Here is a 57,671-nt window from a genome sequence, read left to right on the forward strand (position 1 = left end):
CAGATTTCCGAGCTCGCGCCTTTGCGTCGCGAATTGCTGCAGGTCAACTACGCCAAGGCCGCCGACATCGCCAAGCTGTTCACGTCGGTGACCAGTGCCGAAGCGAAAATCGACGAGCGGGGTTCGATCACGGTTGATGAACGGACCAACAACATCATTGCCTACCAGACCCAGGACCGACTTGACGAACTTCGTCGCATCGTCGCGCAACTGGATATCCCGGTGCGTCAGGTGATGATCGAGGCGCGAATCGTCGAAGCCAACGTCGACTACGACAAAAGCCTCGGCGTGCGCTGGGGCGGTTCGGTGCAGAACAAGGGCAACTGGAACACATCCGGCGTCAGCAATGGCTCGTCGACCACTATCGGTACTCCGGGCAGCACCAGCACCAACTCGCCGTTTGTCGACCTGGGCGCTGCGGGCAACACCTCGGGGATCGGCATCGCCTTCATCACCGATAACGTGTTGCTGGACCTGGAGCTGACCGCAATGGAGAAGACCGGTAACGGCGAAATCGTCTCACAACCCAAGGTGGTCACGTCCGACAAGGAGACCGCGAAAATCCTCAAGGGCACCGAGATTCCCTATCAGGAAGCCAGTTCCAGCGGTGCCACGTCGGTGTCGTTCAAAGAAGCGTCGCTGTCCCTTGAGGTCACTCCGCAGATCACCCCGGACAACCGGATCATCATGGAGGTCAAGGTGACCAAGGATGAGCCGGATTACCTGAACAAGGTCCAGGATGTACCCCCGATCAAGAAAAACGAGGTCAATGCCAAGGTCCTGGTCAATGATGGCGAGACCATCGTGATTGGTGGGGTTTTCTCAAATACTCAGAGCAAGGTTGTAGATAAGGTGCCATTTCTCGGTGATGTGCCGTATCTTGGCCGCCTTTTCCGGCGTGATGTGGTTTCGGAGAAAAAATCCGAGCTGCTGGTATTTCTCACTCCGCGTATCATGAATAACCAGGCGATTGCTGTGAGTCATTGATTCTGTGCGAAATTTGATTCTTGTTGGACCGATGGGGGCTGGAAAAAGCACCATCGGCCGGTTGCTGGCCAAAGAGCTGCGCCTGCCGTTCAAAGATTCCGATAAGGAAATTGAATTGCGCACGGGCGCCAATATCCCGTGGATTTTCGATAAAGAAGGCGAACCGGGCTTTCGTGACCGCGAGCAGGCGATGATTGCCGAGCTGTGCGGCTGCGATGGCGTGGTGTTGGCGACCGGTGGCGGCGCGGTGATGCGCGAAGCCAATCGTCGGGCGTTGCACGCCGGCGGTCGGGTGGTCTATCTGCATGCCTCTGTCGAGCAGCAGGTCGGCCGCACGTCCCGCGATCGCAATCGCCCCTTGTTGCGCACCGCTGATCCGGCCAAGACCCTGCGGGATCTGCTGGCGATCCGCGACCCGCTGTATCGGGAAATCGCTGACCTGGTGGTTGAAACCGATGAGCGGCCGCCGCGAATGGTCGTGCTCGATATTCTCGAACGCTTGCAGCAACTACCTCCCCGTTAAAGCGAGGCGCGAAATGCGCTATCCTCGGCGTCCTGTCACGACTGCTCATGGTTGTGGCGGATGGCTACCGAACGGCGTCACACCAGCAGACGCCGTGGACATTCGTTAATTCAAGGCAGGACGCCTGATTCCATCTTCACTGTGGGGACACATGCAGACACTCAAGGTCGATCTAGGCGAGCGCAGCTACCCGATTCATATTGGCGAAGGTTTGTTGGATCAGCCGGAACTGCTGGCACCGCACATCCGCGGACGGCAAGTGGCGATCATCTCAAACGAGACCGTTGCACCGCTCTATCTCGAACGTCTGACCCGCAGCCTCGCGCAGTTCTCGGTGATTTCCGTGGTGCTGCCCGACGGCGAAGCCTTCAAGACCTGGGAAACCCTGCAACTGATTTTCGACGGCCTGCTGACTGCACGCCACGACCGCCGTACCACGGTGATCGCCCTCGGTGGCGGTGTGATTGGTGACATGGCCGGTTTCGCGGCTGCCTGCTATCAGCGCGGTGTCGATTTCATCCAGGTCCCGACCACGTTGCTGTCGCAAGTCGACTCCTCGGTGGGTGGCAAGACCGGGATCAACCATCCGCTGGGCAAGAACATGGTCGGCGCGTTTTATCAGCCGAACGTCGTGCTGATCGATACCGCGACCCTCAACACCCTGCCGGCCCGCGAACTCTCAGCGGGGCTGGCGGAAGTCATCAAGTACGGGCTGATCTGCGATGAGCCATTCCTGACCTGGCTCGAAGAAAACGTCGATCGCCTGCGCGCCCTGGACCAGGTCGCCCTGACGTATGCCATCGAGCGTTCCTGCGCCGCCAAGGCTGAAGTGGTCGGTGCCGACGAGAAGGAAACCGGTGTTCGTGCCACGTTGAACCTGGGCCACACCTTCGGCCACGCTATCGAAACCCATATGGGCTATGGTGTCTGGCTTCATGGTGAAGCCGTCGCTGCTGGCACCGTAATGGCTTTGGAAATGTCCGCGCGATTGGGCTGGATCAGCGAGCAAGAACGCGATCGCGGCATTCGCCTGTTTCAGCGTGCCGGCCTGCCGGTCATCCCGCCTGAAGAGATGACTGAAGCCGATTTTCTAGAACACATGGCAATTGACAAGAAAGTGATCGACGGTCGTTTACGCCTGGTGCTGCTGCGCCACATGGGCGAAGCGGTGGTGACCGACGATTATCCGAAAGAAGTTTTACAGGCCACGCTGGGAGCGGATTACCGCGCCCTGGCTCAGCTTAAAGGTTAATAAGATCCCGATGACTAGTTTGCATGCCGACGAGGCTTTCCTCGGCCATTACCAGTTGAGTCATGACCCTTTTGCTCCACGGGTGCCTGGCTTCAAATTCTTCCCGGCCCAGCGCAAACCGGTGCTGGGGCAGCTGCATCATCTGGCGCGCTATAGCCAGTTGCTGCTGGTGGTCACCGGCCCGCAGGGCAGCGGCAAGACCCTGTTGCGCCAGGCCCTGGTGGCCAGCACCAACAAGCAATCGGTGCAAAGCGTGGTGGTTTCCGCCCGTGGCGCTGGCGATGCGGCCGGCGTGCTGCATCAGGTGGCCCAGGCGCTGAACGTTGCCCAGGCGGAGGTCAATGCGATTCTGTCGCAGGTCGTGCAACTGGCGCTGACCGGGCAGGAAGTCTATTTGCTGGTCGATGACGCCGAGCAGCTCGACGAATCCGCGCTGGAGGCCTTGCTGGCCCTGGCCGCCGGTGCGCCGGAAGGTCGTCCGCATGTGTTCCTGTTCGGTGAGTCGTCGCTGATTGCGCAACTGGACGCGCTGAGCCTCGAGGAAGAACGCTTCCACGTCATCGAGTTGCAGCCTTACACCGAAGAAGAAACCCGCGAATACCTGGACCAGCGGCTCGAAGGCGCCGGCCGGGGTATCGAACTTTTTACCGCAGATCAGATCTCTGATATTCACGAAAGCTCCGACGGCTGGCCTGGCAACATCAACCAGGTTGCCCGCGATGCAATGATCGAAGCCATGATTGCCAGCCGCTCAGCGGTCAAGCGTCCAAGTATGGGGTTCAACATGCCGAAGAAACACGTATTGGCGATTTCCGCCGTCGTCGTGGTCGCGGTAGCCGCCGCCTGGTTGATGCCGGGCCGCAGCAAAGCACCGACCGCCGGCGCGCCGGCCAACGAACAGGCGCAACTGCCGCTCGGCCAGGGCACGCCACAACCTAATAGCGGCGGGGCACCTTCCGTCGAATTCGCCGGTAATTCGCAGCCGATGCCATTGCCGCTGGTCGGCAACTCGCAACCGGTCATGCGCGGTCCGCTGGCCGAAGCCGCCGGTGGCATCACCGAAGGCGACGACGGCGTGCCGGTCGAAGGTTCCAGCGCTACACCGCCAACCGTGACCACCACTGCGCCACCGGCGGGCATCCAGCCTGGCCCTGCGCCGACGCCTGCCGCCAAACCGGTGCCTGCGCCGACTCAGGTTGCGACCGCCAAGCCAGTCCCGACTGCGCCAGCCGTGAAGCCGGCCCCAGCGCCAGCCAAGCCAGCCGTCGTGGCCACCGCCAAGCCTGTCGAGAAGCCAGCCGCCGCTCCTGCGAAAGGCGCTGGTGGCACCTGGTACGCCGGGCAGCCTACCAGCAACTACGTGGTGCAGATCCTCGGCACCAGCTCCGAAGCGACTGCGCAAAACTTCGTGAAAGAGCAGGGCGGCGAGTACCGTTACTTCAAGAAAGTCCTCAACGGCAAGCCGCTTTACGTCATCACCTACGGTAACTTCGCCAACCGCGATGCAGCCCTGACCGCCATCAAGGCCTTGCCAGCGAAGGTTCAGGCTGGTAAACCTTGGCCTCGCACTGTCGCCAGCGTCCAACAGGAACTGGCAACAACTCGCTGAAGATTCGGCGGCCTTACCCAGGCCGCCTCTCCAAGCACCTCAAAATTTCTACAAGTGCATGCCGCCTCTACAGGCCGCGTGCCTTGTGGTGTCTGCGTCACAGTAGTCTTTGAGTCGTTGCGGTCAAAATTAAAAAAGTTTTGACTAGCACAGCAGATCGCTTTAAACCTTTCACAAATGCGACATAGATTTGCGACAGTTCGTCGTCAAATTTGTGAGCCTCTGTGTCGCTGTGTACAATGACCACCCTTTTGCCCCCGCTAAAGCCGGCGAACGTTCGGCGCGGAACGCAAGTGGTTGAATTGAAAAGAAATTTGCCTCGAAAAGAGGCAGCCTGGTGAGAAAGTGTCTATGAAAGCAGGTCTGTACCAACCAGATGAATTCAAGGATAACTGCGGTTTCGGCCTGATAGCCCATATGCAGGGCGAGCCCAGTCATACCCTTTTGCAAACGGCCATCGAGGCCCTGACCTGCATGACCCACCGCGGTGGGATCAACGCCGACGGCAAGACCGGTGACGGTTGCGGTCTGCTGATTCAAAAGCCGGACGTGTTCCTGCGAGCCATCGCCCAGGAAACCTTCGGCGTCGAACTGCCCAAGCAATATGCCGTGGGCATGGTCTTCTTCAACCAGGACCCGGTCAAAGCCGAAGCCGCTCGCGAGAACATGAACCGCGAGATTCTGGCCGCCGGCCTGCAGCTTATCGGCTGGCGCAAAGTGCCGATCGATACCAGCGTCCTCGGCCGTCTGGCCCTGGAGCGCCTGCCGCAGATCGAACAGGTGTACATCGGCGGTGAAGGCCTGAGCGACCAGGACATGGCGATCAAGCTGTTCACCTCCCGTCGTCGCTCGTCCGTGGCCAACGCTGCCGATGCCGATCACTACATCTGCAGCTTTTCGCACAAGACCATCATTTATAAAGGCCTGATGATGCCGGCGGATTTGACCGCCTTCTATCCAGACCTCAGCGATCAGCGCCTGCAAACCTCGATTTGCGTGTTCCACCAGCGCTTCTCGACCAACACCCTGCCGAAATGGCCGTTGGCGCAGCCGTTCCGCTTCCTCGCCCACAACGGCGAGATCAACACCATCACCGGCAACCGTAACTGGGCCGTGGCCCGTCGCACCAAGTTCACCAACGATCTGATGGACCTGGAAGAGCTCGGCCCGCTGGTCAACCGTGTCGGTTCCGACTCCTCCAGCATGGACAACATGCTCGAGCTGATGGTCACCGGTGGCATCGACCTGTTCCGTGGCGTGCGGATGATCATTCCGCCTGCGTGGCAGAACGTCGAAACCATGGACCCGGATCTGCGGGCGTTCTACGAATACAACTCGATGCACATGGAACCGTGGGACGGCCCGGCCGGCGTGGTAATGACCGATGGTCGTTACGCGGTGTGCCTGCTCGACCGTAACGGTCTGCGTCCGGCGCGTTGGGTCACCACCAAGAACGGTTTCATCACCCTGGCCTCGGAAATCGGCGTCTGGAACTACCAGCCTGAAGACGTGATCGCCAAGGGACGTGTGGGCCCGGGCCAGATCTTCGCCGTGGACACCGAAACCGGTCAGATCCTCGACACCGATGCCATCGACAACCGCTTGAAGTCCCGTCATCCGTACAAGCAATGGCTGCGCAAGAATGCCCTGCGCATCCAGGCGACCATGGAAGACAACGACCACGGTTCGGCTTTCTACGATGTCGACCAGCTCAAGCAATACATGAAGATGTACCAGGTCACGTTCGAAGAGCGCGACCAGGTATTGCGTCCGCTCGGCGAGCAGGGCTACGAAGCCGTCGGCTCGATGGGCGACGATACGCCAATGGCCGTGCTGTCCCAGCGCGTGCGCACGCCATACGACTATTTCCGCCAGCAGTTCGCGCAGGTCACCAACCCGCCGATCGACCCGTTGCGTGAAGCCATCGTCATGTCGCTGGAGATCTGCCTCGGTGCCGAGCGCAACATCTTCCAGGAGTCGCCGGAACACGCCTCGCGCGTGATCCTAAGCTCGCCGGTCATTTCGCCGGCCAAGTGGCGTTCGCTGATGAACCTGGATCGTCCGGGCTTCGAGCGCGCGATCATCGACCTCAACTACGACGAAAGCGTCGGCCTCGAAGCGGCCATCCGCAACGTCGCCGATCAGGCTGAAGAAGCCGTGCGCTCCGGCCGCACCCAGGTCGTGCTGAGTGACCGCCACATTGCCCCGGGCAAGTTGCCGATCCACGCTTCGCTCGCCACCGGCGCGGTGCACCACCGCCTGACCGAGAAAGGCCTGCGTTGCGACTCCAACATCCTCGTGGAAACCGCCACCGCTCGTGACCCGCATCACTTTGCAGTGTTGATCGGTTTCGGCGCCTCGGCGGTCTATCCGTTCCTGGCCTACGAAGTGCTGGGCGACCTGATCCGTACCGGTGAAGTGCTGGGCGACCTTTATGAGGTGTTCAAGAACTACCGCAAAGGCATCACCAAAGGTCTGTTGAAGATCCTGTCGAAGATGGGTATCTCGACCATTACGTCGTACCGCGGTGCGCAGTTGTTCGAAGCCATCGGCCTGTCTGAAGAAGTCTGTGAGCTGAGCTTCCGTGGCGTACCGAGCCGCATCAAGGGCGCGCGTTTCGTCGACATCGAAGCCGAGCAGAAAGCCCTGGCGGCCGAAGCCTGGAGCCCGCGCAAGCCGATCCAGCAGGGCGGTCTGCTGAAGTTCGTCCACGGTGGTGAATATCACGCGTACAACCCGGACGTGGTCAATACCCTGCAAGCCGCTGTGCAGCAGGGCGACTACAGCAAGTTCAAGGAATACACGGCGCTGGTGGACAACCGTCCGGTGTCGATGATCCGCGACCTGTTCAAGGTCAAGACCCTGGACACGCCGCTGGACATCAGCGAGATCGAACCGCTGGAATCGGTGCTCAAGCGCTTTGACTCCGCGGGCATCTCTTTGGGCGCATTGTCGCCGGAAGCCCACGAAGCCCTGGCCGAAGCCATGAACCGCCTCGGTGCGCGTTCCAACTCCGGCGAAGGCGGCGAAGACCCGGCGCGCTACGGCACCATCAAGAGCTCGAAAATCAAGCAAGTCGCGACTGGCCGTTTCGGTGTAACCCCGGAATACCTAGTCAATGCTGAAGTGCTGCAGATCAAAGTCGCTCAGGGCGCCAAGCCCGGTGAAGGGGGTCAGCTGCCAGGCGGCAAGGTCAACGGTCTGATCGCCAAGCTGCGTTACGCGGTGCCGGGCGTGACCCTGATTTCGCCGCCGCCGCACCACGACATCTATTCGATCGAAGACTTGTCGCAGTTGATTTTCGACCTGAAACAAGTCAACCCGAAGGCCCTGGTCTCGGTGAAGCTCGTTGCAGAAGCGGGCGTCGGCACCATCGCCGCCGGTGTGGCCAAGGCCTACGCGGACTTGATCACCATCTCCGGCTACGACGGCGGCACCGGTGCATCGCCGCTGACGTCGATCAAATACGCCGGTGCTCCGTGGGAGCTCGGCCTGGCCGAAACCCACCAGACCCTGCGCGGCAACGACCTGCGCGGCAAAGTCCGGGTGCAGACCGACGGCGGCCTGAAAACCGGCCTCGACGTGATCAAGGCCGCGATCCTCGGCGCTGAAAGCTTCGGCTTCGGCACCGCGCCAATGATCGCGTTGGGCTGCAAATACCTGCGCATCTGCCACCTGAACAACTGCGCCACCGGCGTCGCCACTCAGAACGAGAAGCTGCGCAAGGATCACTACATCGGGACCGTCGACATGGTGGTGAATTTCTTCACCTACGTCGCCGAAGAAACCCGCGAGTGGCTGGCCAAGCTGGGCGTGCGCTCCCTCGAAGAGCTGATCGGTCGTACCGATCTGCTGGATATCCTCGAAGGCCAGACCGCCAAGCAGCAACACCTGGACCTGACCCCGTTGCTCGGCAGCGATCACATCCCGGCAGACAAGCCCCAATTCTGCCAGGTCGACCGCAACCCGCCGTTCGACAAGGGCCTGCTGGCCGAGAAAATGGTCGACATGGCCACCTCGGCCATCAACGACATGAGCGGCGCTGATTTCGCCCTGGATATCTGCAACTGCGACCGTTCGATCGGCGCGCGGATCTCCGGTGAAATCGCCCGCAAACACGGCAACCAAGGCATGGCGAACGCGCCGATCACCTTCCGCTTCAAAGGGACGGCCGGTCAGAGCTTCGGCGTGTGGAACGCCGGCGGCCTGAACATGTACCTGGAAGGCGATGCCAACGACTACGTCGGCAAAGGCATGACTGGCGGCAAGCTGGTTATCGTTCCGCCGAAGGGCAGCGTCTACAAGACTCAGGACAGTGCCATCATCGGTAACACCTGCCTGTACGGCGCCACGGGCGGCAAGTTGTTTGCCGCCGGCACCGCGGGCGAGCGGTTTGCCGTGCGTAACTCCGGTGCTCACACCGTGGTTGAAGGCACGGGCGATCACTGCTGCGAGTACATGACCGGTGGTTTCGTCTGCGTCCTGGGCAAGACCGGCTACAACTTCGGCTCAGGCATGACCGGTGGTTTCGCCTACGTGCTCGACCAGGACAACAGCTTCGTTGACCGGGTCAACCACGAACTGGTGGAAATCCAGCGGATCAGCGGTGAGGCGATGGAAGCCTATCGCAGCCACCTGCAACGCGTGCTGAACGAATACGTCGAGGAAACCGACAGCGAGTGGGGTCGTAACCTCGCTGAAAACCTCGATGACTATTTGCGTCGTTTCTGGCTCGTCAAACCTAAGGCGGCGAGTCTGAAATCTCTGCTCTCAAGTACTCGTGCGAGTCCGCAATAAACGACGCAGCGGCAAGTCGCAAGCTTCAAGCGCCGAGCTTGAAGCTTGCGCGGTGTGGCGGATTAATTTGATTTTCTTGCAGCTTGAAGCTTGTAGCTTGAAGCTGTCGTGTACGAGGTTTTGAAGATGGCCGAACGTCTCAGCAACGACTTCCAATTCATCGATGTCGGGCGCAAAGATCCGAAGAAGAAACTGTTGCGTCAACGCAAGAAAGAGTTCGTGGAGATCTACGAACCCTTCAAACCCCAGCATTCGGCCGATCAGGCCCACCGCTGCCTGGGTTGCGGTAACCCGTATTGCGAATGGAAGTGCCCGGTGCACAACTTCATTCCGAACTGGCTGAAACTGGTGGCCGAGGGCAACATCCTCCAGGCCGCCGAGCTGTCGCACCAGACCAACACCCTGCCGGAAGTCTGCGGTCGGGTGTGCCCGCAGGATCGTCTGTGCGAGGGTGCCTGCACCCTCAACGACGGCTTCGGCGCGGTGACCATCGGTTCGGTCGAGAAGTACATCACCGATACCGCGTTCGCCATGGGCTGGCGCCCGGACATGTCCAAGGTTATACCGACCGGCAAGCGTGTTGCGGTGATCGGTGCAGGCCCGGCAGGTTTGGGTTGTGCCGACGTGCTGGTACGCGGCGGCGTGACCCCGGTGGTGTTCGACAAGAACCCGGAAATCGGCGGTCTGCTGACCTTCGGTATCCCCGAGTTCAAGCTGGAAAAGACCGTGCTGAGCAATCGTCGCGAAGTCTTCACCGGCATGGGTATCGAGTTTCGCCTGAACACCGAAGTGGGCAAGGACGTGACGATCGAGCAACTGCTCGAAGAATACGATGCCGTGTTCATGGGCATGGGCACCTACACCTACATGAAGGGCGGCTTTGCCGGTGAGGATCTGCCGGGCGTGCATGACGCGCTCGACTTCCTGATCGCCAATGTCAACCGCAACCTGGGCTTTGAAAAGTCGCCGGAAGATTTCGTCGACATGAAAGGCAAGAAGGTTGTGGTGCTGGGCGGCGGCGACACGGCGATGGACTGCAACCGTACTTCGATTCGCCAGGGCGCCAAGTCGGTGACCTGCGCTTATCGTCGTGACGAAGCGAACATGCCAGGCTCGCGCAAAGAGGTGAAGAACGCCAAGGAAGAAGGGGTGAAATTCCTCTACAACCGCCAGCCGATCGCCATCGTCGGTGAAGACCGCGTCGAAGGCGTGAAGGTGGTCGAGACCCGTCTCGGCGAACCGGACGCCCGTGGCCGTCGCAGCCCCGAGCCGATCCCGGGCTCCGAAGAGATCATCCCGGCCGACGCCGTGGTCATCGCATTTGGTTTCCGTCCGAGCCCGGCGTCGTGGTTCGAGCAGTTCAGCATCCAGACCGACAGCCAGGGCCGCGTGGTGGCCCCGGAACAAGGTCAGTACAAGCACCAGACCAGCAACCCGAAAATCTTCGCCGGTGGCGATATGGTTCGCGGATCTGACCTGGTGGTAACGGCGATCTTCGAAGGCCGCAATGCGGCCGAAGGGATCCTGGATTACCTGGGCGTCTGATCACTTTCCAGAACTGGAATGCGATCAATTGTGGGAGCGAGCCTGCTCGCGAAAGCGGTGGATCAGTCAACAGAGATGTTGAATGTGAAGCCCTCTTCGCGAGCAGGCTCGCTCCCACATTGGTTTCAGCGTGTTGCTAAATAGCGTATTTCCCCGCGACATATTGATCCGATAGACAAAAGGCTGACCTGCAACCGTGCCTTTTGTGTCGAGCTCTGAGAAAATGCCCGCACTTTTTTTCCGGATGCCGACATGACTGCCCTGAAGAACGACCGTTTCCTTCGCGCCCTGCTCAAGCAACCCGTAGACGTCACGCCGGTATGGATGATGCGTCAGGCCGGTCGCTACCTGCCGGAATACCGCGCCAGCCGTGCCAAGGCCGGTGACTTCATGAGCCTGTGCATGAACCCGGAGTTCGCTTGCGAAGTCACGATGCAGCCACTCGACCGCTATCCGCAACTGGACGCGGCGATCCTGTTCTCCGACATCCTCACCATCCCGGACGCCATGGGCCAAGGCCTGTACTTCGAAACCGGCGAAGGTCCACGCTTCAAGAAAGTCGTCAGCACGATGGCCGATATCGAAGCCCTGCCGATTCCTGATCCGCACAAAGACCTTGGCTACGTCATGGACGCGGTCAGCACCATCCGCCGCGAACTCAACGGCCGCGTGCCGCTGATCGGCTTCTCCGGCAGCCCGTGGACGCTGGCCACTTACATGGTCGAAGGCGGTTCGTCGAAAGACTTCCGCAAGACCAAGGCCATGCTCTACGACAACCCGCAAGCCATGCACCTGCTGCTGGACAAGCTCGCGCAGTCGGTCACCAGCTACCTCAATGGCCAGATCATGGCCGGCGCGCAAGCGGTGCAGATTTTCGACACCTGGGGCGGTAACCTCTCGGCGGCGGCGTACCAGGAGTTTTCCCTGGCCTACATGCGCAAAATCGTCAGCGGCCTGATCCGCGAACACGAAGGCCGCAAAGTACCGGTCATCCTGTTCACCAAGAACGGCGGCCTGTGGCTGGAAAGCATCGCCGACGCTGGCGCTGATGCGTTGGGCCTGGACTGGACCTGCGACATTGGCGAAGCCCGCCGACGCGTCGGCAACAAAGTCGCCCTGCAAGGCAACATGGACCCGACTGTGCTGTACGCCAAGCCAGAAGCCATCCGCACCGAAGTCGGTCGAATTCTCGCCAGCTACGGCAAAGGCAGTGGTCATGTGTTCAACCTCGGCCATGGCATCACACCGGAAGTTGATCCGGAACATGCGGGTGCGTTCATGCGCGCGGTACATGAGCTGTCGGCGCAATATCACGAGTGATCGTCGTCCAATAAAAAACGCCCGGCTTATGCCGGGCGTTTTTGTATAGAGATCTCAGGTCACACTCGGCCCCTGTGGGAGCGAGCCTGCTCGCGAAGAGGCCGGCACATCCAACAGTGATGTCTGTTGAAAGACCGCTTTCGCGAGCAGGCTCGCTCCCACACGGAGTGGTGTCAGGCTTTGACTCCGCCCAACGGCGGTAACTTCGCCAGCTTCAACGCCACCAGCAGCGCAATCACCAGCAACGCACCAATGAACAACCCGATCCCGTTCCACCCGCCCAAGTGCCAGAACACCCCGCCCGCTGTCCCTGCAATACTCGACCCGGCGTAATAGCTGAACAGGTACAGCGACGAAGCCTGCCCCTTGGCTTTCACCGCTCGCCGTCCTATCCAACTGCTGGCCACGGAATGCGCGCCAAAGAAGCCGAAGGTGAAGATCAACATGCCGATAATCACCAACGGCAGCGGCGTGAACATGGTCAGCGCAAGGCCTGCGAGCATCAGCACAATCGTCGCCCAGAGCACTTTGCGCCGGCCCAGTTGGTCGGCCAAGGAGCCGATTTTCGCCGAGCTGTAGATGCCCGACAGGTACACCACCGACAGCAGACCGACGAAGACTTGGTCCATGTGGTACGGCTCGGCCAGCAAGCGATAGCCGATGTAGTTGAATAGGGTGACAAACGCACCCATCAGCACGAAGGCTTCAAGGAACAGCAGCGGCAGGCCAGCGTCGCGAAAGTGCATGGTGAAGCCATCGAGCAGACTGCGCGGGTGCAGCGAGCGGGGGCGGAAGTTGCGTGATTCGGGGAGGATTTTCCAGAACACCGTCGCCGCGATCAGCGCCAGCCCGCCAATCACCAGCATTGCCGTGTGCCAGCTGACGAAGTCGATCAACACGCCGGTGATCAAGCGGCCGCTCATCCCGCCAATCGCATTGCCGGCGATGTACAAACCCATCGCCAGCCCGATGTGCTGCGGGTGGATCTCTTCGCTCAGATACGTCATGGCGACCGCTGCCAGGCCGCTCAACGACAAGCCGATCAACGCACGCATCACCAGCACGCCTTGCCAGCTCGGCATCATCGCGCTGGCCATGGTGCACAGTGCGGCGGCGAACAAGGCCGCGACCATCACCGGTTTGCGTCCGACACGGTCGGAGATCGGGCCGGTGATCAACAAGCCAATGGCGAGCATGCCGGTGGCCACCGAGAGGATCAGGCTGCTCTGCGCCGCATTGATCGAATACTCGTGGGACAGCAGCGGCATCATCGGCTGTACGCAGTAGAGCAGGGCGAAGGTCGCAAAGCCGCCGGAGAACAGCGCCAGTACCGTGCGCATGAACATTGGCGTGCCTTTCTCGATGTAGATCTCTTTCAATTCGGCGACAACATCGTCCACCGCAGCGGGCGGAACTTCGTGGGCAAGGGGGGCGACAGCAGTTTTCACTTCGGACCTCGGAGGGCGCAGCCGGTCAGGCAATGAAAAAAGCATATAGCTGCCTAATGATTCAATCCAATATATTGTTCGACCTGTTTGATAGGTTTAACGACCTAATGGAGTTTTCATGGAATTGCGTCACCTGCGCTACTTCATCGCCGTCGCCGAAGAATTGCACTTCGGCCGCGCCGCTCAGGTGCTGGGCATCTCGCAACCGCCCCTGAGCCAGCAGATTCAGGCGCTGGAACAGGAAGTCGGAGCACGGCTGTTCGAGAGAACCAATCGTCGGGTCGAGCTCAGCGAGGCCGGTCGGCTGTTTCTGGAAGAAGCGCGACTGGTGCTGGCGCAGGTCGACAAAGCGGCCGACGTGGCACGGCGTGCGCAGTTGGGTGAGTTGGGCGAACTGAAAATTGGTTTCACCTCATCGGCGCCGTTCAACTCGACCATTCCCCAGGCGATTTTCTCGTTCCGCCAGCGTTTCCCGGCGGTGCATTTGAATCTGCGGGAGATGAGCAGCACCCAAGTGGCCGACGCGCTGGTCGATGAGTCGATCGAAGTCGGCATCATGCGACCGCTTGGGCTGCCGGATTCCCTCAGCGTCGTGGAGTTGATGCGTGAGCCGCTGGTCGCGGTGCTCAGCTCCAAACATCCGCTAGTGAACGACAGCGAAGAGGGTTTGTTCCTCTCGGCATTGGCCCTCGAACCGTTCGTTTTCTTCCCACGCAGCTATGGCAGCGGCCTGTATGCACAGTTGCTCAGCCTGGCCCGCGATGCCGGTTTCAGCCCGCACTTCGCGCAAGAGGCAGGCGAGGCAATGACGATTATCGGGTTGGTGGCGGCGGGGCTGGGCGTGTCGGTGCTGCCGGCCTCTTATCAGCGGATGCGCATTGACGGCGTGGTCTACCGGCCGTTGCTTGATCCGGAAGCGGTGTCGGCGGTGTGGCTGGTGCAGCGCAAGGACCAGAAGTCGCCGATGGCCAAGGCGTTTGTGGATTTGTTGACGAGGAAGGTTGAGGGGACTTGAGCGCAGGGACACTTAAAGTAACGGATCCTGTTTAGTGATTTGCGCGATTGTTGAGCAAAATCGATTTCTTTCGATGAGTGCCATGGATGCCACTTCTATATCAACCGAAGGAAGGCAGTGTGCTGATTTGTGATTTCAGGGGGTATGAAGTCCCCGAAATGATCAAAGTCAGACCTGTTGTCGTGATACGAAAACACAAAACCAACAGCTTACTGGTGACAGTTGTGCCGCTCAGTACTACCGCTCCGGATCGCATACTTGATCACCACCTGGAACTTCAAAGTCATCTACAGGGTGCCAGTCCTGTTTGCTGGGCGAAATGCGATATGGTTGCGACAGTAAGCCTCTCCAGGCTGGACCGGATCAAAAGTCGAGACCGACATGGAAAGCGTGTTTATGTTATTTCACACCTTGAAACAGACGAGTTTTACGCAATCAAAGTCGCGGTACGTCGTGCGCTTGGCCTGTGATGGCATCGGAAGTGGCGCAGTCAGGCGAATGGCCAGTCGTTGCCCTTGATCCTGTTTCGGGCAATACTCCCCCCGTTCCCGTAAGGGGCTTGTGAGACTCTGAGGATCCTGGGCAACCAGCCATCGCAGAGCCAGACAGGTACAGGGCGATGACAAGCCGACCTGTTTGTGAAGGGGCGCCGAAAGGCGCCCTTTGTCGTTCTCGAGGTGCTCGCCTCAGTCAACCCGCACCAGATCCCCGCGCAACGCCACCCCGGACACCACGGCCTTGAGCGCTTCCAGCCCAGGTATTTCCTCGTCGTCACTGCACTGGTATTTCCCGGTGTCCTGGCTCAGGTCGCGCTTGTTGATGCCGGCGATGTTGATCACGGCGTTAGCACCAGCCTTCTTGGCCTTGCTTTGCAACGTCGCCAAGGTCGATTGCAACGCCCAGTAGCAGGCGTCTTCAGCGGATTTGTCTTCGTTGTCGTCGGCTCTTCGGCTGCTGCTCACCGCCTTCAGCTTGTGCACCTGAGTCGGCAGTGCTTCTCCCGCCAGGTAGAACTTGACGCTGCCGTCCAGCAGACCGACTTCGGTGGCGCGTTTCACGCCTTCCTGAAAGTCCTGGTAGGTGGGTTCATAGGCGCCTTGCGAGGCGAAGACTTGATCAGCGTCCGGGTCGGTGGCCAGTTGTTTGACCACGTCGTCGCGAAGGTAATTGATCCAGCGGTTGTAGGTGCCGTGGATCCTGCCGTCCTTGTAGTCCAGGCCGCGGCTGTCGCGGTAGTCCATTTCGAACGAGGTGGAGGTATAGGGGATGTCGATTTCGGCGTGGTGCCGGTCGCGCACGGTGATTGCCGCTTTGATCATGCCGGGGCGCGCCGACTGCACGATCCATTGGCGCTCGATCAGTGCGGTGACGATGGCGCGGCTCATCCTGTCGTCGCTCAGGCCCTTGTCGCCGGGAAAGTGTTCCTTGGCGGTGTACACCGGGCTGGTGCAGCCGCTCAGCGCAACGGCCAGGGTGAATACTGCGCCGATGCGCTGAAACAGAGTCATTCCCTTCACTCCAGACGTTTTTTTCAGATCAGTGCCAGCGACGGAAAATCAGCGAAGTGTTGACGCCACCAAACGCAAAATTGTTGTTCATCACGTACTCATTACTCATCTGGCGGAACTCGCCGCGCAGGTAGTCGAGCTTGCCGCAGTGCGGATCGACCTCGTCGAGGTTGAACGTGTGCACGTACAGGTCGCGGTTCATCATTTCGATGCTGAACCAGGATTCCAGCGCACCGCAGGCGCCCAAGGTGTGCCCGAGGAAGCTCTTCTGCGAACTGATCGGCATGTGCTCGCCGAACAACGCGCTGGTGGCCAGTGTTTCGGCAATGTCGCCCTGCTCTGTCGCCGTGCCGTGGCCGTTTACGTAGCCGATGTCTGACGGTTGCAGCCCGGCGTCTTCCAGCGCCAGTTCCATGGCCCGGCGCATGGTGACTTGCTCTGGGCGGGTGGTGTGCTGGCCGTCGGCGTTGCTGCCAAAACCGACGAGTTCGGCATGGATGTGCGCGCCGCGTGCCAACGCATGTTCAAGCTCTTCGAGCACCAGCATGCCGCCGCCCTCACCGATCACCAGGCCATCGCGGTCTTTGTCATACGGACGTGGGCTGGTTTGCGGGGCGTCGTTTTTCAGGCTGGTGGCGTAGAGCGCGTCGAAGACCATGGCTTCGGTGGGGCACAGTTCTTCGGCGCCGCCGGCGAGCATCAGCGGCAGGCGCCCGAATTTGATCGACTCGTAGGCGTAGCCGATGCCCTGGCTGCCGCTGGTGCAGGCGCTGGACGTCGGGATCAGCCGGCCGGTGAGGTTGAAGAAGATGCTGATGTTCGCCGCAGTGGTGTGCGGCATCATCCGCACGTAGGAGTTGGCATTAAGGCCCTCCGCCACCGAGTTGAGCAGCATATTGCCGAACGCCTTGATCTCGTCGGTGCTGCCGGTGGAGGAGCCGCAGGCGACGCCCATGCGGCCATCCTTGATGATCGGGTTTCCCAACAGTCCGGCATCGGCCAGCGCCTGCTCCGACGCGCCGACCGCCAGGCGCGAGACCCGGCCCATGCTGCGCAGCTGCTTGCGGGTCCAGTGGCTCGGGACCTTGAAGTCGTCGATAGGCCCGGCCAGGCGCGTGTTGAGTTCGGTGAACCGATCCCACTCGTCCATCCGGCGTATGCCGCTGCGGTTGGCCGCGAAGTTGCCAGCGATGGTCTCCCAGTCGCTGCCCAGTGAAGTGATGCCGGCCATGCCGGTGACGACGACGCGCTTCATCAGCACAGGCCTCCGTTGACGGCCAGAACCTGCCGGGTGATGTACGACGCTTCCGCCGACATCAGGAAATTCACCGCGCTGGCCACCTCTTGCGGAGTGCCCATGCGTTGTGCGGGGATCATTTTCATCAGTTCTTCCACCGGCACGTTTTCGTCAAGCATGGCCGTGTCGATCAGGCCGGGTGCGACACAGTTGACGGTGATTTTGCGCTTGCCCAGTTCGATCGCCAACGCTTTCGCCGCGCCGATCAAACCGGCCTTGGAGGCGCTGTAGTTGACCTGGCCACGGTTACCGATCAACCCGGAAACCGAGGTGATGCAGACAATCCGCCCGGCTGCGCGACGCCGAATCATCGGCATCATCACCGGGTGCAGCACGTTGTAGAAACCGTCGAGGTTGGTGCGCATCACCACATCCCAATCATCCTCGCTCAGCGCCGGAAAAGCACCGTCACGCGTCAGGCCGGCGTTCAGCACTACGCCGTAATAGGCGCCATGAGCTTCCACGTCGGCTTCGAGGATGGCCTTGCAGCTGGCGCGATCTGAGACGTCGAACTGCAAAACTCGAGCATTGCGTCCCAGCCCCTGGATTTCGCCCTGGACGGCGATGGCGTCGGCCAGGCCGCTGCGGCAATGCAGCACGATGTCGTGCCCGGCCTGGGCCAGACGCAACGCAATGGCACGGCCGATGCCGCGGCTGGAACCGGTGACCAGTACGGATTCAGTCATGGCTGGCTCCTTGGGATTCATGAAGGTATTGAGCGGCCTGAGGCGGGCGGAACACGTTCAGGCGGGCGGTGGCGTGAATGCCGGGGGCGTTGATGTGGCATTCGAACACGCCCATGCCGTTGTCGTCTTCCAGCGAGCGCAGTCCATGGATGGTCAGCTCGGTGCCCGCGGGGAAGTGCTCCACGTTGCATTCGAATTTCCGGGTGCCGAGCAGAAAACCCAGCACCACCGCATCACCGCGCTGGCGCGCATGGCAACCGGCGTAGGCGGCAACACTCTGGGCCATCAGTTCGATACCGACCCACGCCGGCAGGCTGCCGTCGGGACGATTGAACAGGCCCCCGGGCTTGACGGTGAGGCGGGTGTGAATCTGCTCGTCATCGAACGCCAGGATCTGCTCGATGAGGATCATGTCGCCAGCGTGCGGCAGCAGCTCGGCGAGCGGCCAGTCAATCATGGGGCATCTCCGATAATCAGGCTGACGTTGTTGCCACCGAAGGCAAAGGAATTGCTCATCAGGTAGCGAGGTGCAATGGACGTCAGGCGATGGTCCGGGGTCACCCACTGCAAGGCCGGCAAGTCGGGGTCGGGCTGACCGTCCCACACGTGGGGCGGCAGGAGGTTTTCCCGATTGTTCGTGCTCAGGCTCAACCAGCAGAACGCCGCTTCCAGGGCGCCGGCCGCGCCGAGCGTGTGTCCGGTCATCGGCTTGGTGGAGGAGCAGGGCACGCCGTGCGGAAACAGGGCCGAGACCGCCAGGCTTTCCATCGCGTCGTTGTGTTGGGTCGCGGTGCCGTGCAGGTTCAGGTAGCCGATTTGCTCGGGCTGCACCTTCGCGCGGTTCAGGGCTTTGCTCATCGCTTGCAGGGCGCCCCGGCCGGTCGGCTCCGGCGCCGAGATATGGTGCGCATCGGAACTGGCGCCGCTGCCGAGCAGGGCAATCGGTTGGCTCGCGCCGGCTTTTTTGCTCATCAGAAACAGCACGGCGGCTTCGCCGATATTGATGCCGTTGCGGTTGGCCGAAAACGGATTGCAGCGCTGCTCGGACACCGCTTCCAGGGCCGAAAAGCCGTTGAGGGTCAGTTTGCACAAACTGTCGACGCCGCCGCACAGTACGGCATCGCACACACCCAGATCGAGCAGCCGCTGGGCACTCATCAGCGCCCGGGCGCTGGAGGTGCAAGCCGTCGAGATCACATACGCCGGGCCGCTCAATTGCAGCCAGTCGGCGAGGAAGTTGGCCGGCGCGCCGAGCTCCTGCTGCTGATAATCGTAGTCTGCAGGGAATTCATGTTCGCGAATGTAATGGGCCAGGCCACGGCTGGCTTCATCGATGCCGGAAGTGCTGGTGCCGAGGATCACGCCGATTCGATCGCGGCCGTAAGTCTGGATCACTTGATCAATGTCATCGCGAATTTGCAGCGCGGCTTCCAGCAGCAGTTGGTTGTTGCGGCTGCTTTGCTCGGCCAGTTCCGGCGGGATCGGCGCCAGCTCACCACGTACCGCCGCCACTGGCAACGACCGCTCCGGCACCCAGCCGGATTCGCTGCGCATGCCGGAGCAATCGCCAGCAAACAGGTTGCGGGCGACTTCCTGTTTGTCGCGACCCAGGGCGCAGATCACCCCGAGAGCATTCAGGTAAGCAGTCATGGCGTCTCCCCGCTCAAGGGCGTGACCAGGTACTTCGGACCTTTAGGCAGGTTCAACTCAAATCTCAGTGGTGGCGAGTAACGCACGTCCCAGCGAGTGGGCAGGGAACGTTGGGAGCCGTGTTGCCAGGCTTCGGGGTAGTTGGCCTGCAATTCGTCTTGCGGGGTCAACGCGAACAGTAACGCTGCGAACAATTCCCGGGCTTCCGGATTCGGCGGCAGCAGGCCGTCAGCTTGCCACTGGCCATCGATCAGTTTCTGGCGTGCCTGCGGAATGCCCAACAAGTCCATCATCGACCAGCGAATGCCCGGGCCTTCGCGAGCAATTACTAACACCCAGTCCTGACGCTGATCAGCCAGCAAGCGCTGAATGTGCAGTTGCTGCGGCAGCGGCAGGTTTTCGGTTTGCCCGGGCAGCGGCGCCTGGCTGGCGCAAGCGCTCAGCAGCAGGAGGCAACCCAGAAGCAGGTAACGGATCATGTGGCATCTCTAGCGCAAAGTTCCGACAGCACGCGCAGCCGACGTTTGGGTTCGCTGACGAACGGATTACGCTCGTCCCAGGCATAACCGGCGAGGATTGCGCTGATCATACGGCGGATATCCGCTGAGCTGCCTGGATGATAAATCACATCCTGGAAAGTCCCGGCGTACCAGCCTTCGACGTAGCAGCGGAACGTGTCGACGCCGCGCTTGAGCGGTGCGGCGAACTCGGTCTGCCAGTCGACGCTTTCACCTTGCAGCTGGCGATGCAACACGCCGGCGGCCATGCTGGCCGAGCGCATGGCGATGGTCACGCCGGAGGAGAACACCGGATCGAGGAATTCTGCCGCGTTGCCGAGCAACGCAAAGCCCGGGCCGTGCAAGGTTTTGACGTTGGCCGAGTAGCCGCCGATGGTGCGGGCTGGCGTGTCCCAGACCGCGTTTTCCAGGACACAGGCCAGGCTTGGAGTTTCAGCGATGAAGCCGCGCAGGCACTCGTCCAGGTTGTCCATGCGGCCTTCGAAGTGCTCGGCGGCCGCGACCACGCCCACCGAGCAGCGACCGTTGCTGAACGGAATGGTCCAGAACCAGATGTCGCGATGGATCGGATGGGTGGTGATAAGGATCTTTTCCCGCTCGAAGGTCGGGCTGTCGATATGGTCTTCGATGTGGGTGAACACCGCCTGGCGCACCGGGAAATTCGACGGTGCTTCAAGGTCCAGCAGGCGTGGCAACACGCGGCCGTAGCCGCTGGCATCCAGTACAAAATCAGCTTCGACGCGGTACTGGCTGCCATCCTCACGAAGCACATCGAGCTGCGGCTTGGGCAGGTCGAAATCGGCACTGACGATGGCTTCGCCATAACGAACGTCGACGCCTTGCAGCGCGGCCTGATCGGCCAGCAGTTTGTCGAAATCGGCGCGCTGGACCTGGAAGGTGGTCGGCTTGCCGTTGCTGAACGTGTCGCCGAAATCAAAGGCGCTGTAGTGCTCGCCCCAGGCGAACGCGGCGCCGTTTTTCATCTGGAACCCGGCGGCGTTCACGGCGTCGAGCATGCCGGCTTCTTCGACGAAATCCAGGCAGTGCGACAACAGGCTTTCACCGATGGAAAACCGTGGAAAATGCTGGCGTTCAATCATCAGCACGTCGTGGCCTTTGCGCTTGAGCAGCGCGGCGGCAATGGCGCCCGAAGGACCCGCGCCAATGACAACAACCTGGCGACGTTCCATTTCAACTGTTGGCACGGGGGCTCCTTGCCGGGGCGGCGATATTCAAAGGGGTTTGGTGCATGCCGGCAAGTGCCGGCAGCAGTGTGGCGATCAGGCCCATCACCATCAGCGCGAAGTACAACGCCGGGCTGATGAGCTGTTGTTGCAGCAGCAGGTTGAGAAAGACGATCTCGCTCAAACCGCGAATATTGAGCAGCAGGCTTTCGCGCCAGCGACTGGCGCCTTCAAATGAAGCGCCGGCCCAGCCGAGCCCGAGCCAGTTGCCCAGCAGTTTGCTGGCAATCGGCAACAGCAACAGCGCCGCCAACTGCACCCAGCCGAGACTGGCCATAGCGGCGTGGACATTGATCTGCACGATACCGAAGGTGAGGATCAGCGGGATGGCGATCCAGGTTTGCAAACGGTTCATCCAGATCGCCGGCAACGGCAACAGCAGCGGCACTTTCAGCGCGGCCATGCACAGCAGATAACCGATGCCGAAAATCAGTGCATTGAGCTTGAAGTGTTCGGCGACCACCAGTAGCGCAAAAAAGCAGCCGCTGTGCAGTAACGGTTGGCGCAAACCCAGCAAATGAAGAAGCACCGGAAGGCAGGCGCCGACCAGCGGCAGCAGCAGACTGCTCAGGTGCAGACTGCCTTGGGCGAAGCCGAACAGGGTCCAGCATGCCAGGTCGATGAGGATCGCGGTTTGCACCAGCCGCCGGGTTGCGGCGGGCGGGTAATTGATGTGTCGCAGGTAGAGGTACAACACCGGGATCGCGGTGATGGCGAACACCAGGCCCACTGCCAATGAACTGATCCACGGCTGTGCGGGTAACAACCAGACCGCAGTCGCCAGACCGCAGACAAATGGAATGCAAAAACTCGGCAGGGCGATTTTCAGGCTCTGGCGATCGAGTCGCAGGTCGATCACATCGCTGAGGATGTTTCCCAGCAACAAGGCAAAACCGAGGCTGTAGAGGCTCTTTAGCCACACCGGCGAGATCAGCTCGGCGCCGCTGAGTTGCCAGCCCGGCTCGATCCAGACGTACATCAGCAGCGGTAGACCGAAGGTCGCCAGCAGCAACTGACTGACGATCGGGATCAGGCCGAAGTGACGACCCACACGGATGGCCACGGCGAACATCGTCATGGCCATCAGCCAAAACAGGGCGATCATCATGCGGCTGGCTCCACGACGGCGGCGGCATTCACTTGGCGTCCGGCCCAGGGCGCCAGAATGAAACTGAACGCCAGCCCGAGGCTCACGGACAGGCCGAAGTTGCTCACCGCCGGCGTGCTGGACACGGCCAGCAAACCGAATGACAGCCATGTGGTCACCGCTGCCAGCAAGGTGCCCAGCAGGCTCACGGCGGCGCCGCCGACCTGTTCGCGCATGAGGATTGCGTAATCGACGCTGATCGCCGTCACCAGTAACAGGCCGAACAGACTGAACAGGGTCAGGGGTTGGCCCATCCAGCCGAGGCTGGCCAGGCTGCACAGCGCGGCCAGCAAGGGCAGTGAGACGATGCGCAACGCACCACCGAAGCCAAACGGCAGGATCAGCACCAGCACGATCAACACGCAGGAGGCGAGTTTCAGCTGCGCCGCGCTGATCTGTGTCGCGGCGAAAACGCTGTTCAGTTCACCGAGACGGTCGACCAGTTCGACCCCCGGCAAGTCCAGCGCCTGAATGCGCAACAGCGAAGGATTATTCAGGCCTTGCAGGCTGACCATCGCCGCCACGCCCTCATCGGTCGGCCCCAGCCACAGGGTGCGATAAGGTTCCGCCAGCGGACCGACCAGCGAGGCGTCGATGTCTTCGGCGGGCAGCTCCAGCAACGTTGCAAGCTCCGCTTGCAGCGCTTCTGCCGGCACGCCGAGGTCGAGCAAGGGTTGCCAGAACTGCGGCAACTTGCTCAACGCTTCGCGCACTTTGCGCTGCTCACTCGGCTGGCTGACCAGTTGATTTAGCGACAGGTAACCCTGGAGTTTTTCCAGGTTGACCAACTGATCCAGGCGCTCGCTCAGTGCAGTCTGGCGTTCGAGCAGTTCCTGTTGATTGGCCGCGCGCACCAGGAAGAACTGGCTGGTCGGCTGATAGCCGGTGATGCGCGCAATGGCCTGGGCTTCGTCGGTCAATTGCTGCGGTGCGCCGATCCACTGGCGGATATCGTTTTTACTTTCCAGTTGCAACAGGCCGCCGACGCAGAAGGCAATCAGCAGTGCCAATAAAACGGGCGTACTGACGTGTTTGAGCAGCGCTTCGCGCAGGTTCAGCAAACACTCGCAGATACGCAGCGGCCAATGTGCCGGTCGCAGGTTCACGCCCTTGAGCAGCGAGGGCAGCAGGCACACGGCGGACAAGTAGGCGCCGAGCAGGCCAGCGGCGGAGAACACGGCAATCTGGGTCAGGGCCGGGAAAGGCGTCCAGGCCAGGGCCAGGTACCCGATGCAACTGGTGATCAGGCTCAGCGTCAGGCCCGGCAGGGTCAGGCGTAACGCCGGCCAGCTGTTCCAGGGTTTCAGGCTCCAGCTTTTCGACAGGTAATGCAGCGGGTAATCGACGGCCACGCCGATCAGGCTCGAGCCCAGTACCAGCGTCATCACATGCATGTGACCGAACAGCGCCACGCACGCCACCGCACCAAACAGCATGCCCACCAGCACTGGAACGAAAGCGAGCAAGACACGCCAGCGCCGGAAGGCCAGCAACAGCAGCAACAAAATGCCCACGGTGGCACCGCCGCCGACCCATGTCATTTCACGGGTGGCTTGTTGCTGACCGTTGGCCGCGTACAGCAGACCGCTGGCAGCGAGCAGTTGCACGTCGGCCTGGGCGGCTTCTTTTCGGCTGCGTTCAAGCAGGTCAGCCACTTGCAGCGGCAGGCTCATGTCGAAAGCATTGCCGGTGGTTTTTGCCCGCAGCAACACCCAGCTCTTGCCGTCGGCATCGGCGACTAGCGCTCCGCTGCCGATGTCCAGTTGCACGGCGCCGTGTTGTGGTTGGCTGTTCTGGATGCGCCCGGTCAGGCCCAGCCAGTCATCCTGGCTCGGCACCAGGCTGAAACCGGTGAACGGGTCGAACAGCGCTTGCACCCGCTGCTGGATAAAGGCGTCGGGGTGTTCGATCAACTGCTGCCGATCCATCGCCGAAAGCATCGACAGCCGGCCTTGCAGCAATTGCGTGCGCAGCGCCGGCAAGTCGGCTTGCAGGTTCCACTGAACCTTCTCGAACAAACCGCTGGCCTGCCACTGCTCGCCGAGTTTCTGCGCCATGGCAATGGCTTGCGGGCGATCTTTATGGCCTACCAGCACCAGCATTTCCCGGTTCAACGGTTCTTGTATGCGTTGTTCGGCGCGCAGTTCCAGCGCGTCCGGCGCCGTGCCCGGCACCAGTTCCATCAGGTTGGCCGACAGCGGTGCACCGTCGCGCCATTGCCAACCGGCGAGCGCGAGCACCGCCAACAGCAGGATCAGAAACAGCCACGGAAGTCTGCGTTCACTCGGCAAAGTCATGTTGCTCCGCGTCGCTCAACGGTTGGGTGCTGGTGCTGTCCTGCATGCGCAAAAGGGTGCTGTCGCCCTGGGTTTCCAGCAGCTCGATGCTGTGCACCAATTCGCTGCCGGTGATGTTGATCTGATTGAACACCTGCTTGAGCAGCATTGAGCGCGGGATCAGCGTCAGTTTCCAGTTCTGTGCGTCGCCGCTCAAAGACAATTCGAAGTCCCGTTGCAGACCGCTGCTGTCACCTTGCAACACGGCGAGGAACAAGCGGTTCTGCTCGGCGCCGGCGCTCTTGCCCGGGAGCATTTGCCAGCCGCTGGCGTCGCGGCGGGCGATGCCTTTGTTGGTGATGCGGTAATCCTGTTGCAGCGGGGTTTTCAACAACCAGAGCAATCCGTGGTTTTTAGCGAGGATAAAAGTGCCCTTGCTGGTCAGCGGCTGGGGCAATGCGCGCAGGTGTTTTTCCTGGATGAAATGGCCGTGGATCACACCAGGCTTGGCCAGTTGATCGCTCAACTGCTGCAAATCGAAGGCATGAGCCATCGATGACAGCCCGAGCAACGCCAACGCACCGAGGTATTTGAAAAACGGGGTCATGCGAGCATCCTTTCTACGGCATCGGTGAAGATCTTCGGTGAGGCCAGCTGCATCTCGCGGCTGCTCATGTCGACAGCGACCTGTACGGAACTGGCGCGGGTCAAACGCTCACCGGTTTTCACATCGCTGATCAGGTAATTGATCTTCAGACGGTTCTCCCACTCCACCAGATTGGCCCGCACGTTCAGCTTTTGACCGAACACGGCGCCGCGCACATAGCGCAATTGCAGGTCGATCACCGGCCAGGCATAACCCGACTCGACCATGGCGGTGTAGTTGTGACCGATCTTGTCCAGCAGCGCACAACGGGCGACTTCCAGGTATTTGACGTAATGGCCGTGCCAGACCACGTTCATGGTGTCGACGTCAAAGAACGGCACGAGGATTTCCGTATCGGTGTGAAGCACTCCCTTGCTACGCATGCAGCCTCCAGTGTTGCTCGGCGATACGTTTCAGGCACAGGCGCAATTCGCCTTCCAGCGCGCGATCTTCGATGACCGGCGGGAAGTCTTTGGCCAGCTCTTCGTGCATGGCCGCCAGGGCTGGCGGTAACGGGCGCGCGTCCTCGGCTTTGCTGCGCAGCCAAACACCCTGGTTGGCGGCGAGCAAGGTGGCGGCGGCGACCTGTTCGGTCAGCTCCAGCACACGGATCGCATCGCGGGCGGCGATGGTGCCCATGCTCACCTTGTCCTGGTTGTGGCACTCGGTGGAGCGCGAGAAGACGCTGGCCGGCATGGTGTTTTTCAGCGCTTCGGCGGTCCAGGCGCTGGTGCCGATCTGCACGGCCTTGAAGCCGTGATTGAGCATCGCGCGGTCAGCCGTGGCGCCGGAAAGGTTGCTTGGCAAGCCATGGTTGTACCGCTCGTCCACCAGCAGGGCGAGTTGCCGGTCCAGCAGATCGGCCACGTTGGCCACCAGGTTTTTCAGGCTGTCCATGGCGAACGCAATATGGCCGCCGTAGAAGTGCCCGCCGTGCAGCACGCGTTCGGCTTCAGCGTCGATGATCGGGTTGTCGTTGGCGCTGTTGAGTTCGATCTCGATGAACGAACGCAGCCAGTTCAGGCTGTCGGCCAGGACGCCGAGGACATGCGGCGCGCAGCGCAGTGAATAGCGGTCTTGCAGGCGGTGCAGCGGTGCGGTCGACGCATCGATTGCCAGATCCTTGCGCAACCACGCGGCGACTTGCATCTGCCCCGGATGCGGTTTGGCGGCGAACAGGCGCTCGTCGAAGTGCTCGGGATTGCCTTGCAGCGCGACCACGTTCAGCGCGGTGATACGGGTCGCCAGTTGCAGCAGGTAATCGGCGCGGGCGTAGGCCAGGCAGGCGAGTCCGGTCATCACGGCGGTGCCGTTCATCAGCGCCAACGCTTCTTTCGGGCGCAGCACCAGCGGTGTCCAGCCCAGTTCGCGATGGACGTCGGCGGCTTGTCGGCGCTCGCCCCGGAACATTACTTCGCGCTCGCCGGACAAGGTTGCGGCGACGTAGGACAGCGGGGTCAGATCACCGCTGGCGCCCACCGACCCTTCTTCCGGGATCAGCGGCAGGATGTCGTGTTCGAGGAAGGCCTGAAGACGCTCCAGCAGTTCCACGCGCACCCCGGACACGCCGTGGCACAACGACTGCAAACGCGCCGCCAATACAGCCCGAGTGGCTTGGGCGTCGAGCAGTTTGCCCAGTCCGCAGCCGTGGAAGGTGTACAGATGACGGGGCAATGCCTCGACGTGATGCAGCGGCACCGCGACCACGCACGAGTCGCCGTAACCGGTGGTCACGCCATAGATCACGCCTTCCTTGTCCAGCAGGGAATCGAGAAATCGCGCGCCCTTGGCGATGCGCTCACGGTACGCAGGGTCGCTTTGCAACTGCGTCGGCACCTGACGGTTGGCCGCGGCCAGCACGTCTTCGATGCGCAAAGGGAGTTCGCCGAAGGTTACCGGCTCAAGCGTTGGCGTCGTCATCGGTCTTCCAGAAAGGGTAAAAGTTGAACCATTGTTGGGGCGCTTCAAGGCAATAGTGACCCAGGCGTTCGGCGTAGCGGGAAGCCCACTGATGAATGACCTGCTCGCGGTCGCTGCGTTTCCACACCACGGCCTCGGCAAACGGTTCGAGGGTCACGCGATATTGGCCCGTCGGTTTCTTCAGGCACATCAGCAAATTGATCGGGCATTTCAGCAAGCCGGCCAGCAGCCACGGCCCCTGGGGCAATGCAGCCTGATGACCGAGGAAGTCTACGGTCACGCTGCGCCCGCCATGCAGCGGCACGCGGTCGCCGGCAATCGCCAGCCACTCGCCACGCTCCAGTCGTTCATGCAGTTGCAGCATGATCACCGGGTCCAGTTCACTGACCTGAATCAGCCGCAGATTGGTCGCGCCGGCCTCGCCCAGCAATCGGTTGAACTGCTCGGCGTGCTTGGTGTGCACCAGCACGTTCATGGTGACCTTCTCGCCGATCTCCGCGAGTGCGCGGCAGACTTCGAGATTGCCCAGGTGCGCGCCCACCAGCATCTGCCCGCGAGTGCCACGCAGCTGACTGCGCAGCAGCGCCGGGTCGACGATTTCGATGTGATCGATGCTCAACTTTCCGTTCCATACGTCGAGTTTGTCGAGCATCGAATCGGCGAAGGCCATGAACTGGCTGAACACTCGCCAGTGGGTCGGTCGCAATTGCGGGCGTGCGCTCCAGTCCGCGAGGCGTTGCTGGTATTGCCAGGCACTGCGGCGGGCACTGCGACCGAACAGGAAAAAGTAAAGGACGATGCCGTACAGCAACGGACTCAGCAGCCGTCGGCCCAGCACTTTGGCGCAGAGCGCGGTGAATTTCATCAGCCAGAAGCTGCCGCGCTCCTGGCGGTCGGCCCAGTGCTGTTTGTCTGCGTTACTGCTCATGCTCGCCACCGTCGCCAGAGGATCACCGGGGCCCTCAGCAGCATGCCGAAGAACAGCCGGGTGTGCATGCTCGAAATCAGCACATTGTCGTGGAACATACGGAAATGCGAGACACCGTCCAGCGGGTAATGGACCTTGGTCGGCAGCCACTGCATCGGCTGATTGCGCCAGGCCAGGCGCACGAGGATGTCCGAGTCGAAATCCATGCGCTTGCCGATCTTCGCCGAGTCGATCACTGCCAGGGTCGGCGGCAACGGGTAGACGCGGAAACCGCACATGGAATCGCGGATCTGCAAGGAAAGCGTGTTGATCCAGACCATGACGTGGGTCAGGTAGCGGGCGTACAAACGGCCTTTCGGCACGCTGGCGTCGTATTGCGGATAGCCGCAGATCACCGCGTCGGGATGAGCGCGCGATTGTGCGATGAAGGTCGTGACATCCTGCAGGTCGTGCTGGCCGTCGGCGTCCACCTGCAAGGCATGGCTGAAACCCAGGCGCGAGGCTTCGCGCAGGCCGGTCATGACCGCGCCGCCCTTGCCTTGATTGGCGGCGAGGCGGATCAGGTTGACCATTTCACGCTGCGCCAGTTGATCGAGCACCCTGGCGCAGGATGGATCGCTGGCATCGTCCACCAGAATGCACGGCAGGCCACTGGCGATCAGCGCGTCGACCACCGTGGTGATCGCGGTTTCGTGGTTGTAGATCGGGATGATTGCGCATGGTTTATACATCACCTGCAACCTCCAGCAGAATCCGCCCACTGGAGCAGGTCGCGGTTTCATTGCGGTAGGCGAAATACAATTTGCCGCGTTCCGGATCGAAGCGCAGGTGCAGTTGGACTTCATCACCGGGGCGCACCAGTTGCTGGAACTTCAGCACTTCCATGCCAGCGAATTTAGCCGGCAGGTCCATCAATTGCTGGCCGAGGCTCAGCGCCCAATCCACCTGCACCACACCGGGCAATACCGGCGTTTGCGGGAAGTGTCCGCTGAAGTAGGCGAGGTCCGGCGGAACGGCCAGTTGCAGGCTCCATTCGCCATCGACTTCGACCTGTTCCAACACTTCCGGCGCTTTCGGGCGGGGTGCCAACAGCAAGGCTTCGACGTCGGCTTGAGGCAGTTTGCCTTGAGCGTTCAGGGGCAATTGCCGCAGTAACCGCCAGCGTCTTGGCAGGGCCAGGGCTTCGCAGTGCTGGCTCAAGTGCTGACGCAATTCTTGCGTGACGGTGCGTCGGCCCTGATTGCGCAAGGCATGCAGGCCGGCGTCGGTCAGCACCAGCAGCGCGCCCAGCGAGGCGCGGTTTTCCCGGACCACGCCGAGGCGTGCTTCTGCGACCCAGTCATGCTCCATCAACGCCTTTTCCAGCATCGGCAGCGAGATACGTTTTTCTTCCAGTTTGACGATCCGGTCCAGCCGTCCGAGCAGTTCGAATCGGCCGTCGGCAGCGATTCTGGCGGCATCAGCGGTGTGTTCAATATGGCCGACGGGCAAGTAGGGAGAGGCGATCAGCAGCGCGCCCTCGCTGTCCTGACTCAGTTCGACTTCAGCAAACGGCTGCCAGAGATCGTGACCTTGACGCCAGGCGATGCCACCGGTTTCCGAGCTGCCAAGGATTTCCGTCGGCCATTGCTGCAAGCGTTCGTAGAGGCTTTGCGCAGCCTCGGCCGGTAGCGCTCCACCCGAGGAAAACACCCTGCGAACCGCGCTCAAGGCCGGCCAGTCGAGGTTGTCGCCCATGCGCTTGAGCAGCGCCGGGCTGGCGACCCAGGCAAACGCCGTGTGTTCGCGACTGGCTCGCTGCAAGTCTTCCGGGAAGGCCAGTTGCTTGCGCACAAACGAGCGCCCGGCACACAGCGGCCACAGCACCCGAAACAGCAGGCCGTAGATGTGTTGGGCGGCGACGCTCCCGATGATGCACGCCTGGCCCAGATCGGTACCCCAGAGCTGCTCCAGCGCCTGCACTTCATTGGCTATCTGGCGCAGGGTCTTGTCGATGCGCTTGGGTTCGCCGCTGGAACCGGACGTGCACAGGCTCAGGCGACAGGCGTCCAGATCCAGTGCGGCGTGGGGCAGGGGCGGTTGCCGATAGTCGGTGAGGTGCGCGTCATCGGCCAGGTCGGTCAGCCACAGATCGACTTCGCTCGACCAGCGTTGGCGAGTCTGCGGTTGCAGGTCGGCAGGCAGCAGCACACTGACCCCGGCACGCCAGGCGCCGAGCAGGGCAATCGCCAGGTCAGCAGCATCTTCAAGGTGCACGGCGATACGCTGCACGCCTTGGGATTGCAGACCGGCCGCCAGGCTTAGCGCCTGTTCGCACAGCTGTGCGTGATTCAACGCCGGTTCTGCCGTAACGGCACGCTCCGGCTGTGCCTTGAGCAACAGCTGCTCAAGTGATATCCAATTCATGGGTGGCCTCGTACCCGTTGTCGTATGAGCCATTCAATGGCAAACAGCAGGCCCATCAATCCATAGGAAATCAGGCCGGTGTACAACATCCACCAACTCAGCGGCGCCCACAGGGTCAGGGCGGCGGCAAGCAAACCGTTACAGAGGAAAAACACACACCAGACGACGGTCACCTGGCGGGTGTAAACAATCGCCTTGGCCGGCAAGTGTGGCTCACGCAGGCGCGCCAGGCGCTCAACCATCGGCGGCCCGATTTTCAGGCTCAGGCCAAACAGCCCCAGCATGAAAGCGCTGATCAGCACCGGATACCAACGCAGCAGCAACGGGCTGTCGAACAGCGCCAGCAACAGGCAAAAGCCGATCGCAGTGAGCGCCATCCACAGGCTGCCGGGGCGACGGGCACCCAGCAGCGCCCGCGCCAGCCAAAGGCTGCCCAGCAGCAGACCGAACTGCCACGGAGCAAAGTGTTCCATGCCGAAATACACCGCAAAGGGGTACAACAGGCCCGCCAGCAGCAGGCCAAGGCCGATCAGTCGACTCATGCGGCCGGTTGAACCAGACGGTAGACCGCCTCGACCACGTCACTGACGGTGCGCACCGATTTGAATTCTTCGGCGGCAATTTTCTTGCCGGTCTGACGCTTGATGTGATCAATCAGGTCGACGGCGTCGATGCTGTCGATTTCCAGATCCTGATACAGGTTGGATTCGAGGCTCACGCGCTCAGGGTCCAGCTCGAAGAGTTCTACCAAGGCATCGCGCAGGGTGTTGAAAATGTCATCACGAGTTTGCATGGTCCGGTCTCAAGCTGCCTGTTTTGCGGTGACGAACGCCGCAAGGCTCGCCACGTTGCTGAAGTGATTGCGGGTGTCCTTGGCGTCGGCGTCGATTTTGATGCCGTACTTTTTCTGGATGGCCAGGCCGAGTTCCAGTGCGTCTACCGAATCCAGGCCCAGGCCTTCGCCGAACAGCGTCTGGTCATCGCCGATGTCTTGTGCGCTGATGTCTTCAAGGCCCAGGGCGTCGATGATCAGTTCTTTGATTTCACGGTGTAGATCGCTCATCTTCGGCGAGCTCCTTAATAAAGTAAGAGTGCAAATAATCGTTGAGCTTGCGCGAAGCCTGAGGTGCAGGGCCACATGAAGCAAAGGCTTGTGGGTCTATATCGGCCCCGACACGGAAACTGAAGTGCACGCGACGTTTCGGGATGCGATACCAGGGTTCGGCCTTGGTCAATGTGGTCGGGCTGACCTTGATGATCACCGGGGTCAGGATTCTCGCACCGCGCAGGGCGATTGCCGCGCCCCCCCGATGAAAGGCTGGCGGTTCGCCCGGCTGGGTGCGTGTGCCTTCGGGAAAGATGATCAGCGTCTGACCGCTTTTCAGTGCGTCAGCCGCGGCGTCGAGCATGTCCATGCTGCCGTCGTTGCTGATGTAGTCGGTGCGGCGTAGCGGGCCGCGGGTGAACGGGTTCTCCCAGAGGCTGTTTTTGACCACGCAGTTGGCGTGACGCACCAGGCCGATCAGAAATACCACGTCGATCAGCGACGGGTGATTGGCCATGATCATCTGGCCCGGGCGACCGAGTTTTTCCGCGCCCTGGATGTCGTAAGTCAGTACCCCGGTACGGGCCATGAACCGGACGAAAAACCAAAAGCAGCGACTGACGGTTTGCCGTGCCCGTAACCGATGGGTCTGCGCATCGCCGGGCAGGCAGCCCAGCAACGGGAACACCACCAGCCGCAGGCACAGCCCGCCCAACCCGAATAGGGTGAAGCTTGCGGCAGTGGCCAGCAGACGCCAGTAATAGGCGTCGCGGTTTTTTTCGCTTACAGGTTGCGTTGCCAGGTCCATACACGATTTTTCCAGGCATGTTGGCAGGTAGTCTGCTGGCCGAGTAGGGTACGCAAGAGATTCAGGGCATGGGGCCAGTGGGCGTTGGACAACGTATCTGAAGTGCTGTTCAGGGACAGCTGCCAGTCGGTACCCGGTGTCAGCAATAGGCCAACTGCATAGGGGAACGGCACGTCGTCGATCCAGGCCGAGTAGGCTTCGGGCGGTATTTCTTCAGTGACGATCAGCAGCACGGCAGGCGCGCCTTCGGAAAGTAGCGCCGCGGCCTCTAGCATGCCGTTTTCAAGGCCGTCACCCGCGGCGGCAAGGGCGGTCATCTCGCTGGTTTCACCGCGCATGATCGACCACAGGCCAATGACCGCGTTGTGCACCGACAAGCTGAATTGAGTTGGCGACAAGGGTTGCCCGGCTGCCAGATCACTCAGGATCTCGAAGGTACGGGGTGTTTCGCCATGACGGGAAATAAAGACCAGCGGTAGGTCTTGGCGACCATCGGCCAAGGGCCAGCCGACGCTGAACGCCATCCGCGCCAGGCGACTGAGCCGTCGGCGCTGCATGGCGGGCAGAAAAGACACGTCGGGGGCGGCATCGCTGCTCTGAAGCACGACCGGTTGTCGGCTCCAGGCCTGCCAATCGTCCACGCTTTCGAGCCCAGGGGCCCACGCGCGCCATTGGGCGATGTTGAAATTGATCACAGCCATTCATCCCGCCCCTGCGGGCTTTCTTGACACGGCGAATCGCAAAAAAAAGCGAACGGCCATACGTGGCGCTTAGCGCCGAGTGGCGCGCATTATCCCGTTGCGACGGGCGTGTAGCAAATGATGGTTACATTTTGCTCAGTGAAACGTACTGGTTGGTCCGTGAAAAAGCTGTCGTTTGGCCATTATCCACATCGGGGTGGGCATGTCTGTCAGCACTGTCGGTAATCAGTGGCGGGGTTGGCGGCTTTTTTTATAAGAGATTGTCGCTGACTGTGTAGTCCCCATGCCGGCGAGGTAGCTAAGCAGTGTCGTGGACTACTACACTCGGTCATTCTTTGATACACGGAGGTTTTTGACATGCGGCGCGTGGTGTTCAATCAGAAAGGTGGCGTGGGCAAATCCAGCATTGCCTGCAATCTGGCGGCGGTCAGTGCCAGCGAGGGTTATCGCACCCTGTTGGTGGATCTCGATGCCCAGGCCAACTCCACTCAGTACCTGACAGGCCTTACCGGGGATGACATCCCGATGGGCATCGCCGACTTCTTCAAGCAGACCCTGTCCTCTGGACCGTTCTCGAAGAAAAACAAGGTCGACATCTACGAAACGCCGTTCGAAAACCTCCATGTCATTACCGCGACCGCCGAGTTGGCTGACCTGCAGCCCAAACTTGAGGCCAAACACAAGATCAACAAGCTGCGCAAATTGCTTGAGGAACTGGGGGAAGATTACGACCGCATCTACCTTGATACCCCGCCTGCGCTGAACTTCTATGCGGTATCGGCATTGATCGCCGCTGACCGGGTGCTGATCCCCTTCGATTGCGACAGCTTCTCGCGCCAGGCGCTGTACGGTCTGCTGGCGGAAATCGAAGAGTTGAAGGACGACCACAACGAAGGCCTGGAGGTTGAAGGCATCGTGGTCAATCAGTTCCAGGCTCGTGCCAGCCTGCCGCAGCAAATTCTCGACGAGCTGATCGCCGAAGGATTGCCGGTGCTGCCGGTGTACCTGACCAGCTCGGTGCGCATGCGCGAATCCCACCAGGCCAATACGCCGCTGATCCACCTCGACCCACGGCACAAGTTGACGCAGCAATTCGTCGAGCTGCACAACCTGCTGGAAAACGCCTGACAGTCCCCTGTAGGAGCGAGGCTTGCCCGCGAAGACGATCTGGCAGTCAACTGTAGTGTTGAATGTTATGCCCTCTTCGCGGGCAAGCCTCGCTCCTACAGTTGCGGGGTGATGACGAGATCTCGTTCAGATCCCCTGGCTACGCAACCAGCTCATCAACTGCGGTAACGGAAACGCCCCGCTCTGACGCGCCACTTCCCGGCCGTTCTTGAACAGAATCAGACTCGGAATCGAGCGAATCCCCAACTGCGCCGACAATTGCTGATTCGCCTCGCTGTCCAGCTTGGCCAGCCGACACTTACCCGCCAATTGCCCCGCCGCCTGCTCGAACACCGGCGCAAACGACTTGCACGGCCCACACCACTGCGCCCACACGTCCACCAGCAGCGGCAGATCACCCTTGATCTGACTGGCGTAATCGCCTTGCTTCAATTCGAACGGCTTGCTCAGCAGGACCTGGGCCTTGCAGCGGCCGCACTTTGGATGGTCGTTGAGGCGTTCGGCGGGGATGCGGTTGAGGCCGTTGCAGTGGGGGCAGGGGATGAGGAGTGGGTCGGTCATGGTCGGAGCTCTGAATGTTTGGGCTGTCTAAAACTGATTTGGAGTCGCACGCTACGTTTATCAAGACAACACAACCGGGCAGGCACGGTGATGCTCACATATTCGGGAGAAACAAACGGTGTCACGGTTTGTAATCAGGTACGTAGTTTTGATATTGAGCAACGTGCGCGCGACGGCTCAGCCAGGTTCATTGCGCGACTTGATGACGTTACGATGGCAGACATCGTTGCTCGCGTCGTCAGTGCCATTGATCCCCTGGACTGACCAACATCACGACGAACAACTGATCTCCAAATGCTTCCCCCACTCCGGCGGCCGCTCGGCGTAGCTTTCCATCCCAGCTTGTTCGTCGAATGGATGGCTCAACACCTCATGCAGCCGCCGAACCTCTGAATAGTCGCCGCTCTCTGCCGCATCGATGGCTTTCTGCGCCAGATAGTTGCGCAGGATGTACAGCGGATTGACCGCGTGCATCCGCTTGCGCCGCTGCTCCTGATCTATCTCGCCTTCGCGGACAACCCGGGCGACATACAGTTCGGCCCAGGCATCGAAGCCTTTGATGTCGACGAAGTCATCGCGCAAGCGGGCGACGGACAGTTCCGGTGATTCATCCCCCAGGCGACGGAAGAACAAGGTGTAATCGACGCCGCTGTTCTGCATCAGTTGCAGCAGGTGTTCCAGCAGTTTCTGGTCATCGTCTTCAGCGGTGGTGAGGCCGAGGCGGCGGCGCATCAGGTCCAGGTAGTGGGCCTGGTACAGCGGCAAGTACAGGCCAAGGGTTTCGCGCAGGGCGTCGACGCTGATGAATGGCGTCAGGGCCTGGGCGAGGGCGCTGAGGTTCCACTGGCCGATCGGCACCTGGTTGCTGAAGGAATACCGGCCCTGATCATCCGAGTGATTGCAGATGAAATGGGCGTCGAAGTCGTCGAGAAAGGCGAACGGTCCGAAGTCGAAGGTGATGCCAAGGATCGACATGTTGTCGGTGTTCATCACGCCGTGGCAGAAGCCATACGCCTGCCATTTGGCGATCAGCTCGGCATTGCGTTCGACGATTTCGCGGAACATCGCCAGATACGGTTCCGGTTGTTCCAGGCACTCGGGGAAATGCATGGCCAATACGTGCTCGCCGAGTTCTTTCTGCTTCTCGGGGCGTTTGGTGTAGTAGAAATATTCGAAATGCCCGAAACGCACATGGCTCGGCGCCAGGCGCAGGACCATGGCCGCGCGTTCCTGTTTTTCTCGCCATACCGGGGTGTCGGAGCCGATCACGCACAGGGCGCGGGTGGTCGGGATGTTCAGGGCATTCAGTGCTTCGGAGGCGAGAAACTCGCGGATCGACGAGCGCAGTACCGCGCGTCCATCGCCCATGCGCGAAAAGGGTGTCTGACCGGCGCCCTTGAGGTGCAGGTCCCAGTGTTCGCCGGCCTCGTTGTAGACCTCGCCCAGTAACAAACCGCGACCGTCGCCGAGCTGTGGGTTGTAAGAACCGAACTGATGCCCGGAATAAACCATCGCCCTCGGGACCGCATCGGCCCAGAGCTTATGGCCGCTGAACAGCTCGGCGAACTCCCGGGTGTCGGCCACGGCCGGGTCGAGGTCGAGCAACGCCATGGCTGCTGGGCTGGCCACCACCAGGCGCGGGTTGTCGATGGGCTCGGGCAGCACATGGGCGGAAAACGTATCGCCCAAGCGGGCGAAGCGATTATCGAAGGTCAGTTCGTCGAGAGGTTTCAACGGCCATCTCCAGCAGAATGTCCGAGCATTCTGCTAGGGATAGGGCCGTTAGTCGAGCTTGGTGGGCGGCGGCTCTTGCGGCGCCTTGCTATCCACCAGCGGCGCGATGGTTTTGGATTCGGGATCGACCGGTACCATTTTGTATTCCTGGCCGTGAAGGTTCTTGAGGTAGACCTCCAACTGCCGGAACGAGATGTTGATGTGTTGCTTCTTGAATTCGCGATTGATGAAGCGGTTGACCTCGTCCAGCACCGGGTTGCGGTCACCGAGGTCGCGCACGTGCATGCGCAACTCGTGGTCGAGGGTGCTTTCACCGAAGTTCAGGAAGTACACGTGGGGTTCCGGGTCTTTCAGGACTCGCGGGTTATCGCGCGCGGCCTTGAGCAGCAGTTCTTTCACCAGGTCCAGGTCTGAACCGTAGTCGACGCCGAGCTTGAGGGTCACCCGGGTGATGGTGTCGGTCAGGGACCAGTTGATCAGTTGCCCGGTAATGAACGTCTTGTTCGGGACAATGATGTCCTTGCGGTCGAAGTCGGTGATGGTTGTGGCGCGGATACGGATCTTGCTGACCGTGCCCGACAGGTTGCCGATGGTGATGGTGTCGCCGATCCGCACCGGGCGCTCGAACAGAATCATGATGCCGGAGATGAAGTTGGCGAAGATCTCCTGCATGCCAAAGCCAAGGCCGACCGACAGTGCTGCCACCAGCCATTGCAACTTGTCCCAGCTCACGCCGAGGGTGGACAGGGTCGAGACGAAACCGATGCCGGCGATCACATAGGAGAGCAGTGTGGTCGTGGCATAGGCGCTGCCCTGCGCCAGGTTCAACTTCGACAGCACCAGCACTTCCAGCAGCCCCGGCAAGTTGCGCGCCAGAGCGAATGTGATGCCGATGATAATCACCGCGCCGAGCATGTCGCCGATGCTGATCGGCACCATGCTCATATTGGCGCCGGTGCCGCTGGTGTATTCGTAGAGGGTGACGTTGTCCAGGTACGAAAACACCGAGATCAGGTCGGACCAGACCCAATACAGCGCCGCGATGAATCCGCCCAGCAGTGCCAGTCGAATCAGGCGCAGGGACTGTTCGTTGACCTTCTCGATGTCCAGCGTCGGCTCTTCGATCACCGCTTCGCCGTCGCCGGCCTCTTTCGCCGCCTGGCGTTTGGCCAGGGCGCGTTGGTAGGCCAGGCGTCGTGCCGCCACGCTGAGGCCACGAACGAACGTGGCTTCGATCACCAGCCAGAACATCAGCAGGTAAAGGGTGTTGATCAACCGGTCGCTGAGCTTCAGCGCGGTGTAGTAGTAGCCGAAGCACACCGCCACGAACAATGCCACGGGCAGGATGGTAAACAGGACCCCGACTGCTTTGCGGAACAGCGAAGCGTTCTGGTGCGTCGGGCTGCTGACCAGCAGGCGGCTGAGCAGCCAGGCCATCAAGGCGTAGCAGGTCAGCACCACGGGCATGCCGAGCACGTCATCCGCCAGCGTCGAGGGTTGCAGTTCGGCAACCGCCACCACGGCGACCAATGCCATCACCACCAACCCGAGTCGGCGGACCCAGCCCTGAAGGAATTCGACCTGGGGCTTTTCCCAGCGGAAATGCAGTTCAGCCACGCCGCCTGGCGCGAGAATCCGGTAAGCGGTGTAGAACACCAGCCAGGCCTGGGCCATTTGCAGCAGCGCCGCGCCCATGTTGGCGTTCTGCCCGCGGGCGTCGATCTGCAGGGCCAGGCCGCACAAGGCCAGGCCCAGCGAGACCGGCATCGCCAGCAGAATATTGATCAAGATGGCCTGCGGCGTGTGCCATTGGCTGTCACGCTTGAAGTGGCCAATGTCCTGGTGAACTTTGCTCAGTCGGGCGTACAGGCTTTTACGCCGCCACAGCAGGGCGCCGATCAGCAACACCAGGGGCAGGAACAACAACGGCCGCTGGATCAGGCCATCGCTCAATTCGCTCAGGCTGGAAGCCCACGGCAGCGTGGTGACCTGCCGTTGCAGACGCTCTGGTACGCCGTGCATCCATTCCAGATCCAGCGGTTTGTTGCTGGGGATCCAGAACATCTGCTCATCGAGCGTCGCCCGCAGGCTTTGCGTGGTACTGAGCAGTTGCTTCTGGTTGAGTTGCAGGGTGATGGATTGGTTGAGCACCGCGCTCAGTTCGCGGTTGAGGCGCTCCAGCAGGTCTGCGCGGGTGGTGGCCAGCTCCAGCAGGCTCTTGCGCAGCTGCGGGGTGACTTGCTCCGGCGGTTGGGTCGCCAACAGATTGTCGACGTAGGTTGCTGGGTTGTTGAGCACTTCCCGTTCCTGGTTGACGTCGAATTGAATCAGGCGAATGTCAGCAATCTGATCGGCCAGGTCACGATCGAGTTTGAGGCGCGGCAGGGCCGCTTTCTGTTTGTAGAGAATCTTGGAGAGCAGCAGGCTGCCCTTGAGTACGCTGATCTGCTCGTCCAGGGCCGAATCGCTTTGGGTCACGCTGTCCAGTTGCTGCTTGGTTTGCAGGTTTTGCTGGGTGATTGCGTTGAGGCGGTCGGTGTTTTTGAGCAGGTAGTCAGAGAGTTTCAGGTTCGCCGCGCTTTCGGTAGCCAGCAAGCTGCTGCTGCCGGATTTCTGCGCTTCGATGGATTGTTGGGTCACCGCCTCTTGGGAGTGGGCCAGGCGCTTCTGATTGATCAGGGTCTGCAACTCCTGGATTTCCTGATCCAGGCGATCGGTTTTTTCCGTGAGCAAATCATGCTGGCTGTTGCCCAGGTCCTGCAACTGGCTGTTACCGGCCAGCTCCTCGCGGCGCAGCGGGATCAAGGCATTCAGTGCCGCAAGCTCGGCGTTGAGCTGGTCACGCTGTTCGCCGCTCAAGGCTTTGCCGTTGTCTTTGCCGGCCTTGAGAATGTTGTTGATCTGCTGGATGCGCGTCTGGCTGGTGGAAATTTCAGCTTGGGCGCGCTCGGGTCGTGTCTGGGCGGTAATCACCAGACTGTTGGCGTCGGCCAGTGCTTTCTGCAGATCGCTTTGCTGGGTCGAGCGCTCGGTGAGCACTTGCTCGAGCTGCTGGACCGACTGGTTGGCGTAGCGCTGCGCAACTGGCTGTGCCTTGCTGGCTTTCAGCCGCGCCAATTCCCGCTGGTTCTCGATGTTCTGCTTGGGAGCGGTGGCCAGTTGCTGCTTCAGATCGATCAATTTCTGATCGTAATCGCGTTTGTTATTGAGCTGAGTCAGCGTGTTTTGCAGGATGCCCTGCAACGCTTTTTGATCCGCTTCCGGCAGTTTGCGATCGGCGATCTTGTCCAGACTCGCCTGCACGGCTTCGCTGGTCGGCGGTCCAGCCGCTTGCAACGTACCGACAGAAAGACTCAAGCCCAACAGGGCCATGATGAAAAAAGTGCGCAGGATTGGCATAGAGACCGATCGAAAACGAGACGAAGGTTGGAGTTTAGAGGAACAAGCCCGGGCCGGGGCGACTTCCTTCGGGGAATCTGACGCCCACTTTGCCGATCTTGTTCCCTTCCATGACCGCAACGGTCCAGATGGTGTTGTTCCACTCCACCTGGTCACCGACGACGGGAGCGCCGCCGACTTTCTGGGCAATGAATCGGCCCAGGGACATGTCTGGATCGATGCCTTCGACTTTCAACCCGTACAGCGCCGCAACCGCGGCCAGCTGGGCGTCTCCTTCGAGCACGAAGTCGCCGAAGAAGCGCAAATCGAGGCCGCGCTGCGGTGCCTGACTGAAGAGCTTTCCGAGGGCTGGAAGATTGTGCTCATGGCCGATAACGCACAGCAAATCATCGACTTCGAGCACCGTACTACCCGACGGATGGAGCAGTTGCTGACCACGAAACAGAGCGGCGATGCGCGTGCCGTCGGGCATTTTCAGCTCGCGAAGGGGCGAACCGATGCACCATTTCTCGGCGCCGAGGCGATAAACGAACAACTCCCACTCGCTGGTAACGTGCACTTCCAGCGCTGCGCGAGAGATCGGTGCCGGCTCCGGCGGAACGGTCACTTTCAAAAGTTTCGCCACCCACGGCAGGCTCGTGCCCTGCACCAGCAGCGACACCAGCACGATAAAGAAGGCAAGGTTGAAGTAGAGCTGGGCATCCGGCAGGCCGGCCATCAGCGGGAACACCGCCAGAATGATCGGGACCGCGCCGCGTAGGCCGACCCAGGAAATAAACGCCTTCTCGCGGCCATGGAACGCCTTGAACGGCAGCAGGCCGACCAGCACCGACAGCGGCCGTGCAAACAGAATCATCCACAGCGCCAGACCCAGCGCGGGCAGGGCGATCGGCAACAGGTCATGCGGCGTCACCAGCAGCCCCAGCACCAGGAACATGCCGATCTGTGCCAACCAGGCCATGCCGTCGAGCATGTGGAGAATGCCGTGGCGGCTGCGCACCGGACGATTGCCGATCACCAGGCCGCAGAGGTAAACCGCCAGGAAGCCACTGCCGTGCAAGGCGTTGGTCAGGGCGAAGACGGCCAGGCCGCCGGCAATCACCAGAATCGGGTAGAGGCCGTTGGCGAGGTTGATCCGGTTGACCAATTGCAGCATGACCCAGCCACCGCCGAGGCCGATCACGGCCCCGATGCCGAATTCACGCACGAAATGCCCGAGCAGGCTCCAATGCAGGCCCGTCTGGCCGCTGGCGAGCATGTCGATCAGGGTGACGGTGAGAAACACCGCCATCGGGTCGTTGCTGCCGGATTCGATTTCGAGGCTGGCAGTCACCCGTTCGTTCAGGCCTTTACCGCCCAGCAGCGAGAACACTGCCGCGGCGTCGGTCGAGCCGACGATGGCACCGATCAGCAAACCCTGGATCATGTTCAGGTTGAACAGCCAGGCGGCGGCCATGCCGGTCAGCGCGGTGGTGATCAACACCCCGACCGTGGCCAGCGACAACGCCGGCCACAACGCCACGCGAAAGCTGGATACGCGGGTGCGCAAACCGCCATCGAGCAGGATCACCGCGAGGGCGAGGTTGCCGACCAGATAAGCCGTGGGGTAGTTATCAAAGATAATGCCACCGCCGTCGACGCCGGCGGCCATGCCCACGGCGAGGATGATCACCAGAATCGGGATGCCGAGACGCGAGGAAAGTGAACTCACCAGAATGCTCGCACCTACCAGCAACGCGCCGATCAAGAACAGGCTGTTGATGGTCGTCGCATTCAAAGGCAGTACTCCAGAAAGCTGAAAGGCGGGCACAAACTGACCATGCAGTCTGCGTGCCAGCGATTCTAACCTGTTGAAATGTGATGCTGTCAAAAAGCTTTTGCAGCAGCGACAACGTCACCGGGATTGAGCTTGATCGCCTGTGGCGAGGGAGCTTGCTCCCGTTGGATCGCGCAGCGACCCCGAAGAGGCGGCGCGGTGAATCAGATTCAACGCGCAGGCTGATTGGCGACTGCTTCGCAGCCGAACGGGAGCAAGCTCCCTCGCCACAGAGAAAGTGTCGGCGCTTACAGGCTGAACCGCCCAACCATGTTGTTCAGGTCCAGCGCCAATCGCGACAACTCATTGCTCGCCGCACTCGTCTGATTCGCCCCGGTCGCCGATTGCACCGACAAATCACGGATATTCACCAGGTTGCGATCCACTTCACGGGCGACCTGCGCTTGTTCTTCGGCCGCGCTGGCAATTACCAGGTTGCGCTCGTTGATCTCGACAATGGCACTGTTGATCGTATCCAGCGAAAGACCTGCACCGCGGGCGATGTTCAAGGTCGATTCAGCACGTTCGGTGCTGTTGCGCATCGAGTTCACCGCATGTTCGGTGCCGCTCTGAATGCTGCCGATCATGCGTTCGATCTCGCTGGTCGACTGCTGAGTGCGATGCGCCAGTGCACGCACCTCATCCGCCACCACTGCGAAGCCACGTCCAGCTTCACCGGCACGCGCGGCTTCAATCGCTGCGTTCAACGCCAGCAGGTTGGTCTGGTCAGCCAGGCCACGGATCACGTCCAGCACCTTGCCGATGTCACGGGACTCGTTGGCCAGATCACCAATCAAGGTCGCGGTGCTCTGCACATCGGCGCTCATGCGTTCGATGGCGCTGACGGTTTCCTGCACCAGGTCACGGCCGTCACCGGCCGAGGTGGTGGCGTTCTTCGAGGCTTCGGACGTACTCACAGCGTTGCGCGCGACTTCTTCCACGGCGCTGGTCATTTCATTGACAGCGGTGGCGGCCTGTTCGATTTCGTTGTTCTGCTGGGTCAGGCCACGGGCGCTTTCGTCGGTGACGCTGTTCAGCTCTTCAGCGGCGGACGCCAGTTGCGTGGCCGAGCCGGAAATCCGCTGCAGGGTGTCACGCAGCTTCTCCTGCATCTTCGACATGGCCAGCAGCAAGCGGCCGGCTTCGTCATCGCCATCGACATGAATCGGGCGAGTCAGGTTGCCTTCGGCGATTTCTTCGGCCGCGCTCAAGGCGTTGGCAATCGGTTTGGTGATGCTGTTGGTCAGGAGCCAGGCGAACAGCAGGGTAAGGCCGCTGGCAATAACCAATAAGGTGATCACCAGGTTGAGCGACGTTGAATACTGTTCGCCGGCCCGGGTGTCGGTGACTTCGATCTGTTGCGTATTGATTTCGAGCAACTTGGCCAGTGCCGCGTTGACGGCCTCGGAGTTGGAGAGCAATTCGCTATTGAGCATTGTGCGCAGTTCATCGACCTGATTGTTGCGCGAGAGGGTCTTCATGCGGTCTTCAAGTTGGCGGTATTGCGCCAGCAACTGCACGTACTGATCGTAGGCGGCACGCTCTTGCGGGCCCTCGATCAGCGGTTCGTAGACTTTCTGCGCGTCACGAATCTGCTGATTACGCAGATCGAACAGCTCGAAGGTTTTCTGCTGCACGTCTGGTTCGCGGTTCACCAGCAAGCGGTAGGACAGCACCCGCAGGCGCAGGGTCAGTTGAGTGAATTCGTCCAGGCTTTTGATGCTCGGCACGCTCATGGAGGCAATGTCTTCGCCGGCGCCGCGAATCTTGCTCATCTGGTTCAAGGCAAACACCCCCAGAACCAGCATCAAACCGCCAATCAGGGCGAAACCGAGGAACGCCCGCGGTGCGATATTCATATTACGAAGGGACATGGTGTTTACCAAAGTGAGCGCACCCGTGCGGCGCTGAAGCTGACGTATGGGTGACTTATCGGTCATACGACTAAAGTCTTGAGGGCCTGCGCGTTTTTGTCGCACAACCGCTCCGGCGACGAAGTGCAGGAACCAGATCCGCCAATCACAGTCTTTAAAGCTCGCGAGGAAGGTCGCCGCCAGGAAAATCAAGGCCTTGCGCCTGAATAACCCTGGCATCGGTGGTGACTTTTCTTTATCGTACGCGCCCTTTGAAATGCTTGGAAAATCAAAATGTTGGAAGCATCCCTTAGTCAATTGGAACAGCTGGTCAGCGACCTGGTGCAACAGAACCAGACCCTGCTCGCCACCAACCAGACCCTGAGCACAGAACTGGCCCAGGCCAAGGATGAAAACGAAAGTCTGCAACTGAACCTGATGGAACAGGAAGAGAAACAAGGGGCCACCGCAGCCCGCATCCAGGCCCTGGTTGAGCGCGTCAGCGCCGGCCCGGTCAGCGCATGAATCACGGCGCCGCAGGGGTAAAAGTCGTCTCGATCCTAGGGGAGGACTATTCGATCAAGGCGCCGGCCGGGGAAGAGCAAACCCTGCTGGACGCCGCGATGATGTTGAAAGCTGCCTTGGCCGACACCAAAAGGAAGTACCCGACACTGATCGGTGACCGACTGCTGGTATTGGCTGCGATGAATCTGTGTTCCCAGCAGATCGAAATGCAAAAGCAGCACAAGCAGGAACTCGACCGTTACCAAGAGCAAGTCAGCGCCACGGTTGAAGTGATCTCCAAGACGATCAATCAGGCCTGATCGGCTTTGCGCACAACCAAAGAATAGATTGTCGGTTTAGTTGTATACAATCGGCACGGCTGTTGCAGTGTTTCAGCCTCTTATTCTTTGGGGGTGCTCCATGCAGTTCTGGCGACGCAGTATTCAATGGCAGTTGATCCTCAGCATGGGCACCGCCCTGCTGGTCAGCATCCTGATCGTGGTTGGCATTTATACCCTCGTGGTCAACCGCCTTGCCCAGAGCTATCTGGTCGAACAGGCACTGCCGTCCAGCATCGAAGCGATGCGCAACGACATCGAACGAATCCTCGTCCAACCCCTCACCGCCGCCAAGGACATCGCCAGCAACAGCATGGTGCGCGACTGGTTGGCCGGGGGTGAAAACAGTGCCCAGACCGCCGCGTTCGTCCAGTATCTGGAAGGCATCCGTGCCGAACACAAAGCCTTTACCGCGCTGATCGTCGGCACGGCTTCAAACCATTACTTCACTGAAAAAGGCCTGGACCGGACCCTCAGCCGTACCAACCCCAAGGACGCCTGGTTCTACGCGTTCCTCGACAGTAACCAGCCACGCACCCTCAATATCGACAATGACACCGCGACCGGAGAATTGGCGCTGTTCATCGACCTCAAGGTCGAGCAGGCCGGTAAAGTCGTGGGCGTTGCCGGACTTGGGTTGAGCATGAAAGAGCTGTCGGAGCTGATTCACAACTTCAACTTCGGTGAGCGCGGCAAGGTCTATCTCGTGCGTTCCGATGGTTTGATCCAGGTTCACCCTGAAGCGCAGTTCAGCGGCAAGCGCACGCTGGCCGAGCAAATCGGCGCGCCCGCCGCACAATCGGTCATGGGTCAAAAAGTTGCCACCAACAGCAGCTTTGTCCGCGATGGCGAAGATTATCTGGCGTTGAGCTTGCCGTTGCGGGATCTGGGCTGGACCCTGGTGGCCGAAGTGCCACAGTCGCAGATCTACGCCGAAGCCCGGCGCGCCATGTGGATGAGCAGCGGCATTGGTCTGGCGGTGGCGCTGGTGTGTCTGTTGCTGGTGGTATTACTGGCCCGGGGCCTGGTGCGGCCGATCCGTCAGGTAACAGCCGCGCTGGTAGCCATTGGTAGCGGTGGTGGAGATTTGACCCACCGGTTAGATTCCAGCCGCGCCGATGAACTGGGTGACCTGGCACGAGGCTTTAATCGATTCCTCGACAGTCAGCGCGAGATGATCGGTGAAGTGCTGACCACCAGCGAGCGTTTGCGCACGGCGGTCAGCCAAGTGGCGAAGGTCGTGGACAACACCGCCGAACGCTCCGGTCGTCAGCAGGAAATGACCGATATGGTCGCCACCGCTGTTCATGAGATGGGCCTGACCGTGCAGGAAATCGCCCAGAACGCGGGTAACGCCGCGGTCGCTTCACAGAACGCTCGCGATGAAGCGATGCAGGCGCGGGAAGTGGTCGGTGGGTCGATCCGGCATATAGAAAGCATGTCCGACGAAATCGGCATCGCCGCCAGTGCCGTCGGCGAATTGGCCGATCAGGTCGCATCCATCGATCAGGTGCTGGCAGTGATTCGCGGAATTTCCGAGCAAACCAATTTACTGGCACTGAACGCGGCCATCGAAGCCGCACGGGCCGGAGACATGGGCCGTGGATTTGCGGTCGTGGCGGATGAAGTGCGCACGTTGGCGCGGCGCACGCAGTCGTCGACCGATGAGATCCAGCAGATGATCGGCAGCCTCAAGCAAGGCGCGGAGAATGCCGTTTCATCCATGCACTCCGGGCAGGCAGCAACAGGCACCGGCGTGGAATCGAGCCAGCGCACTGGCGCGTCGTTGACGGCGATTACCGGTCAGGTCGAGCGCATCAGCGACATGAACCATCAAGTGGCGACGGCCACGGAAGAGCAATCGGCGGTGACGGAAGAGATCAACCGCAACGTGCAGGGCATTTCCGATTTGGCCCGGGCGACGGCGGGGGAAGTCAGGGCTTGTCGCGAAGACTGTCAGACATTGCAGCGGTTGGCGGATGATCTGGCGCGGCAGATGGGTGGGTTCAAGTTGAGCTGATAAATATGTTGTTTGTGCTGACGTCATCGCGAGCAGGCTCGCTCCCACATTGGATCTGTGAACACTTGACCCTGTGGGAGCGAGCCTGCTCGCGATTGGATTTCAGCAGCAGCAAAAAATCCTGATCAGAACCACTCATCCTGCATCGTCAGACAAACATCATCCCGAGCCTCAAGAATCGCCAGCTCATGGTGGCAACCCGGCACTTCCCAGGTCAGGAAATACCGCGCCGCCTGCAGCTTGCCTTTATAGAAGCTCACATCCGCCGCATTCCCCTTCGCCAACCCTTCCTCGGCGCGAATCGCCTGTTCCAGCCAGCGCCAGCCGATCACCGTGTGCCCGAACACTTTCAGGTACAGCGCCGAGTTCGCCAGACTGCTGTTGACCTTGCCTTGGCCCAGATCCATCAGCAAGCCGATGGTCACCGTTTGCAGGCGCGCGACCAGCTTCTCCAGCGGTTCACGCAACGCAGTCAATGACTCATGTGCCTGCGAGCGTTCGGCAGTGTTGGCAATCAAGCGGATCAGCTGCTTGAGCCCCGCCCCTCCGTTCTGCGCCAGTTTGCGTCCCAGCAAATCCAGCGACTGAATACCGTGGGTGCCTTCGTGGATCGGGTTCAAACGGTTGTCGCGGTAATACTGCTCCACCGGGTATTCGCGGGTGTAGCCGTGGCCGCCGAGAATCTGGATCGCCAGTTCGTTGGCCTTCAGGCAAAACTCCGAGGGCCAGGATTTGACGATGGGTGTCAGCAAATCCAACAGTTCGTGCGCCTGTTTGCGCTGGTCTTCGGTCTCCAGCGTCGTGGTGTCATCGAACAGTCGCGCCGCATACAACCCAAGGTCGAACGAGCCTTCGACATAGGCTTTCTGCGTCAGCAGCATGCGCTTGACGTCGGCGTGCTGAATGATCGCCACTGGCGCGGTGTTCGGGTCCTTGCTGTCCGGCACGCGACCTTGCGGACGTTCGCGGGCGTATTCCAGGGAATACAGATACCCGGCGTAACCGAGCATCACCGCGCCCATGCCGACACCGATTCGCGCCTCGTTCATCATCTGGAACATGTAGCTCAAACCGTGATGCGGCTTGCCCACCAGGTAGCCGACGCACTCACCGTTATCGCCGAAGTTCAGCGCGGTGGAGGTGGTGCCGCGCCAGCCCATCTTGTGAAACAGGCCTGCCAGCAAGACGTCGTTGCGCTTGCCGAGGCTGCCGTCATCGTTGACCAGGAACTTGGGCACGATAAACAACGAAATGCCTTTCACCCCGGCCGGTGCATCCGGCAGTTTCGCCAGGACCATGTGTACGATGTTCTCCGAGAGCGGGTGATCGCCACCGGAGATGAAAATCTTGTTGCCCTTGAGTCGATAGGTGCCGTCAGACGACGGCTCGGCGCGTGTACGAATATCCGACAGCGAAGAACCGGCGTGCGGTTCGGTCAGGGCCATGGTGCCGAAGAAGCGACCGTCAATCATCGGTTGCAGGAAACGCTGCTTCTGCTCATCGGTGCCGAAGCTTTCAATCAGGTTCGCCGCGCCCATGGTCAGGAACGGGTACGAGGTCGACGCGGCATTGGCCGATTGGAAATGCGCGAAGCAGGCCTGGGACAGCAGCGTAGGCAGTTGCATACCGCCGGCATCGAAACTGCGCGCCGCGTTGAGGAAACCGGCTTCGAGAAACGCATCCACCGCCGGTTTTACTTCCGGAATCAGAATCGCCTGACCGTTCTCGTAGCGCGGCTCGTTCTCGTCGTTCTTGCGGTTGTGCGGCGCGAAGAACTTCTCGGCGATGTTTCGGGCCGTGCCGATGGCGGCATCGAAGGTTTCGCGGTTGTGCTCGGCAAAACGCTCACGCTGGGTCAGGCCCTCGGCATCGAGGACTTCGTACAGCTCGAAAGCCAGATTGCGGGAACTGAGCAGCGTCTCGGACATGGCGGCCTACCTTTTTTTGGAATGGACTGAGTCTAGGCGTGAGAATAAAAGCTGAACAGGATGATTGATGAGCGTGATGGTGGAGCCGCGCAGCAACTTAGCAGACACCCCAAAACAACTGTAGGAGTGAGCCTGCTCGCGATAGCGGTGTGTCATCCAATAAATAGGTCGGATGACAGAGCGCTATCGCGAGCAGACTCACTCCTACAGGGTTTTGCATACCGGGCAGCCATTGCGGTTGCCCGGTTTTGTTGCGGTTTAGCCGATGGTCATCAAGCTGGCGTTACCACCCGCCGCAGCGGTGTTGACGCTCAACGCCCGCTCAATCACCAGACGCTCCAGCGCAATGCTGGTCTCGCCCTGCGACAGACCATGAACCCCGACAATCGCCCCGGCACGCTTGGCCACTTGCTGGCACACCGCACGCAGCTGGTCGGAATGGCCATGATGCAGAACCGCATCAAACACCACTTCGTCCTTGCTCCAGTCGGAAACAAGCTTGATTCGCGCCTGAACTTCCTTCGGCAGACGTGCGAACACCGCCTTGGTCAATTCAGCTTCCGGCCACACCGCCGAACCGCCGACAGCCAATACCGCCGCCAGCTGCGTCAGCAGATCGCCTTCGACTTCCGCCAGGCACAGCACGTGTTCACGCGGCAGGATGGCGTAGCTGTTGCGCTCGCCAGTCGGTCCCGCGAGGACACGGGTGATGCCGCTTTGCGACTGCGCCGCGAACTGCACACACAGCGTGCTCAGGTCTGCAAACGTGTTGCTGTCGGCCCACGCCTTCAGGGCGGTCAGTGGTTTGCTCATGGCATCACGCAAACGGACATCCGGTGCTGCGATGGCGTCGCCGCGAGCGAAGGATTGTTCGATGGCATCGGTAGGACGCGTCGACAGCAAACGGTACAGGTACAGCGGACCACCGGCCTTCGGGCCGGTGCCCGACAAGCCTTCGCCACCGAACGGCTGTACGCCAACCACAGCACCCACGATGTTGCGGTTTACGTAGACGTTACCGGCGTTGACGTTGTCGATCACCTTGGCGATGGTCTCGTCGATCCGGGTGTGCACACCCAGCGTCAGGCCATAGCCGGAAGCGTTGATCTGACCGATCAGTTGATCGATGTCTTTGCGCTTGTAGCGAACCACGTGCAGCACCGGACCGAAGATCTCACGTTGCAGCTCATCGAAGCTTTCCAGTTCGATCAGGGTCGGCATCACGAAGGTGCCGCGTTTGACTTCTTCGCTGTTGGCGATGGCCACCTGATACACGTTGCGACCTTTGTCGCGCATGGCCTGGATGTGCTTCTCGATGCCGGCCTTGGCTTCGGCGTCGATCACCGGGCCAATGTCCACGGACAGGCGCTCAGGGTTGCCGAGACGGCATTCAGCCATGGCGCCCTTGAGCATTTCGATCACACGGTCAGCGGAATCTTCCTGCAGGCACAGCACGCGCAGGGCCGAGCAACGTTGACCGGCGCTGTCGAAAGCCGACGACACCACATCGATCACCACCTGTTCGGTCAGTGCCGAAGAGTCGACGATCATCGCGTTCTGACCACCGGTTTCGGCGATCAGCGGAATCGGACGACCCTGTGCATCCAGGCGACCGGCGACATTGCGTTGCAGCAAACGAGCGACTTCGGTGGAGCCGGTGAACATCACGCCTTTGACCCGATCGTCGCCGACCAGACGGGCGCCGACGGTTTCGCCACGGCCCGGCAGCAGTTGCAGCACACCTTCCGGAATCCCGGCTTCGAGCAGCAAGCGCACGGCTTGAGCCGCTACCAGCGGGGTTTGTTCCGCAGGCTTGGCCAATACCGGGTTGCCTGCGGCCAGTGCAGCAGCTACCTGGCCACTGAAGATTGCCAGCGGGAAGTTCCACGGGCTGATGCAGACCACAGGACCCAATGGGCGGTGGGCGTCGTTGGTGAAATCGTTACGCGCCTGCACCGCGTAATAACGCAGGAAGTCCACGGCTTCACGCACTTCGGCGATGGCGTTGGCGAAGGTCTTGCCGGCTTCGCGAGCCAGCAGGCCCATCAGCGGCTGGATCTCGCCTTCCATCAAATCGGCGGCACGTTCCAGAATCGCAGCGCGTTCGGCGGGCGGAGTGGCCTGCCAGATCGGTGCAGCCTTCAGGGCGCACTGGATCGCGTTGTCGACGTCTTCGACGGTTGCTTCCTGTACGTGGCCGACGACGTCACGCAGATCCGACGGGTTCAGCACCGGAGCCGGGGTTTCAGTGCTGGACGCGCAACCGAGCATCGGCGCGGCTTTCCAGTGATTGTGAGCGGTGGCCAGCAAAGCACAGGACAGCGAAGCCAGACGATGTTCGTTGGCCATGTCGATGCCGCTGGAGTTGGCGCGCTCGGCACCATAAAGATCACGCGGCAGCGGGATACGCGGGTGCGGCAGGCCGAAGCCGCCTTCCAGCGTTGCCATCTGCTCGATGCTGGCCACTGGATCGGCCACCAGCTCCTGAATCGAAATGGATTGGTCGGCGATGCGGTTGACGAACGAAGTGTTCGCGCCGTTTTCCAGCAGACGACGCACCAGATACGCCAACAGCGTTTCGTGAGTACCGACCGGGGCGTACACGCGGCACGGACGATTCAACTTGCCTTCGGAAACTTTGCCTACAACCTGTTCGTACAGCGGTTCACCCATGCCGTGCAGGCACTGGAACTCGTACTGACCCGGGTAATAGTTCTGACCGGCGATGTGGTAAATGGCCGACAGGGTGTGGGCGTTGTGCGTGGCGAACTGCGGGTAGATGACTTCCGGCACCGACAGCAGCTTGCGTGCGCAAGCGATGTAGGAAACGTCGGTGTACACCTTGCGGGTGTAGACCGGATAGCCTTCCAGGCCCTCGACCTGGGCGCGCTTGATTTCGCTGTCCCAGTACGCGCCTTTTACCAGGCGGATCATCAGGCGATGACGGCTGCGACGAGCCAGGTCGATCACGTAGTCGATCACATACGGGCAACGCTTCTGATAAGCCTGGATCACGAAACCGATGCCGTTCCAGCCGGTCAGTTGTGGCTCGAAGCACAGGCGCTCCAGCAGATCCAGCGACAGTTCGAGGCGGTCGGCTTCTTCGGCGTCGATGTTCAGGCCGATGTCGTATTGCTTGGCCAGCAGGGTCAGCGACAGCAGGCGCGGGTACAACTCGTCCATCACGCGCTCGTACTGCGCACGGCTGTAACGCGGGTGCAGAGCCGAGAGCTTGATGGAAATGCCAGGACCTTCATAAATCCCACGACCGTGGGAGGCTTTGCCGATCGAGTGGATGGCTTGTTCGTACGAGGCCAGGTATTTCTGGGCATCGTGCTCGGTGAGTGCGGCTTCACCCAGCATGTCGTAGGAATAGCGGAAACCCTTGGCTTCGAACTTGCTCGCATTGGCCAGGGCTTCGGCGATGGTTTCGCCGGTCACGAACTGCTCGCCCATCAGGCGCATGGCCATGTCGACGCCCTTGCGGATCATCGGCTCGCCGCTCTTGCCGATGATGCGGCTCAAGGAGGAAGTCAGGCCCGCTTCATTGTGGGTGGCGACCAGTTTGCCGGTCAGCAACAAGCCCCAGGTCGCGGCGTTGACGAACAGCGACGGGCTGTTGCCCAAGTGCGGGTGCCAGTTGCCGGTGCTGATCTTGTCGCGGATCAGCGCGTCACGGGTGCCTTTGTCCGGGATGCGCAGCAGCGCTTCGGCGAGGCACATCAGCGCGACGCCTTCCTGGGACGACAGGGAAAATTCCTGCAACAGACCCTGAACAATTCCGGCACGGCCGCCGGCGCTTTTCTGATTGCGCAGTTTCTCGGCAATCGAGGAGGCGAGCTTATTGGTGGCTTCGGCCATCTCAGCCGGCAGACGCGCCTGCTCGATCAGCATCGGCACCACTTCAGGTTCCGGGCGACGGTAAGCGGCAGTGATCGAGGCGCGCAGCACCGATTGCGGCAGGATGCTTTCGGCAAATTCGAGGAAGCACTGGTGGGCGTGATCCAGAGGCGCATCGACGGCTTCGTCGGAATCCTTGGTCAAACCGCTCAGCTCGGTCAGGGTTGCACCACCCTCGAGTTTTTCCAGGTAATTGAAAATTGCCTGCTTGATCAGCCAGTGCGGCGTGCGATCAATCGAGGTCGCGGCCGCCTTGAGGCGCTCGCGGGTCGGGTCGTCAAGTTTGACCCCAAGGGTGGTGGTAGCCATATTTTTATCCTCATGTTTGCCACGACCGCGTGGCATCAGCTGGCCGCAAGATTAGCTGGGCAACCTTTGAGGTGCAACCGGGTGCAACCCTTTTTTTGTCGGAATAATAAGCAGCTCGTCAGGAAATAAATTCTGGAACGAACGTACCGCGCTGACTTGGTGCTTTTCATTCTAGTAAACCGTCAGGACTGCCCTAAAAGGGAGCAAAAAAAGGGGTTTTTCAGGTAAATCCGACTAGGTGCAACTTATTCTCGAAAAATGGGTTGCACCTTATTTGCTTTGTTGAATAGCATTCGCGGCCAAGGTGCAACCGGTCATAAAAGACTGGTGTACCGGCTGATGGCTTTCCTGGGGAAACATCAGTCATAAATGCGCGGGACCTGAAATCGTCTGTCAAACGTCGTCGTTTGCGCGCGGTTCACCAGCCGCCGCTACATAAAAACAAAGCCAGGGCGAAACTTAATGAGCGTTAGCAATCCAACTCTGATCACGTTCGTGATCTACATCGCAGCAATGGTGCTGATCGGCTTCATGGCCTATCGCTCCACCAACAACCTTTCTGACTACATTCTGGGCGGTCGTAGCCTGGGCAGCGTCGTGACGGCTTTGTCCGCTGGCGCCTCCGACATGAGCGGCTGGTTGTTGATGGGCCTGCCGGGCGCCATCTACATGTCCGGTCTGTCCGAAAGCTGGATCGCCATCGGCCTGATCATCGGTGCTTACCTGAACTGGCTGTTTGTCGCCGGTCGTCTGCGCGTGCAGACTGAGCACAACGGCGATGCACTGACCCTGCCGGATTACTTCTCCAGCCGTTTCGAAGACAAAAGCGGCCTGCTGCGGATCATTTCCGCCGTCGTGATCCTGGTGTTCTTCACCATCTACTGCGCTTCCGGCATTGTGGCCGGCGCCCGTCTGTTCGAAAGCACCTTCGGCATGTCCTACGAGACCGCGCTGTGGGCCGGTGCTGCGGCGACGATTGCCTACACCTTCGTCGGCGGTTTCCTGGCCGTGAGCTGGACGGACACCGTACAAGCCACGCTGATGATCTTCGCCCTGTTGCTGACCCCGATCATCGTGCTGCTGGCCACCGGCGGCGTCGACACCACGTTCCTGGCCATCGAAGCGCAGGATCCAAGCAACTTCGACATGCTGAAAAACACCACCTTCATCGGCATCATCTCGCTGATGGGCTGGGGCCTGGGCTACTTCGGCCAGCCGCACATCCTCGCGCGTTTCATGGCGGCGGATTCGGTCAAGTCGATCACCAAGGCACGTCGCATTTCCATGGCCTGGATGATCCTGTGCCTGGGCGGCACCGTCGCTGTAGGTTTCTTCGGTATCGCTTACTTCTCGGCGAACCCGGATCTGGCCGGTCCGGTCACTGAAAACCCAGAGCGCGTGTTCATCGAACTGGCCAAAATCCTCTTCAACCCTTGGGTTGCCGGTGTCCTGCTGTCGGCCATCCTGGCTGCCGTCATGAGCACCCTGAGCTGCCAACTGCTGGTGTGCTCGAGCGCCCTGACCGAAGACTTCTACAAAACTTTCCTGCGTAAAACCGCTTCCCAGGTTGAATTGGTCTGGGTCGGGCGCGCCATGGTGCTGCTGGTTGCCCTGATCGCCATCGCGTTGGCCGCTAACCCGGAAAACCGCGTATTGGGTCTGGTCAGCTACGCCTGGGCCGGTTTCGGTGCTGCGTTCGGTCCGGTGGTCCTGATCTCCGTGATCTGGAAAGACATGACCCGCAACGGCGCACTGGCCGGCATCCTGGTCGGCGCGATCACCGTGATCGTCTGGAAGCACTTCGAACTGCTGGGCCTGTACGAAATCATCCCGGGCTTCATCTTCGCCAGCCTGGCCATCTACATCGTCAGCAAGCTGGGCGCGCCGACTCAAGGCATGCTTCAGCGTTTCGCCGCTGCCGAGGCTGATTTCCGCCTGAACAAGTGATAGGGATGAGCTAAGGCTCTGAGCTTTCGCCGAACATGAAAACGGCCCGCTTCCTTTTGGAGGCGGGCCGTTTTTTTGTCTGCGGGAAAAGATTGGGTGTTTTTTATGGCCCTTTCGCGGGCAAGCCTCGCTCCTGCAGGGTTGGCGATTCGCCACAAAACTGTAGGAGCGAGGCTTGCCCGCGAAGAGGTCATCAGCTGCAACACACTACTTTGCAGAGAATGTCTGTAGCCAAACATCCCAATTCTTGAAGGACAAATCCCTAAAAAAGTAGGGCAAATCTGATTTTCCTGTCCCTCCCTCAACACCCCTTGTCGCTCATGCAGAATCGCCCGCCCTCATTCTGCAGAGACACATCGGATGTTCGCTCCTGCCAATCAACCGCGTTTCACGTTGACGATCGACGGCGTCCAGATTGAGCTCAAGGTGCTTGAGTTCACGGGCACGGAAGCCATCAGCCAACCCTACCGCTTCGATCTGGAACTGGTCAGCGACCGGCCAGACATCGAGCTCGAAAACCTGCTGCATCGTCAGGCGTTTCTGAGTTTCGATGCACAAGGTTCTGGCGTACACGGTCAGATCTTTCGCGTCGGTCAAAGCGATTCCGGGAAACGTCTGACGGGCTATCAAATCAGTCTCGTACCGCGACTGGCCTACCTCGGTCAGCGCATCAACCAGCGAATCTTCCAGCACCAAAGCGTGCCAGCGATCATCGCGCAGGTCCTCAAGGACCATGGCATCCAGCGCGATGCCTTCGAGTTCCGGCTCGGCAGCGACTACTCACCGCGCGAATACTGCGTGCAATACGCCGAAAGCGACCTCGCGTTTATCCAGCGCCTGTGTGCCGAGATCGGCATTCATTACCACTTCCAGCACAGCCCCGACGGACATCTGCTGGTGTTTGGCGATGATCAGACAGTATTCCCGCGCCTGCCTGAGCCGACGCTGTACTTGCCGGGCAGTGGCATGGCGGCGGACGCGCCGGCCATCAAGCGTTTCAACGTGCGTCTGGAGACCCGCACCACGGCGGTCACCCGTCGCGATTACGACTTCCAGAAACCGCGTCTCTCCCTGGAAAACCGGGTCGACAACGAACAGCGTCCGGTGCTGGAGGATTACCACTTTCCCGGCCAATTCACTGACCGCGAGCATGGCAAACAGCTGACACAGCGAGCGCTGGAACGGCACAACGCAGACTTCCGTCAGGCCGAAGGTCGTGGCGACGATTCTGCCTTGGTCAGCGGACATTTCCTGCACCTCGCCGAGCACCCGCGTCAGGCGTGGAACGACCTGTGGCTGATCACTGAAATCGAACACCGTGGCCGACAGCCGCAAGTGCTGGAGGAGTCGGCCACCAGTGATGATCCGGATGATTTCCAGGGTTATCGCAATACCTTTCTGGCGACGCCGTGGGATGTTTCATTTCGTCCACCACTGGGACCGGAAAAGCCGCGCATGCTCGGCTACCAACCTGCCGTGGTCACCGGTCCTGTCGACAGCGAAATCCATTGCGATGAGTTCGGCCGGGTAAAGGTCCAGCTCGCTTGGGACCGCGACGGTCAACTCAATGAGCATTCCAGTTGCTGGTTACGGGTCGCCACGGGCTGGGCCCACGACCATTACGGCAGCGTGCTGATCCCACGTGTGGGCATGGAAGTGCTGGTGGGTTTCATCGACGCCGATGCCGACAAACCGCTGGTGATGGGGTGCCTGCCCAACGCCGCAACACCGGTGCCGCTGGATCTGCCCGCCGACAAGACCCGCAGCATTTTCCGCAGCCAAAGTAGTCCGGGCGGCGGCGGTTACAACGAATTGCGCATCGAGGATCGCAAAGGCGCCGAGGAAATCTACCTGCGCGCCCAGCGAAACTGGACCCAGCACGTGTTGAATGATCAGCAGGTGCAGGTCGATAACCAGCGCAGCATTGTCGTCACGGGGACCGCTCGCCATGAGCTGAAGGCTGACGAGCAACGCATCACCCACGGCCAGCGCCAGGCCGAAGTGAAGCTCGACGATCACTTGCTGGTGATGGGCGACCGGCACATCCGCGTGTCCAGTCAGGCGCTCAACGCCAGTCAGCAATTTCACGTCAGCGCCGGTCAGCAAGTGGTGATCGACGGCGGTGCCAGCGCGACGATTCAGGCGGGCGGGCAGTGGATCAACATCGGTCCTGGCGGGATTTTCAGCAGCGTTCCGATTCAGGTCGGGGGCGCGTTGATGCCGTCTATGGCCGCTACGCCCGTGTCGCCCAATACGCCGTTGAAACTCGTCGCCGCCCCGGCCGCCCTGCTGAGCGCCGCACAGGTCATGAGCCTGCAAAGCGACGCGCCGTTCTGCGAAGAATGCGAGCGCTGCAAGGACGGTGTCTGTGCCGCCTGATCGCATGTCACCCCACGCCTGGCTGGAACGCCAACCGCTCAAACCCGGACAGCAGTTGTTCGCGATTTTCGGCAACGCCAGTGCGTCGCAGCCGATGAAAGCCTGGCAGCTCTCGACCCCGGCCCAAGCACCGAGCCCGATCTGGGCCGACACCACCTATGCCGAGTGGGAACCGGTGATGCCCTATGTAGGAATCGTTCCCGCAAGCAGTGAGTTTCTGCAGTGGGTCGCCACGACAGAGTCCCGTGATTGGGGTTGGCTGGCGGTTTCTTCTGCGTCTCAGGAAGCGCTGGTCGAACATCTGCGCAGCCTTACACAAGTGCTTTTGCCCAACGGCAGTGCGGTGTTTTTTCGGTTCTGGGATGGGCGTTATTTGCTGCCGATTCTTCAGTCTGCCGACGTGAACCCAACGCAATTAATGCCTGTGCTTGACCGCTGTTTGATCAATGGGCAGCCGCTCGATATCGGCGGTAGCGCATTGAAAGTCTCCAGGGTTTTTCCGTGGTGGGAAGTGTCCGAATCGCTGCTCGACGACCTCGCCGCCGAGTCCGCGACAACCCGGATCAACAACTTGATGAA

The 57,671-nt window shown here is 60.7% G+C and carries 44 protein-coding genes and 2 pseudogenes (2 of these 46 only partly in view); 17 read left to right on the forward strand and 29 right to left on the reverse strand.

What is annotated here, in order from left to right; all coding sequences use genetic code 11:
• The 7 genes from pilQ to hemE all read left to right on the forward strand — a co-directional run.
• On the forward strand, nt 1-987 hold the end of the coding sequence (gene pilQ / locus RHP74_RS02395) for a type IV pilus secretin PilQ (protein WP_311097615.1). 1,095 nt of this gene lie to the left of the window's left edge; the window shows 987 of its 2,082 coding nt (coding positions 1,096-2,082); the start codon falls outside the window, past its left edge; the stop codon is at nt 985-987.
• A 4-nt stretch (nt 988-991) separates the two neighbouring features.
• Nucleotides 992-1,510 carry a shikimate kinase AroK gene (gene aroK / locus RHP74_RS02400; RefSeq protein ID WP_010464421.1) on the forward strand — a complete coding sequence of 173 codons (519 nt, stop codon included), beginning with the start codon at nt 992-994 and terminating at the stop codon, nt 1,508-1,510.
• Nucleotides 1,511-1,661: 151 nt separating this feature from the next.
• Complete coding sequence (gene aroB / locus RHP74_RS02405; RefSeq protein WP_102593630.1) at nt 1,662-2,762, forward strand: 3-dehydroquinate synthase; 1,101 nt, start codon at nt 1,662-1,664, stop codon at nt 2,760-2,762.
• Between the two features lie 10 nt (nt 2,763-2,772).
• A complete protein-coding gene (locus RHP74_RS02410) occupies nt 2,773-4,371 on the forward strand; it encodes an AAA family ATPase (protein WP_311097616.1) in 1,599 nt (532 codons plus the stop codon).
• A gap of 351 nt (nt 4,372-4,722) precedes the next feature.
• A complete protein-coding gene (gene gltB / locus RHP74_RS02415; RefSeq protein WP_077747616.1) occupies nt 4,723-9,168 on the forward strand; it encodes a glutamate synthase large subunit in 4,446 nt (1,481 codons plus the stop codon).
• A gap of 126 nt (nt 9,169-9,294) precedes the next feature.
• On the forward strand, nt 9,295-10,713 hold the full coding sequence (locus RHP74_RS02420) for an FAD-dependent oxidoreductase (protein WP_010464413.1): 1,419 nt from the start codon (nt 9,295-9,297) through the stop codon (nt 10,711-10,713).
• A 252-nt stretch (nt 10,714-10,965) separates the two neighbouring features.
• Nucleotides 10,966-12,033: a uroporphyrinogen decarboxylase gene (hemE, locus tag RHP74_RS02425; protein ID WP_010464411.1), complete on the forward strand. Its 1,068-nt coding sequence runs from the start codon at nt 10,966-10,968 to the stop codon at nt 12,031-12,033.
• Nucleotides 12,034-12,206: 173 nt separating this feature from the next.
• On the opposite strand, the gene RHP74_RS02430 is transcribed toward hemE, so the two are convergent.
• A complete protein-coding gene (locus RHP74_RS02430) occupies nt 12,207-13,481 on the reverse strand; it encodes an MFS transporter (protein WP_311097618.1) in 1,275 nt (424 codons plus the stop codon).
• 118 nt (nt 13,482-13,599) lie between these two features.
• Here RHP74_RS02430 and RHP74_RS02435 point away from each other — a divergent pair, with 118 nt between their 5' ends.
• Both RHP74_RS02435 and RHP74_RS02440 read left to right on the forward strand, forming a co-directional pair.
• Complete coding sequence (locus RHP74_RS02435) at nt 13,600-14,496, forward strand: LysR family transcriptional regulator (RefSeq protein WP_083375224.1); 897 nt, start codon at nt 13,600-13,602, stop codon at nt 14,494-14,496.
• A gap of 86 nt (nt 14,497-14,582) precedes the next feature.
• Complete coding sequence (locus tag RHP74_RS02440; protein WP_311097619.1) at nt 14,583-14,966, forward strand: type II toxin-antitoxin system PemK/MazF family toxin; 384 nt, start codon at nt 14,583-14,585, stop codon at nt 14,964-14,966.
• A 216-nt stretch (nt 14,967-15,182) separates the two neighbouring features.
• On the opposite strand, the gene RHP74_RS02445 is transcribed toward RHP74_RS02440, so the two are convergent.
• Genes RHP74_RS02445 through RHP74_RS02540 form a run of 20 tightly spaced genes read right to left on the reverse strand, consistent with a single transcriptional unit; the run spans nt 15,183 to nt 33,276 of the window.
• Nucleotides 15,183-16,004, reverse strand: coding sequence for a hypothetical protein (locus RHP74_RS02445; protein ID WP_282411181.1), 822 nt, complete (start codon nt 16,002-16,004; stop codon nt 15,183-15,185).
• A 28-nt stretch (nt 16,005-16,032) separates the two neighbouring features.
• The gene (locus tag RHP74_RS02450; RefSeq protein ID WP_311097621.1) at nt 16,033-17,259 is read right to left on the reverse strand and encodes a beta-ketoacyl-ACP synthase; all 1,227 of its coding nucleotides are present in this window, start codon (nt 17,257-17,259) and stop codon (nt 16,033-16,035) included.
• Nucleotides 17,259-17,987, reverse strand: coding sequence for a 3-oxoacyl-ACP reductase FabG (gene fabG / locus RHP74_RS02455; RefSeq protein ID WP_221108089.1), 729 nt, complete (start codon nt 17,985-17,987; stop codon nt 17,259-17,261). Before fabG ends, RHP74_RS02450 begins: the two co-directional genes overlap by 1 nt.
• A complete protein-coding gene (locus RHP74_RS02460; RefSeq protein WP_083375221.1) occupies nt 17,980-18,444 on the reverse strand; it encodes a hotdog family protein in 465 nt (154 codons plus the stop codon). The genes fabG and RHP74_RS02460 overlap by 8 nt, the downstream gene beginning before the upstream one ends.
• Complete coding sequence (locus RHP74_RS02465) at nt 18,441-19,637, reverse strand: beta-ketoacyl-[acyl-carrier-protein] synthase family protein (RefSeq protein ID WP_083375220.1); 1,197 nt, start codon at nt 19,635-19,637, stop codon at nt 18,441-18,443. The genes RHP74_RS02460 and RHP74_RS02465 overlap by 4 nt, the downstream gene beginning before the upstream one ends.
• On the reverse strand, nt 19,634-20,116 hold the full coding sequence (locus RHP74_RS02470; RefSeq protein WP_154502718.1) for a hypothetical protein: 483 nt from the start codon (nt 20,114-20,116) through the stop codon (nt 19,634-19,636). Before RHP74_RS02470 ends, RHP74_RS02465 begins: the two co-directional genes overlap by 4 nt.
• Nucleotides 20,113-21,360 (reverse strand): NAD(P)/FAD-dependent oxidoreductase, encoded by a 1,248-nt coding sequence (locus tag RHP74_RS02475; protein ID WP_010464390.1) that lies wholly within the window; start codon nt 21,358-21,360, stop codon nt 20,113-20,115. The genes RHP74_RS02470 and RHP74_RS02475 overlap by 4 nt, the downstream gene beginning before the upstream one ends.
• Nucleotides 21,347-22,507 carry a sodium:proton antiporter gene (locus RHP74_RS02480; RefSeq protein WP_311097628.1) on the reverse strand — a complete coding sequence of 387 codons (1,161 nt, stop codon included), beginning with the start codon at nt 22,505-22,507 and terminating at the stop codon, nt 21,347-21,349. The genes RHP74_RS02475 and RHP74_RS02480 overlap by 14 nt, the downstream gene beginning before the upstream one ends.
• Nucleotides 22,504-24,843, reverse strand: coding sequence for an MMPL family transporter (locus RHP74_RS02485; protein ID WP_311097630.1), 2,340 nt, complete (start codon nt 24,841-24,843; stop codon nt 22,504-22,506). Before RHP74_RS02485 ends, RHP74_RS02480 begins: the two co-directional genes overlap by 4 nt.
• A complete protein-coding gene (locus RHP74_RS02490) occupies nt 24,827-25,429 on the reverse strand; it encodes an outer membrane lipoprotein carrier protein LolA (protein WP_311097632.1) in 603 nt (200 codons plus the stop codon). The genes RHP74_RS02485 and RHP74_RS02490 overlap by 17 nt, the downstream gene beginning before the upstream one ends.
• On the reverse strand, nt 25,426-25,851 hold the full coding sequence (locus tag RHP74_RS02495) for a thioesterase family protein (RefSeq protein ID WP_010464383.1): 426 nt from the start codon (nt 25,849-25,851) through the stop codon (nt 25,426-25,428). Before RHP74_RS02495 ends, RHP74_RS02490 begins: the two co-directional genes overlap by 4 nt.
• Nucleotides 25,844-27,388, reverse strand: a complete 1,545-nt coding sequence (gene hutH, locus RHP74_RS02500; RefSeq protein WP_304816542.1) for a histidine ammonia-lyase — start codon at nt 27,386-27,388, stop codon at nt 25,844-25,846. Before hutH ends, RHP74_RS02495 begins: the two co-directional genes overlap by 8 nt.
• Nucleotides 27,369-28,316 carry a glycosyl transferase gene (locus RHP74_RS02505; RefSeq protein ID WP_010464379.1) on the reverse strand — a complete coding sequence of 316 codons (948 nt, stop codon included), beginning with the start codon at nt 28,314-28,316 and terminating at the stop codon, nt 27,369-27,371. Before RHP74_RS02505 ends, hutH begins: the two co-directional genes overlap by 20 nt.
• The gene (locus tag RHP74_RS02510; protein ID WP_311097635.1) at nt 28,313-29,047 is read right to left on the reverse strand and encodes a glycosyltransferase family 2 protein; all 735 of its coding nucleotides are present in this window, start codon (nt 29,045-29,047) and stop codon (nt 28,313-28,315) included. Before RHP74_RS02510 ends, RHP74_RS02505 begins: the two co-directional genes overlap by 4 nt.
• Nucleotides 29,040-30,722: an AMP-binding protein gene (locus tag RHP74_RS02515; RefSeq protein ID WP_311097636.1), complete on the reverse strand. Its 1,683-nt coding sequence runs from the start codon at nt 30,720-30,722 to the stop codon at nt 29,040-29,042. The genes RHP74_RS02510 and RHP74_RS02515 overlap by 8 nt, the downstream gene beginning before the upstream one ends.
• Complete coding sequence (locus RHP74_RS02520) at nt 30,719-31,264, reverse strand: hypothetical protein (RefSeq protein WP_145309919.1); 546 nt, start codon at nt 31,262-31,264, stop codon at nt 30,719-30,721. Before RHP74_RS02520 ends, RHP74_RS02515 begins: the two co-directional genes overlap by 4 nt.
• Entirely contained in the window at nt 31,261-31,515 is a 255-nt protein-coding gene (locus tag RHP74_RS02525) for an acyl carrier protein (protein WP_007992314.1), read from the reverse strand. Before RHP74_RS02525 ends, RHP74_RS02520 begins: the two co-directional genes overlap by 4 nt.
• Nucleotides 31,516-31,524: 9 nt before the next feature.
• Nucleotides 31,525-31,785, reverse strand: coding sequence for a phosphopantetheine-binding protein (locus RHP74_RS02530; RefSeq protein ID WP_008149626.1), 261 nt, complete (start codon nt 31,783-31,785; stop codon nt 31,525-31,527).
• Nucleotides 31,766-32,575: a 1-acyl-sn-glycerol-3-phosphate acyltransferase gene (locus tag RHP74_RS02535; protein WP_010464361.1), complete on the reverse strand. Its 810-nt coding sequence runs from the start codon at nt 32,573-32,575 to the stop codon at nt 31,766-31,768. Before RHP74_RS02535 ends, RHP74_RS02530 begins: the two co-directional genes overlap by 20 nt.
• Nucleotides 32,551-33,276, reverse strand: a complete 726-nt coding sequence (locus RHP74_RS02540; protein WP_077747631.1) for a beta-ketoacyl synthase chain length factor — start codon at nt 33,274-33,276, stop codon at nt 32,551-32,553. Before RHP74_RS02540 ends, RHP74_RS02535 begins: the two co-directional genes overlap by 25 nt.
• 357 nt (nt 33,277-33,633) lie before the next feature.
• On the opposite strand from RHP74_RS02540, the gene RHP74_RS02545 reads away from it, so the two are divergent.
• Nucleotides 33,634-34,404 carry a ParA family protein gene (locus RHP74_RS02545; RefSeq protein WP_010464357.1) on the forward strand — a complete coding sequence of 257 codons (771 nt, stop codon included), beginning with the start codon at nt 33,634-33,636 and terminating at the stop codon, nt 34,402-34,404.
• A gap of 126 nt (nt 34,405-34,530) precedes the next feature.
• Here the strand turns inward: RHP74_RS02545 and trxC are convergent, their stop codons facing one another.
• The 6 genes and pseudogenes from trxC to RHP74_RS31320 all read right to left on the reverse strand — a co-directional run.
• Nucleotides 34,531-34,965, reverse strand: coding sequence for a thioredoxin TrxC (gene trxC / locus RHP74_RS02550; RefSeq protein WP_010464355.1), 435 nt, complete (start codon nt 34,963-34,965; stop codon nt 34,531-34,533).
• 270 nt (nt 34,966-35,235) lie between these two features.
• Entirely contained in the window at nt 35,236-36,699 is a 1,464-nt protein-coding gene (gene selO, locus RHP74_RS02555; protein ID WP_311097643.1) for a protein adenylyltransferase SelO, read from the reverse strand.
• Between the two features lie 48 nt (nt 36,700-36,747).
• Nucleotides 36,748-40,098 (reverse strand): mechanosensitive channel MscK, encoded by a 3,351-nt coding sequence (mscK, locus tag RHP74_RS02560; protein WP_311097645.1) that lies wholly within the window; start codon nt 40,096-40,098, stop codon nt 36,748-36,750.
• Nucleotides 40,099-40,132: 34 nt separating this feature from the next.
• On the reverse strand, nt 40,133-41,875 hold the full coding sequence (locus RHP74_RS02565) for a potassium/proton antiporter (protein ID WP_010464348.1): 1,743 nt from the start codon (nt 41,873-41,875) through the stop codon (nt 40,133-40,135).
• A gap of 287 nt (nt 41,876-42,162) precedes the next feature.
• Nucleotides 42,163-43,035 carry a methyl-accepting chemotaxis protein gene (locus RHP74_RS31315; protein ID WP_370654431.1) on the reverse strand — a complete coding sequence of 291 codons (873 nt, stop codon included), beginning with the start codon at nt 43,033-43,035 and terminating at the stop codon, nt 42,163-42,165.
• Between the two features lie 30 nt (nt 43,036-43,065).
• Nucleotides 43,066-44,007 (reverse strand): annotated as a pseudogene (locus RHP74_RS31320) (MCP four helix bundle domain-containing protein); the annotation flags it as partial.
• A gap of 54 nt (nt 44,008-44,061) precedes the next feature.
• On the opposite strand from RHP74_RS31320, the gene RHP74_RS02575 reads away from it, so the two are divergent.
• The 4 genes and pseudogenes from RHP74_RS02575 to RHP74_RS31330 all read left to right on the forward strand — a co-directional run bounded on the left by RHP74_RS02575 (nt 44,062) and on the right by RHP74_RS31330 (nt 46,629).
• Nucleotides 44,062-44,292 (forward strand): hypothetical protein, encoded by a 231-nt coding sequence (locus RHP74_RS02575; protein WP_010464345.1) that lies wholly within the window; start codon nt 44,062-44,064, stop codon nt 44,290-44,292.
• On the forward strand, nt 44,289-44,591 hold the full coding sequence (locus tag RHP74_RS02580; protein ID WP_010464343.1) for a cell division protein ZapA: 303 nt from the start codon (nt 44,289-44,291) through the stop codon (nt 44,589-44,591). Before RHP74_RS02575 ends, RHP74_RS02580 begins: the two co-directional genes overlap by 4 nt.
• A gap of 262 nt (nt 44,592-44,853) precedes the next feature.
• Nucleotides 44,854-45,717 (forward strand): annotated as a pseudogene (locus RHP74_RS31325) (cache domain-containing protein); the annotation flags it as partial.
• 204 nt (nt 45,718-45,921) lie between these two features.
• On the forward strand, nt 45,922-46,629 hold the full coding sequence (locus tag RHP74_RS31330; protein WP_409201929.1) for a methyl-accepting chemotaxis protein: 708 nt from the start codon (nt 45,922-45,924) through the stop codon (nt 46,627-46,629).
• 125 nt (nt 46,630-46,754) lie between these two features.
• On the opposite strand, the gene RHP74_RS02590 is transcribed toward RHP74_RS31330, so the two are convergent.
• Complete coding sequence (locus RHP74_RS02590; protein ID WP_311097649.1) at nt 46,755-48,557, reverse strand: acyl-CoA dehydrogenase; 1,803 nt, start codon at nt 48,555-48,557, stop codon at nt 46,755-46,757.
• Between the two features lie 258 nt (nt 48,558-48,815).
• Nucleotides 48,816-52,766: a trifunctional transcriptional regulator/proline dehydrogenase/L-glutamate gamma-semialdehyde dehydrogenase gene (putA, locus tag RHP74_RS02595; protein WP_311097651.1), complete on the reverse strand. Its 3,951-nt coding sequence runs from the start codon at nt 52,764-52,766 to the stop codon at nt 48,816-48,818.
• A 462-nt stretch (nt 52,767-53,228) separates the two neighbouring features.
• On the opposite strand from putA, the gene putP reads away from it, so the two are divergent.
• The 3 genes from putP to RHP74_RS02610 all read left to right on the forward strand — a co-directional run.
• Nucleotides 53,229-54,713 carry a sodium/proline symporter PutP gene (gene putP, locus RHP74_RS02600; protein WP_311097653.1) on the forward strand — a complete coding sequence of 495 codons (1,485 nt, stop codon included), beginning with the start codon at nt 53,229-53,231 and terminating at the stop codon, nt 54,711-54,713.
• Nucleotides 54,714-55,073: 360 nt separating this feature from the next.
• Nucleotides 55,074-57,092, forward strand: coding sequence for a type VI secretion system tip protein VgrG (locus RHP74_RS02605; RefSeq protein ID WP_311097654.1), 2,019 nt, complete (start codon nt 55,074-55,076; stop codon nt 57,090-57,092).
• On the forward strand, nt 57,082-57,671 hold the 5' portion of the coding sequence (locus RHP74_RS02610; RefSeq protein ID WP_311097657.1) for a DUF4123 domain-containing protein. The gene runs 148 nt beyond the window's last position; only the first 590 of its 738 coding nucleotides appear in the window; it begins with the start codon at nt 57,082-57,084; its stop codon lies beyond the right edge, outside the window. The genes RHP74_RS02605 and RHP74_RS02610 overlap by 11 nt, the downstream gene beginning before the upstream one ends.

Source organism: Pseudomonas sp. SG20052, from assembly GCF_031766055.1.
Taxonomy (GTDB): Bacteria; Pseudomonadota; Gammaproteobacteria; order Pseudomonadales; family Pseudomonadaceae; genus Aquipseudomonas; species Aquipseudomonas mandelii.

Coding starts and splice junctions, on each gene's coding strand:
- RHP74_RS02410 (WP_311097616.1), top strand. CDS start 2,773: ATGACTAGTTTGCATGCCGACGAGGCTTTCCTCGGCCATTACCAGTTG.
- putP (WP_311097653.1), top strand. CDS start 53,229: ATGAGCGTTAGCAATCCAACTCTGATCACGTTCGTGATCTACATCGCA.
- RHP74_RS02480 (WP_311097628.1), bottom strand. CDS start 22,507: ATGATGATCGCCCTGTTTTGGCTGATGGCCATGACGATGTTCGCCGTG.
- RHP74_RS02515 (WP_311097636.1), bottom strand. CDS start 30,722: ATGAATTGGATATCACTTGAGCAGCTGTTGCTCAAGGCACAGCCGGAG.
- RHP74_RS02525 (WP_007992314.1), bottom strand. CDS start 31,515: ATGCAAACTCGTGATGACATTTTCAACACCCTGCGCGATGCCTTGGTA.
- RHP74_RS02440 (WP_311097619.1), top strand. CDS start 14,583: ATGCCACTTCTATATCAACCGAAGGAAGGCAGTGTGCTGATTTGTGAT.
- putA (WP_311097651.1), bottom strand. CDS start 52,766: ATGGCTACCACCACCCTTGGGGTCAAACTTGACGACCCGACCCGCGAG.
- RHP74_RS02490 (WP_311097632.1), bottom strand. CDS start 25,429: ATGACCCCGTTTTTCAAATACCTCGGTGCGTTGGCGTTGCTCGGGCTG.
- RHP74_RS02510 (WP_311097635.1), bottom strand. CDS start 29,047: ATGTATAAACCATGCGCAATCATCCCGATCTACAACCACGAAACCGCG.
- hemE (WP_010464411.1), top strand. CDS start 10,966: ATGACTGCCCTGAAGAACGACCGTTTCCTTCGCGCCCTGCTCAAGCAA.
- RHP74_RS31330 (WP_409201929.1), top strand. CDS start 45,922: ATGGGCCTGACCGTGCAGGAAATCGCCCAGAACGCGGGTAACGCCGCG.
- RHP74_RS02460 (WP_083375221.1), bottom strand. CDS start 18,444: ATGATTGACTGGCCGCTCGCCGAGCTGCTGCCGCACGCTGGCGACATG.
- RHP74_RS02505 (WP_010464379.1), bottom strand. CDS start 28,316: ATGAGCAGTAACGCAGACAAACAGCACTGGGCCGACCGCCAGGAGCGC.
- RHP74_RS02420 (WP_010464413.1), top strand. CDS start 9,295: ATGGCCGAACGTCTCAGCAACGACTTCCAATTCATCGATGTCGGGCGC.
- RHP74_RS02485 (WP_311097630.1), bottom strand. CDS start 24,843: ATGACTTTGCCGAGTGAACGCAGACTTCCGTGGCTGTTTCTGATCCTG.
- mscK (WP_311097645.1), bottom strand. CDS start 40,098: ATGCCAATCCTGCGCACTTTTTTCATCATGGCCCTGTTGGGCTTGAGT.
- RHP74_RS02590 (WP_311097649.1), bottom strand. CDS start 48,557: ATGTCCGAGACGCTGCTCAGTTCCCGCAATCTGGCTTTCGAGCTGTAC.
- RHP74_RS02435 (WP_083375224.1), top strand. CDS start 13,600: ATGGAATTGCGTCACCTGCGCTACTTCATCGCCGTCGCCGAAGAATTG.
- RHP74_RS02470 (WP_154502718.1), bottom strand. CDS start 20,116: ATGATCCGTTACCTGCTTCTGGGTTGCCTCCTGCTGCTGAGCGCTTGC.
- gltB (WP_077747616.1), top strand. CDS start 4,723: ATGAAAGCAGGTCTGTACCAACCAGATGAATTCAAGGATAACTGCGGT.
- aroB (WP_102593630.1), top strand. CDS start 1,662: ATGCAGACACTCAAGGTCGATCTAGGCGAGCGCAGCTACCCGATTCAT.
- hutH (WP_304816542.1), bottom strand. CDS start 27,388: ATGACGACGCCAACGCTTGAGCCGGTAACCTTCGGCGAACTCCCTTTG.
- RHP74_RS02445 (WP_282411181.1), bottom strand. CDS start 16,004: ATGACTCTGTTTCAGCGCATCGGCGCAGTATTCACCCTGGCCGTTGCG.
- RHP74_RS02605 (WP_311097654.1), top strand. CDS start 55,074: ATGTTCGCTCCTGCCAATCAACCGCGTTTCACGTTGACGATCGACGGC.
- trxC (WP_010464355.1), bottom strand. CDS start 34,965: ATGACCGACCCACTCCTCATCCCCTGCCCCCACTGCAACGGCCTCAAC.
- RHP74_RS02575 (WP_010464345.1), top strand. CDS start 44,062: ATGTTGGAAGCATCCCTTAGTCAATTGGAACAGCTGGTCAGCGACCTG.
- RHP74_RS02540 (WP_077747631.1), bottom strand. CDS start 33,276: ATGGCTGTGATCAATTTCAACATCGCCCAATGGCGCGCGTGGGCCCCT.
- RHP74_RS02495 (WP_010464383.1), bottom strand. CDS start 25,851: ATGCGTAGCAAGGGAGTGCTTCACACCGATACGGAAATCCTCGTGCCG.
- RHP74_RS02530 (WP_008149626.1), bottom strand. CDS start 31,785: ATGAGCGATCTACACCGTGAAATCAAAGAACTGATCATCGACGCCCTG.
- RHP74_RS02450 (WP_311097621.1), bottom strand. CDS start 17,259: ATGAAGCGCGTCGTCGTCACCGGCATGGCCGGCATCACTTCACTGGGC.
- RHP74_RS02580 (WP_010464343.1), top strand. CDS start 44,289: ATGAATCACGGCGCCGCAGGGGTAAAAGTCGTCTCGATCCTAGGGGAG.
- RHP74_RS02520 (WP_145309919.1), bottom strand. CDS start 31,264: ATGAGTCGACTGATCGGCCTTGGCCTGCTGCTGGCGGGCCTGTTGTAC.
- fabG (WP_221108089.1), bottom strand. CDS start 17,987: ATGACTGAATCCGTACTGGTCACCGGTTCCAGCCGCGGCATCGGCCGT.
- RHP74_RS31315 (WP_370654431.1), bottom strand. CDS start 43,035: ATGTCGAAGATGCAGGAGAAGCTGCGTGACACCCTGCAGCGGATTTCC.
- RHP74_RS02465 (WP_083375220.1), bottom strand. CDS start 19,637: ATGACTGCTTACCTGAATGCTCTCGGGGTGATCTGCGCCCTGGGTCGC.
- RHP74_RS02545 (WP_010464357.1), top strand. CDS start 33,634: ATGCGGCGCGTGGTGTTCAATCAGAAAGGTGGCGTGGGCAAATCCAGC.
- RHP74_RS02535 (WP_010464361.1), bottom strand. CDS start 32,575: ATGGACCTGGCAACGCAACCTGTAAGCGAAAAAAACCGCGACGCCTAT.